The sequence below is a fragment of the Methylobacterium sp. J-001 genome (genome assembly GCF_022829565.1).
GTDB lineage: Bacteria > Pseudomonadota > Alphaproteobacteria > Rhizobiales > Beijerinckiaceae > Methylobacterium.
On the sequence record NZ_JAKSYN010000148.1, the window covers coordinates 57672 to 113476 of the forward strand.

The following is a 55805-nucleotide window of genomic DNA, read 5'->3' on the forward strand; positions in this document are numbered from 1 at the left end:
CTCGGTGTGGCAGTCCTCGCCATCCTGTCGATCGGCGCGGAGGTATTGCTCACCGCGTTCCGCGGTCGCCTGATCATCGAACTCGCAATCTTCCTCGACCGACGGATGTCGCGCCGGGTCTTCGCGCACTTGCTGCGGGTGCGAATCGACGGCGCCGGCTTCAAGTCCGGTGACGTCCTGAACCACTTCCAACAGATCACGAAAATCCGGGACTTCGTCCTGCATCAGGTGCCGAACACGGTGATCGACGCCGGCGGCGCCCTCGTCGCGTTCGGCCTCGTCGTCCACTACAACGTGGTCGTCGGGACCGTCCTCGTCGTCGCGGCGCCCATCATCATCGTGGTTGCCAGCAACCAGATCAGCGGCATCTGGAAATCCGCGAAAGCTTTTTACACGGCGTTGGGCGTCCGCGACGGCACCCTCGCGGAGAGCGTGACCGGCCTGCCCACGGTGAAGGCGCTCGCGCTGGAGGCCGGTCGCATGCGGCGCTGGAATGCAGTGACGGACACCATGCTCAGCGAATTGAGCAGTGTGATGGACCTGCAACGCCGATACGGGCTCCGGTCGCAGGCGGTCTCCCGGGCCATGACGCTGCTGGTGATCGGCGTCGGCTGCTGGCGCATCTATGGAGGGCACCTGACAGTCGGCGAGTTCCTGGCGATCCAGGTGGTGTCGGCCCGGATAACCGGCCCGCTCCTGAGCAGCGCCGACATCCTGCGCATGACCCAGGAGGTGAACGTCGCGCTCCGGGAGATCGGCCGCTTCCTCGACCTGCCTCGCGAGCGGGCGAACCGCCATCCACCCGTGCGCCGGATCGGCCCAGGCGGGATCCGGCTCGATCGCGTCTCGCTGACCTATCCGGGCACCACGCGGCCGGCCCTGCAGAATTTCAGCGTCACCCTGCCGGAGCGCGGGATCGTCGCCATCGTCGGTCGCAACGGCTCGGGCAAGTCGACGCTACTGCGGATCCTGCTCGGCCTGCAGCGGGACTATACCGGCCGGGTCGAGATCGGCTGCGCGGATCTGCGCGACTACGATCCCCGCTGGCTGCGGGGCCAGATCGGCACCGTGGACCAGGATACGGTGCTGTTCTCCGGGAGCGTGCGCGAGAATCTCGCCGGCCAGCACACGGACTCCGCAGCGCTCGATGCAGCGCTGGACTTCGCCGGCCTGCGGGCGCTGGTCGAAAGCCTGCCCAGCGGCCTCTATACGCCCCTCGGCGAGGGTGGCCGGACCCTGTCCGGCGGTCAGCGCCAGCGCCTGTCCATCGCCCGGGCGGTGATCCGCAACCCGCCGGTAGCGCTCCTCGACGAACCGACCGCCTTCCTCGATCCGGAAGCCGCCCTGGCGATGGAGCGGAACCTCACCGTCTGGGGCCGCGAGCGGCTGCTGATCCTCGTCACGCACCACTTGGCCGCCGCACGCCAAGCCGACCGGATTCTCGTCCTCGATGCCGGCCGCCTACTCGCCGAGGGCCGGCACGAGGATCTGCTCGAAACGGTTCCGCTCTACGCTGCACTCTGGGAGGATTACACACGCTCCATGGGACACGCCGCCGCAAACGAATTCGACCCGGCAATCTAGCCCTGTTTCGCGGCCGGCCCGTAGGGTGGGCGCGGGATCGCCCGATGCGCAGCCCGGAGCGCCGCCGACCAGCGCTCGCGCAGATCGTGGAAATAGCCTTCGCCGGCCTCGATCCGGTGGTTCACTTCCAAGTCGAGGGCACCCCGGCGAGCCACCGCGATGTCGATCGGCAGGCCGACGCCGAGATTCGACCGCATGGTCGAATCCATCGAGACGAGGCTGACCTTCAGGGCGTCGTAGAGGTCGCTCTCGAACTTCACCGCGCGGTCGAGGATCGGCTTGCCGTATTTGTGCTCGCCGATCTGGAGGAACGGCGCATCGGTACTGCACTCGATGAAGTTGCCGGCCGAGTAGATGAGGAACAGCCGCATATCCTCGCCGGCGATCTGGCCGCCGAACAGCAGGGAGATCGAGAACCGGATGCTGGCCGCTTCGAACCCGTCCTTCTCGATCGCCCGGACCCGCCGAATGGCGCGGCCGATGAGCTGCGCCGCCTGAAACATCGTCGGCGCTTCGATAAGCTTCTCGGCCGGCTCGCCTTCGTCGCCGGGCACGCCTTCCTGCAACAGGCTCAGGACCGACTGGGTGATCGACAGGTTGCCGGCCGAGGCCAGCATCATCACCCGCTCACCCGGCACATTGAAATGGTGGAGCTTTCGGTAGGTGGAGATGTCGTCGAGCCCCGCATTGGTACGGGTGTCGGCGACCATCACGAGCCCCTCCTCGACGAGGACACCGACGCAGTAGGTCATGGCTTTCGGGCTCTCGCGAATGGCCTCCGGCTGTCGTCCAGCCGGCGGCCCGTCTTTCGGGAATCAGGATTGAGCGGCGCCTCTGCCTTGCTCGACGCGGAGCTTGACGTCCAGTGTCTCGGTGCCGCCGCCGGTACGACTGCCGCGTATCGGCGCCGCGCCCAGATAGTCCAGGCCCGTGGCGACACGGATGTATCCGTCCGACGGTGCGTTCTCGTAGCACGGATCGAACGCCACCCAGCCGAGATCCGGCACCAGGGCTTCGGCCCAACCATGCGGGGCCTCGACATCGGCCTCGCCGTCGTCGCGGGCACGATAACCGGCGACGTAGCGGGCCGGGATTCCGAGATGGCGGGCGGCGGCGATGAAGACGTGCGTCAGATCCTGGCAGACGCCTTTGCCGGCAGCGAACGCCTTGTTGGCGGGCACGGCGTTGGCGGCTGGCCCGGCCTCGTAGGCCACCGCCTCTGGCACAGCGCCGCGCAGGCGATGCAGCACCGCGAGCGGCGTGCCGTCCCCATCGGTCGCGACCCGCTCGGCGAAGATCTGCAGGTCGGCGCTGGTCGCGCACAGATCCGTGTCCCGCAGATAGAACGCGTCCGGCAGGCGCTCGACCGTCCCGCGAACCACCCCGTGGGTGTCCTCGGTATCGACCGACCCGGTGACCCGGATGGTCAGCGCATCCGCCGGCGCGTCCGGGGTGAACCAGTGGACGATGTTGCCGAAGCCGTCCTCGCGGGCGGTGAGCCGCCCATCGATGGAAGTGTCGATCCGCCAGGTGCGGACATATTGCCCGTCATGGTCCCGCGGCGTCAGGCGCATGACCTGCACGAGCCCGCGGGCCGGCTGCTCGTAGGTGTAGATGGTCTCGTGGACCACGCGGATGCGCATGCGCCGGGCCTGTCCGTCCTGTTCAGCCGACCAGATACTGCTTGGCGATGGCTTCGCCCACCCTGTTGTTCTCCGCGATGAACGCCTCGACGAACTCGTGGAGCCCCGAGTTGAACACGCGGTCGATATCCTCGCTGTCGAGCTTGGCCAGCATGTTGCCCGCCAGGCGCTGGCTCGGGCCGCGCCTTCCATAGGCATCGGCGATGAGGTCGAGATACTCGACGATCACGCCGTAGCAATTGGCAAACGAGCGCGGCATCTGCTTGTTGAGCATCAGGAGGTCGGCCACCAGCAGCGGCTTGACGCTCTCGCGATAGACCCAGTGATAGGCGTTGAAGGCCGAGACCTCGCGCAGGATCGTGGTCCATTGGAAATAATCGAGGCTGCCCCCAACCGTCTCGTTCTGCGGCAGCAGGATCTGGTACTTCACGTCGAGGATGCGGGCGGTGTTGTCGGCGCGCTCGATCGCCGTCCCGAGGCGGGTGAACCAGAAGGCGTCGTTGCGCAGCATCGTCCGGAAGGCCGAGCCGTCGAAGGTCAGCGAGACGGTTTTCACCCAGTCGAGGAACCGGCCGAACTCGTCACGGCTGAGTTCCTTGCCGGCGTAGTTGCGCAGCTCCAGCCAGGCCCCGTTGATCGCGTCCCACATCTCGGTGGTGAGCGCGGTACGGACCGAGCGGGCATTCTCGCGGGCCGACTCGATGCAGGAGCGGATCGACGACGGGTTGTGCGGGCTGAACGCCAGGAAATCGCAGACCGTGTCGGCGTTGACCACACTGTAGTGCGGCTTGAACAGGTCCGGGTCGCCGGCCGAGGCGAGGGCGGATTCCCACTCGTTGGTCTCGCCGCCGCCATAGCTCGTGGGCAGCGAGGCCAGCCGGTGCGCCGCGTCGAGGATACGCGCGACGAAGTCGGCGCGCTCCACGTAGCGCGAGAGCCAGAAGAGGTTGTCGGCAGTCCTGGACAGCATGGTTTGCGACTCGGATGGGCTCGGCGGCAGGCGGCGCGTCTGATGGCGGGGAGCGGCAGCTCCCTCAGGCGTCGAGCACCCAGGTATCCTTCGTACCACCGCCCTGGCTGGAATTGACGACCAAAGACCCTTCCTTCAACGCGACCCGGGTCAGCCCGCCGGGCACGATGCGGATCTGGTCGGCGCCGCACAGCACGAAGGGCCGCAGGTCGACGTGGCGTGGGGCGACCCCGGAGGCCACGAAGGTCGGGCAGGTCGAGAGCGACAGGGTCGGCTGGGCGATGAAGCCGTCCGGTGCGTGCTTCAGCTTCTTGGCGAAATCCTCGATCTCGCGCTTGCTCGCATGCGGCCCGACCAGCATGCCGTAGCCGCCCGACCCGTTGACCTCCTTCACCACCAGCTCGGACAGGTTGTCCATCACGTAGGCGAAGGACTCCTTCTCGCGGCAGCGATAGGTCGGCACGTTGTGCAGGATCGGCTCCTCGCCGGTGAAGAATTTCACGATTTCCGGCATGTAGCTGTAGACCGCCTTGTCGTCCGAGATGCCGGTCCCGACCGCGTTGGCTAGTGTCACGGAACCGCGCTCATAGGCGTTCATCAGGCCCGGCACGCCGAGCACCGAATCCGGCCGGAATACGAGGGGATCCAGGAAATCGTCGTCGAGGCGGCGGTAGATCACGTCGACCCGGCGCGGCCCCTCGGTGGTGCGCATGTACACGACGTCGTCCTTGGTGAAGAGGTCGGAGGCCTCCACCAGCTCGACGCCGAGCTTATCAGCCAAAAACGAGTGCTCGTAGAAGGCGGAATTGTAGCGGCCGGGGGTCAGCAGCACTACGGTCGGGTCGCGAGTGGCCGAGCCCGGAGCGAGGCTGCGCAGGGTGGCGAGCAGGGCGTCCGGGTAGTTCTCGACCGGGGCGACCCGGTGCTTGGAGAACAGGTCCGGGAACAGGCGCAGCATCACCTCCCGGTTCTCCAGCATGTAGGAGACCCCGGACGGGATCCGGGCATTGTCCTCGAGGACGAAGAAGTCCTTCTCGCCGGTGCGGACGATATCGATCCCGGCCACGTGGACATAGAGGTCGTGGGGCACCCGGAACGAGCGCATCTCCATCCGGTAATGGGCGTTCCTGTAGACGAGATCGGCCGGGATGATGCCGGCCTTGATGCATTCCTGGGCGCCGTAGACGTCCTTCAGGAACAGGTTGATCGCGGTCACCCGCTGCTTGAGCCCGCGCTCGAGGAAATCCCATTCCGGCTTGGTGATCACCCGGGGGATGATGTCGAACGGGATCAGCCGCTCGGTCGATTCGTTGTCGCCGTAGACCGCGAAGGTGATGCCGATCCGGCGGAACAGCAGCTCGGCCTGGCTGCGGCGGGTGTTGAAATGCTCGGGCGGGGTGGTCTCGAGCCAGTTCTTCAGCTTGCCGTAGGCGTCTCGGACGGCGGCCGGATCGGCGGCGCCGTTGCCGATCCCGTTCATCTCGTCGAAGGCCGTCAACGCCATTCCGATTCTCCCTCACGCTCCTGCTCTTCAGGCAAGAGGCGCGCCAGCCACCAGGGCTATACCCGTGGTCGACAACGCTCAAGATCACAGGAAGATCAGAACAGCTTGAGGCCTTTCAGGCTGGCATGTCCGTTTCGACCCAGGATGACATGGTCGTGCACCACAATTTTGAGTGGTGCCAGCACCGAAACGATCTCGCGGGTCATCGCAACGTCGGCTGCCGATGGATTGGGATCGCCCGACGGGTGGTTGTGAGCCAGGATGATCGCGGTGGCCGAAAGCTCCAGGGCCCGGCGGGCGACCTCCCGGGGATAGACCGGTGTATGATCCGCGGTGCCGCGTCCCTGCACCTCATCGGCGATGAGCTGGTTGCGCTTGTCCAGGAACAGGACGCGGAATTCCTCGCGCGGCGCGAAGGCCATCGTGGCGCGCAGATAGTCGTGGAGCGCGCTCCAGGAATTGAGCAGATCGCGCTCGCGGATCGCGCCCCGGGCGGGCCGCCGCCCGGCGGCCTCGATCACCTTGAGGTCGGCGGCGACCCCGGCGCTCACGCCCTCGACTTCCATCAGCCGGGCCGGCGCGGCGCTCAGCACCTCGGCAAAGCTGCCAAAGCGGGCGACCAGCGCCTTGGCCAGGGGCTTCACGTCCCGCCGGGGAATCGCCCGGAACAGGACCAGCTCCAGCAGCTCGTAATCCGTCAGGGCATCGCCAACCGCCGCGAATTTCTCCCGCAGGCGATCACGATGACCGTGATAATGCGGCGCCTCCTTCGCGGAGGGCATGGCGCTCTCGGAGAAAAACCCCGCCGCGCCGTCCTCCCGAGCCACAGCCGGTCAGGCCGCCGGATTGATGGGCTGGTGCAGGCCCTTGGGCGAGATCGTGAAGATCTCGACGCCGGTCTCGGTCACCGCCACCGTATGCTCGAACTGGGCGGAGAGCGACCGGTCGCGGGTCACGGCCGTCCAACCGTCGCCCAGCACCTTCACGGCCGGGCGGCCGAGATTGATCATCGGCTCGATGGTGAAGAATTGGCCTGGCTTCAACGGCACGTCGTAGCTCGCCTCGACGTAATGCAGGATCGTCGGTGCGTCATGGTAGATCCGCCCGAGGCCGTGGCCACAGAAGTCGCGCACCACCGAGCAGCGCTCGCTCTCGGCGAAGGTCTGGATCGCCCGGCCGATATCGTTGGTCGAGCCGCCGGGCTTCACCGCCGCGACGCCGCGCATCAACGCCTCGTAGGTGATCTCGCACAGGCGCTGCGCCTTGCGGGGAACCTCGCCGACATAGGCCATCCGGCTCGAATCGCCGTGCCAGCCGTCGAGGATCAGGCAGCAATCCAGATTGATGATGTCGCCCTCACGCAGGGGCTTGTCGTTCGGAATGCCGTGGCAGACCACGTGGTTGATCGAGGTACAGATTGATTTCGGATAGCCGCGATACAGCAGCGAGGCCGGATAGGCGCCGTGATCCATGGCGAATTCGTAGGCGAGCTTGTCGAGCTCCTCAGTGGTGACGCCGGGCTGGGTCGCCTCCATCAGGACGTCCAAAGCCTCGGCGGTCAGGCGCCCGGCCCGGCGCATGCCCTCGAATCCCTCGGGGCCGTGGATCGGCGGCTCCGGCGCGCGGCGCGTGCCCTGCGCAGTGGCCTGTTCCTGTTGCATCGTCGAGACTTTTTGCGGCGTCGTAAATCGGGTGCTCGACCTATGTACGGTGCGGGGCGCGGCAGGCCAAGCCGCGTGCGTCGGACGGAGCGCGGGTGCGCGGCGGGGGAGGCTTGCGCGGGCCGCGGGGCTGGCGGCATAAGCGGCCGCGAGGTGCCCCGGAGCGCCCGGGCAGATTCGCCCGCGCGGATGGGTGCGGGTCAGGCGAGGGCCGTATGGCAGGCAAGGCGGTACCGCACTTCCACAACGAGCCGGGCGTGCCGGTGATCGCGGTCGGGGTGAAGGAATTCATGTGCATCGGCGCGCTGCCGCCGTTCGATCACCCGCACGTCTTCCTCGACATGGGCGCCGACACCGAGATCATCTGCCAGTACTGCTCGACGCTTTATCGCTACCGCGCCGGCCTGAAGGCCGACGAGGCCGATCCGCAGGCCTGCGTCTGGCACGACGCCGCCGCCGTCGCCGCGGAGTAGCGCCCCCTCCCTTGCCCTCAGACAGTCGAACGCCCTTGGAGATCGGGATCGTCGGGGCCGGGATCGGCGGTCTGACCGCGGCCCTGGCCCTGTCGGATGCCGGGCACGCCGTCACGGTGGTCGAGCGCCGCACCGGCTTCAGCGAGGTCGGGGCTGGAATCCAGATCTCCCCGAACGCGAGCCGGGTGCTGGCCGATCTCGGCCTCTCGGCGGCCCTGCGCCGGGCGGCGAGCGAGCCGCCGGGGGTGGAGGTGCGCGCCCTGGAGAGCGGCCGCCGCATTGGCGGCGTGGCCCTCGGCATGGCGGCTCAGCAGCGCTTCGGCGCGCCCTATTACGTGATTCACCGGGCCGACCTGCAAACCTTGCTGCTCGATGCCCTGCGGAGCCGACCGGCAATCCGCCTGATGATGGGGCGCGACATAACCGGTTTGGCCGAGACCGACGCGGGCGCCGTCCTGACCGCCGAGAGCAGCGGCGGCGCCCAGACCCTGCCGTTCGACCTCGTGATCGGCGCCGACGGGTTGCGTTCGCGCCTGCGCGGCCATCTCGACGCGGCGCCCATGAGACCGGGCCGGGCGGCGGCGTGGCGTGCCCTGATCCCGAGCGAGGCGGTGCCGGAAGCGTTCCAGGGCCCGACCACGGGCCTGTGGCTCGGCCGGGGCCGGCACGTCGTCCATTACCCGGTGCGGGGGGGCCGCTTTCTCAATGTCGTGGCGGTGGTGCCCGAGGCGGTGGGCGACGAGGATTGGGGCCGCCTCGGCGAGCCCGCCGTGCTGCGCGCGCATCTGCGCGGCTGCGCGGGGCCGCTGCGCGACCTGTTGAGCCTGCCCGATTCCTGGCTCGTCTGGTCGCTGGCCGACCGGGCCGTGGCCCGCCCGCTGGCCGCAGGCCGCGTGGCGCTGATCGGCGACGCGGCGCATCCGGTCCTGCCCTACCTGGCGCAGGGGGCCGCCCTAGCCATCGAGGATGCGGCCGTGCTCCGGCGGGCCTTGGCGGACCACGCCCACGTCCCCGCAGCGCTCGCAGCCTATTCGGCCGACCGGACAGCCCGGGTGCGGCGGGTGCAATGGGCGGCCCGCTCCAACGGCCGGACCTACCATGCCGGCCGCCTCGTCGGCTTCGCCCGCAACACGGTGATGCGTCGCCTCGGCCCGGACGGCATGCGCGACCGCTACGCCTGGCTCTACGGCTGGACGCCCCCCGCTTGATCGCAAGCGTCGGCGCAGCTACCGAGGGAGCCATGCGGACGTGGCGGAACCGGTAGACGCACGAGACTTAAAATCTTGCGGCCGCAAGGCCGTGCGGGTTCGAGTCCCGCCGTCCGCACCACAACCGTTTACCGGATCGATGCAATCCCGCGCATTTTAGCGATTCGCCTAACCGTCGCGTCGCATCTCCGTGTCAGACTGAGCGACAGGAGACCCAACGATGATCGACGCGCTTCAGACGGCCACCGCCGGCATGACCCGGGCGACCGATCGGCTCGGGACGGCAGCCCAAAAAGTTGCCGAGATCGGCGCACCGGCCGAGGATGCGAGCCTACCGCCCGCCGCGCAGGTCGACCTGTCCAGCACCGTCGCCGACCTGATCGGGTCGCGGACATCCTTCGCGTTGAACGCCGCCGTGGCGCGCACTGCCGACCGCATGAGCGGGCAGCTCCTCGACATCACGGCTTAATCGCGGCGCCCGTCATTCCGCCGGGGCCGAGCGGCGGGCGCCGAGCACTGGAACCGCCAGCAGCGCCAGGATCCCCGCAGCGGCGAACAGCAGCCCCACGCCAATCGTGCGATAGGCCAAAACGCCCACCAAGCCGCCGCCGAGGAATGCGCCGACCGTCATCAGGTGGAGTCGCAGCTTGTCCGGGTCGTAGCGTTTGGCCAGGGTGTCGCCAGCCTTGCGGTCCAGCCACCGCGCGAGTTCGATCCCGATATCGGTGACCATGCCGGTGACATGGGTGGTCCGGACGCGGGCATCGGTGATCTTGGTCACCACGGCGTTCTGCAGGCCGAGGACGAAACTGAGGCCGAACACCAGGGCCTCGCCGCGTGCGGGTTCGGTGAGCGGCAGGGCGACGACGCCGATGGCCACGAGCAAGATGGCCTCCGCGCAGATGCTGTAGGCGTAGGCATCGTGGCGCGCATGGCGCCGCCGACGGCGGATCAGGAGCGTCGAGGTCGCTGCGCCCAGCCCGAACAGGATAACGAGGAGCAGCGCCTTGGCGGCCAAGACAAGGTCGCCGGTTCCAGCTCGATCCGAGATCGCCGAGACATTGCCGGTCATGTTGGAGGCGTAGAAGCCAACGGCGTAAAATCCCGCCGTGTTCAGGGCACCGGCCAGAGCGGCGAGGGACCAGGAGAGATTGAGATCCGCCTGGACGGTGCGCGTCCTGCCTTCATGGACAAGCATGGATTCGCCGAAGCCGTTGAACCGATACCGAATAAGTCGGCAAGCGTAACCGACCACACTGCGATCGGGTACGCGCTCTCGGTGCAAGCGTGCCCTGCAGTGTGTCGGCACATCGCTCGAACACAGTGGCTAAGCGCAGCGCAGACCGCGAACGGAGCACATCCGCCTTCTTGTCCGAACAGGGCGCACGGCACGCATGGCTCCGGGCAGCGCGACGCGGACCGCCCGGAACGTCACGATTGCGCCGACCCAGTACGGTCCGCCTTCACCAGCCGCGGTAGCGGCGGCCGTAACCGTCACTGTCGTCGCAATCCCAGTCCTCGCGCCAACGGCGGTGACCGTAGCCGACCGGCACGCGCTCGTAGGTGACGACCCGTCGGGTCGCGTAGACCGGCTCCACCTCCTCGTAGGCGCGATAGACCGGACGCGGCCGCACAACGACGGGCGTCGGTCCATAACCGTCGTAGGGCGAGCCGTAGGAGTAGGCGGGGCCGGGTGCGGCCTGGGCTGCGGCGCCGATCAGGGCACCGGCAGCCAGGCCACCGATGATGCCCGCCGCGATGGCACCGCCGCCGCGGGCTTCAGCGGCGGTGGAAGCGAGGGTCCCCGCGCCGATCAGCGCGGCGGCCGAAAGCACAGCGATCCGTCTCATGACCTGACTCCGAATGAAGCGCGGGACCGCTCGGGGCGATCCCGATCACGGAAGACAGAATGCCTAGGTTTGCCTGGACCGAAGCTGAAGTGCGCTTGCAGCCACTGTTCAGCTTTCCGCCTTGCTGGCGGCCTCCGGCGCCGCGCGGATGTAGCCGCGCAAGATTAAACGGCTACGCTCTCGGGTCCGCCGCTCGGCGTCCATCAGGTCGGACAGGGCATCAGCGATCGCGCAGCGGAGCGCGATGCCGGCATCGCCACCGGCAATGCCGAGATAGGCGCGGCTGATCGCGTCTACCGGGCAGCCATGATCCGTCTGTGCGGCAATCGCCTGGGTCGGCATCAGGGTCTCCTTCGTTGCGCGCGGAACGAAGGAAGAACAAGCCATAAGGGTGAACGTTTCGTCAACGCCCCGTCGCCTCCGTTGGGACGGCCCGTCGACCCTGTGGATAACGGGCATCCGTCTCTACGTGGGCTGTGGATAGGGCGGTTCACTCCGGCAGGCGGGGCAGGCGCTGGCCGGTCTCGGGAATCGGATAGCGCGCCACGTTCAGCGCCATGGCGAGTAAGGTGTAGTAACCCGAGCGCATCGTTTCACTCCCAGATTGTTGGGAGCAGGTTCGTGCCGACTTGTGGTGCCCACCAGAGCGCAACGCCCCGATCGGTATCGATCCCGCGGCGGCGTCAGGCGCATCGGCCAAGTGATCGGCCAAGTGGTTGCACCTCGCGCCCAGCCGGGCCATCAGCGAGGCGATGGCCGGTCCCGTTACCGCACTGCCGATCGAGGCGGTGCTCCCCGAACTGCGCGACGCGCTCGCCGCCCGGAACGCCGCCGTGCTGGTGGCACCGCCCGGCGCCGGTAAGACCACACGCGTTCCCCTCGATTTGCTCGACGCGCCCTGGCTCGCCGGGCGCAAGATCATCCTGCTGGAACCGCGCCGCCTCGCGGCCAGGGCCGCGGCCGCCCGGATGGCGCAGTCGCTCGGCGAGCCGGTGGGCGGGACGGTCGGCCTGCGGGTCCGGCTCGGCTCGAAGATCTCGGCGAAGACCCGGATCGAGGTGGTGACCGAGGGCGTGTTCACGCGCATGATCCTCGAAGATCCGGAGCTTGCGAGCGTCGGAGCGGTCCTATTCGACGAATTCCACGAACGCTCCCTCGACGCCGATCTCGGTCTGGCCTTCGCGTGCGATGCGCAGAGCGGGCTGCGAGAGGACCTGCGGATCCTGGTCATGTCGGCAACCCTGGATGGCGCCCGGGTCGCACGGCTGCTCGGCGACGCCCCGGTTGTAACCTCCGAGGGCCGGGCTTTCCCGGTGGAGACCCGCTACGCGGAGCGCGATCCGAATCGGCGGATCGAAGATTCGGTCGCCGAGGTGACGTTGCGCGCGCTCCGAGCGGATCCTGGCTCGGTGCTGGTGTTCCTGCCGGGCCAGGCCGAGATCCGCAGGACTCATGATCTTCTCGCCGAAAAAGTCGGGCCGGAGGTGCAGCTGGCCCCGCTCTACGGTGCGCTCACCCCGGCCGAGCAGGACCGCGCTGTCGCGCCGGCGCCTCCAGGCACCCGCAAGGTCGTGCTAGCCACCAGCATCGCCGAGACCTCACTGACCATCGAGGGCGTCCGGATCGTGGTCGATTCCGGCCTCGCCCGGGTGCCGGTCTACGAGCCGGGCCTCGGCCTGACCCGGCTGGTCACCGCCCGGGCGTCGCGCGCCTCCGTGGATCAGCGCCGGGGTCGCGCCGGACGGACCGAGCCGGGCCTGTGCTGGCGGCTCTGGTCGGAGGCCGGCACCAGCGCGCTCGAACCCTTCACCAGGCCCGAGATCCTGTCGGCCGACCTCGCCGGGCTGCTGCTCGATTGCGCTGCCTGGGGCGTCACCGATCCGCGCACGCTCAACTTCCTCGACCCGCCCCCCGCCGCCGCGCTCACGGAGGCCCGCACCATGCTCGGCGCCCTTGGGGCGCTCGATGGCGACGGGCGGCTCACCGAGATCGGCACGCGGCTGCGCGCCCTGCCGCTGCCGCCCCGGCTCGCCCGGATGGTGTCGGTGGCGGCGGGGATCGACCAGGCGCGGGCCGCCGCCGACCTCGCGGCGGTGCTGGTGGAGCGCGGTCTCGGCGGCGACGGCATCGATCTCGACGAGCGGGTCGAGCGCTTCCGCCGGGACCGGGGCGGCCGGACCGCGGACATGCGTCGCCTTTCCGAGAACTGGGCGCGGATCGCCGGCGGCGCCCAGCAGAACGACCGCGAGGCGGCCGGCCCGCTGCTGGCACTGGCCTATCCCGACCGGGTCGCCCGCGCCCGGGGCCGGGAGGGCGAGTTCGTCATGGCCAGCGGCCGCGCCGGCCGGCTCGATCCGGCGAGCCCGCTCGCCCGGGACACCTACCTGGTGATCGCGGACCTCATAGGCGCCGCTGGCAATGCCCGCATCCTGGCCGCCGCCGCGATCGGTGCCGAGGCGATCGAGCGGCTCTTCGCCGACCGGATCGAGGCCCGCACCGAGGTGACCTTCGATCCGCAGGCCGCCGCCCTGCGCGCCCGGGCGGTCCGGCGCCTGGGCGCGGTCAATCTCGGGGAACGGCCGCTGCCGATCCCGGCTGAGCCGGACTCCGCCGCGATCCTCGCCCGCGGCATCGTCGGGCTCGGCCTCGATCGCCTGCCCTGGACCGCTGGCCTGTCGCAATGGCGCGCCCGCGTGCAATTCCTGCGCGCCGCCGATGGCGGGGATTGGCCGGACCTGTCCGACGCCGCGCTGGCCGAGAGCGCCGAGACCTGGCTGGCCCCCGCCCTCATCGGCCGCAATGCGCTGGCCGCCATCACTACAGACGACCTCGCGGGTGCCCTGCAGAACTTGCTGCCCTGGCAACTGCGCAGCCGGCTCGATTCCGAGGCACCGACCCATGTCGAGGTGCCAACCGGTTCGCGCATCCCGGTCGACTACACCGAAGCCGAACCGGTCCTGGCCGTCCGGGTGCAGGAGCTGTTCGGCCTCGATCGGCACCCGACCGCCGGTGGCCGGCCCCTCGTCCTGCACCTGTTGTCGCCGGCCCATCGTCCGATCCAGATTACCCGGGATCTGCCGGGCTTCTGGCGCGGTTCCTGGGCGGCGGTGCGGGCGGAGATGCGCGGGCGCTATCTGCGCCACCCATGGCCGGAGGATCCGCTGGCCGAGGCGCCGACCCGACGCGCCAAGCCACGCGGGACGTAAGATCCGGCACCGGCCAACCCCCACGACAGGACGCACGTGCGCCGATGACGACCGACCCGAAAGATTTCAATCCCACATTCGAGGGCTGGACGACGGTGGAGGACAAGGGCTTCATCGCCCATGTCGGCCCGCTGCATGTTCGCGACGCCGACGGCGCCTACGCGTTCCGGGCGGAGCAGAAGCACGCCAACCTGATCGGCGTTGTGCATGGCGGCATGCTGATGAGCTTCGCCGACCGAGCGCTGGGCGAGACCGCGATGCGGGCTGCCGACGGCGCCAATTGCGTCACGATTCAGCTCGAGATGAAGTTCATCGATGTCGGCCGCCTCGGCGACTGGATCGAGGTGCACCCGCAGGTGGTCAAGCGCACCGGCTCCCTGGTGTTCATGCGCGGCGATGTCCGGGAAGGCACGCGCTTGGTGGCGTCGGCCGATGGCGTCTGGAAGATCCTACGGCGCAAACCTGGTTGATCCCAAGATCGCCCTCGCCATAATGCCGCGACGCCAAACGTTAGATCGACGATCGGTCGGCACACGGGGAGGAAAATCATGCGGCAATTGCACATGAATGTGGTCGAGACCAAATTCATGGCGCCAAGTCGGCGCGCGATACTTGTCGGAGCCGGCGCTGTTCTGGCTTCCGCCACAAGAGCCGTCGCCCAGCCCGAACCAGCGAGCACCGTGACCAATCCGCCCCGGGATTTCCGGCCCGATGCGTCGCCGACAACCTACTTCACTGACCCTGACGTGATCACGATCGATCCGTCCTTCGAGCGCTACATCGTTCCCAACAGCGCCATCCGCCGCCTGTGGACCGGCGGGCTCTGGGCCGAAGGGCCGGCTTGGAACGGCCTCGGTCGCTTTCTGATCTGGAGCGATATTCCGAACGACCGACAGATGCGGTGGCTGGAGGAAGACGGCCATGTCAGCGTCTTCCGCAGCCACAGCAGCAATTCCAACGGCAACACCTTCGATCGCCAGGGCCGGCAGATCTCCTGCGAGCACATCACCCGGCGGGTGGTGCGCTACGAGCTCGACGGTTCCGCCACGATCCTGGCGGACAGCTTCGACGGAAAACCGTTCAATTCGCCGAACGACGTCGAGCAGCACGCCGACGGGTCGTACTGGTTCACCGATCCGCCCTATGGCGGGCTCCTCTACGAAGGGCTTCCGGACGAGGCTGGCGGCCCATCGAACCCGCAGGGCCGCCTCAACCCGCGTCTCGGCCAGCCGGCGGGCCTCCGGACCAGCCAGCGCGCGCTCCCCAGCGCCCTCTACCGCATCGATCCGACCGGTCGAATCGACCAGGTGCTCACCGACGCGCAGGTGCCGAACCCGAACGGCCTATGCTTCTCGCCCGATCACAAGACGCTCTACCTCTCGTCCACCGGCAAGGGCCCGGGCGATACCGGTCCTGGCGGCAAGGGCGAAATCTACGCGTTCGATGTCGGCACCGGTGCCATCCTCTCGAACCAGCGGAGATTCTCGGACTGCGTCGTCGACGGCGTGAAATGCAGTCCTGACGGAATGCGGGTCGATGTCGACGGCAATGTCTGGTCGGCGAGCAATGCCGGCCGGGCGGTCGGCTACAACGGCGTTACGGTCTGGAACCCGCAGAGCAAGCTGATCGGCCGCATTCGCCTGCCGGAGGTCTGCGGCAACCTCACCTTCGGCGGCCCGAAACGGAATCGCCTGTTCATGACCGCCAGCCAATCGCTCTACGCGGTCTACGTGAACACGCAGGGTGCAGGACCGGCCTGAGGATTGGCGGGTCGGCCTCGGCCTGGGGCAACAGGAGAGGCCACCCGGCCATGGTTGCGGCGCCTCCGGGGCGCTATCTATCGCCGGCATGAGCGACGATCCCGCCCCCGACCCGACCCTGAGCCGCCTGAGCGCGGCACTGGGCGATCTGCCCAAGCGCGGGCTGCCGCCGGTGGAGACCTGGAATCCACCCTATTGCGGCCCCATCGACATCCGCATCGCCGCCGACGGCACCTGGCACCACAACGGTTCCCCGATCCGCCGGGAGAAGCTGGTCAAGCTGTTCGCCACCATCCTGCGGCGCGAGCCGGATGGGCAAGTCGTGCTGGTCACCCCGGTGGAAAGCGTCGGCATCACCGTGGAGGATGCCGCCTTCATCGCCGTGGAGATGGCGGTCGACGGGACGGGGGAGGGCAGGCGGATCTCGTTCCGGACCAATGTCGACGACCTCGTGAGCGTCGATTCCGAGCACGCCCTGCGCTTCGAGCAGGGTCCGGACGGGGCGTTGAAGCCCTATCTCCACGTCCGCCGCGGGCTCTTGGCCCTGGTGACCCGTGCGCTCACCTACGATCTGGTCGATCTCGCCGAGGAACGGGTGATCGACGGGCGGCCATGGCTCGGCCTCTGGGCGGGTGGAACCTTCCATACGCTCGCACAGGCCGAGGCCGCGTGAGCGACACGCTGGCCGATTTTCTCGTCCGGGCCGCGTCCCACCTGGCCCCGGACCCGCCCGGCCCGGACGACCCGACCTCGAATCCCCGAGGCGACCACAGCCTCGACCCGGATGGCAGCGCGGTGATCCCGCCGCCCCCGCATCGACGGGCCGCGGTTCTGGTACCGGTGGTGTTCCGGCCGAACGGTCCGTGGCTGGTGCTGACCCAGCGCGCGGCCAATCTGCGCGATCATTCCGGGCAGGTCGCGTTGCCCGGCGGCAAGATCGATCCGGCCGATCCCGGGCCGGCAGACGCGGCCCTGCGGGAGGCGCACGAGGAGATCGGGCTTGCGCCCGAATCCGTGCGCCTGCTCGGCTATCTCGACCCGTACCTGTCCGGGACCGGCTTCCTGGTGACCCCGGTGATCGGTGTGGTGCCGCCGGAGGCCAGCTTCACCCCGAATCCCGCCGAGGTCGCGGACGTCTTCGAGGTGCCGCTGTCCGTTCTGATGGATCGGGACCGCTACGTGCTGCACGCCCGGGTCTGGCAGGGGCGGCCACGCCGGTACTATGCCCTGACGTTCGAGGATCGGCTGATCTGGGGTGTCACCGCCGGGATCCTGAACAACCTCCGGGAGCGCCTCTACCCGGAGACAAAAGCATGATGCGGCAACGCGGAATCGGGTTTTTCGGGGCTCTCATGCGATGACAGAGGGGTCGATCCGGCTGTTCTTCGCGAACGATAGCCCGTCGCTCCAACGCTGACCCCGAGGGATAAGGCTACCCACACTCATGCTGCGCCGCCTCATCGAAGAGTTCGGCCTCTTCCTCATCCCCTTCGTGCTATTCGTGGTCTACCTTCTGCTGGTCGGCCGCAACCCGCTGCGGCGGGTGCATTGGGATCCGCACATCGTCCGCCTGGTGCTGGCCGGCCTCGCCGTGGTGATCGGCACGCTGGTTTACGAGGGCCTGTTCTCGGAGCGCCGGGCCGGCGGCTACGTTCCGACCCACATGGAGAACGGCCGCCTCATGCCGGGTGAATTCAAGTGACGCAGCCGCTCAACCACGGCGCTTTGACGGCCTTGCTTGCGCAACCCGGCGTACATCACGCGCTCGCGGCCCTGGATGCATCGAACGCGGAAACCCGCCTTGTCGGCGGCTGCGTGCGGGATGCGCTTCTGGGCAAGCCATCCGCCGATATCGACCTCGCGACCACGCTCCTACCAGAGTCAGTGATGGCCGCCGCCCGCGCGATGCCGGGCCTGAAGGCGGTGCCAACGGGGATCGAGCACGGCACGATCACCCTCATCACCGAGCAAGGGCCGATCGAGGTCACCACCCTCCGCGAAGATGTCGAGACCGACGGGCGCCACGCCGTCGTGCGCTTCGGTACTGATTTCGCCAGGGATGCAGAGCGGCGCGACTTTACCGTCAACGCGCTCTCGCTTGGGGCCGACGGGCGCCTGCATGACACGGTCGGGGGCCTCGCCGATCTCGAAGTGGGGCGGATCCGGTTCATCGGGGATCCGGCCACCCGTATCCGCGAGGATGCCTTGCGGATTCTGCGCTTCTTCCGCTTCCACGCACGTTTCGGCGCCGGGCAGCCGGATGAGGCGGCGCTCATCGCCTGCGTCGCCGCCCGGGACGCGCTGGACCAACTGTCCCGCGAGCGAGTCCGGTCGGAATTTTTCAAGCTGCTGGACGCCCAGGGTGGTCTGGCGATGGTCCGTACCCTGAGTGCCACCGGTCTGCTTCAGCAGATCACAGGCGGCGTCGCCGAGTTCGGGCGGCTGGATCGAGCGATGGCCGCTTCGCTCGCGCCCGTGATGCGACTCGCGGCGCTTTCGGTGGGTGGTCGGCACGATGCCGACCGCCTGCGCGACCGGCTGCGCCTGTCGAACCCGGAACATGCGACGCTGACTGGATACGCCGACGCGCTCGCGGACCTTCACGGCCGCGCGGCGATCAGTTCGGCGGCGGCGCGAGCCCTCGCGGCCGAGCATGGCCTGACGCTTCTCAACGAAACACTGGCGATCCTGGCCGGGGAGCCGCGGCCCGTTCTGGATGATGAGGCTCGGCAGGCGCTCGAGACATTAGGCGGGGAAGGGGGGGCACCGCGCTTTCCGCTGGCGGGAGCGGATCTGGTGGCGGCGGGCCTGCCAGCCGGGCCGGCGATCGGCCGGGGCCTAGCCGCAGCTCGGGCTTTCTGGCTCGAGCGCGGATGCCCGACCGGCGCGGAGGCGCGGGCCGAGCTGCTCATGCGCGCGCTGGACGGCGCTCGACAGACGAAAACTTAAAGCTTGAGGAGCGCCTTGGTCTCTTGGAGCTGGACGATCTGACCGTTCAGATCTTCCCGCTTCTGCAGATCCTCGGTGGCGTCGCGCTGCAATTCGGCCGCTTCGATATCCCGGTCGAGCGATTCGTGGGTCAGCTCCTCGATCGGCGCGGCGCGCTCGGCGAGGACGGTGACGGCGGTCGGGCCGATATCAGCAAAGCCGCCGCGGACGTAGATCCGCTTGCCGCTGCCCTGGCTCTCGGTGATCACGATGACACCGACCCGCAGGGAGGTCAGGATCGGGGCATGGCCCGGCATCACGGTCATCTCGCCCTCGGTTCCAGGCAGCTGAACGGCGGTCACCTCGCCGGAATACAGCGTCCGCTCAGGGCCGACGAAATCGAAGTGGAAGGTGGCCATCGGTCTCTAGCTTCCCGAACCCGCAACGTGCGCTCCTCCCCTTGCGGGGAGAAGGTGGAGGTGGGGGTGGTCCAGACGGCACCGAAATGCTCAATCCTGAACCGCCCCCGCCCCCGACCCCTCCCCGCAAGGGGGAGGGAAGGGAGCAGCTTACGCCGCCTTCAGCTTCTTGGCCTTCTCCTGGGCCTGCTCGATGGTGCCGACCATGTAGAAGGCGGCCTCCGGCAGGTCGTCGTAGTCGCCGTTCACCAGACCCTTGAAGCCCTTGATAGTGTCTTCCAGCGGCACCTGCACGCCCGGCGAACCGGTGAACACCTCGGCCACCGTGAAGGGCTGCGAGAAGAAGCGCTCGATCTTGCGGGCACGGGCGACGGTGAGCTTATCCTCCTCGGACAGCTCGTCCATGCCCAGGATCGCGATGATGTCCTGGAGGGCCTTGTAGCGCTGCAGGGTCTGCTGGACGCGGCGGGCGACATCGTAATGCTCCTCGCCGAGGATGGCCGGCGACAGCATGCGCGAGGTCGAGTCCAGCGGATCCACCGCCGGGTAGATGCCCTTCTCGGCGATCGAGCGCGACAGGACGGTCGTGGCGTCGAGGTGGGCGAAGGACGCGGCGGGCGCCGGGTCGGTCAGATCGTCAGCCGGCACGTAGATGGCCTGGACCGAGGTGATCGAACCTTTGGTGGTGGTGGTGATGCGCTCCTGGAGGGCGCCCATGTCGGTGGCGAGCGTCGGCTGGTAGCCCACCGCCGACGGGATGCGGCCGAGCAGCGCCGACACCTCGGAGCCCGCCTGGGTGAAGCGGAAGATGTTGTCTACGAAGAACAGCACGTCCTGGCCCTCGTCGCGGAACTGCTCCGCGATGGTCAGGCCGGTGAGCGCCACACGCGACCGGGCGCCGGGCGACTCGTTCATCTGGCCGTAGACCAGGGCGCACTTGGAGCCCTCGGCCGAGCCGCCATGCTCCTTCGGGTCGACGTTCACCTTGGACTCGATCATCTCGTGATAGAGATCGTTGCCCTCGCGGGTGCGCTCACCGACGCCGGCAAACACGGAATAGCCGGAGTGCACCTTGGCGATGTTGTTGATCAGTTCCATGATCAACACGGTCTTGCCGACGCCCGCGCCGCCGAACAGGCCGACCTTACCGCCCTTGGAGTAGGGGGCCAGCAGGTCCACGACTTTGATGCCGGTGACGAGGATCTGCGCCTCGGTCGACTGATCGGCGTAGGACGGGGCCGGCTGGTGAATGGCGCGGTAGGTATCGCATACCACCGGGCCGAGCTCGTCGATCGGCTCGCCGATGACGTTCATGATCCGGCCCAGGGTGTTCATGCCCACCGGCACCTTGATCGGCTCGCCGGTATCCGTGCACTCCTGACCGCGAGTCAGGCCCTCGGACGTGTCCATGGCGATGCAGCGCACGGTGCTTTCGCCGAGCTGCTGGGCGACCTCGAGGACGAGGCGGGCGCCGTTGTTCCTGGTCTCCAGGGCGTTCAGGATTTCGGGCAGATGCCCGTCGAACTGAACGTCGACCACGGGGCCGATGACCTGGGTGATCTTACCGACCTTGTTGGAGCCGGCGCCGGGGAGTGCGGTGTTCGCCATCGTAAACCTACCCTTCAAGCTGTGCGTTCAGGTCGCGGAGGCTCAGAGAGCTTCCGCGCCCGAGATGATCTCGATGAGTTCTTTGGTGATCATGGCCTGACGCGTCCGGTTGTAGATCAGCGTCTGCTTCTTGATCATCTCGCCCGCATTGCGGGTGGCCGAGTCCATGGCGCTCATGCGCGCACCCTGCTCGGACGCGGCGTTTTCCAAGAGCGCGCGATAGACCTGCACGGTGAGGTTCTTCGGAAGCAGCGTCTCGAGGATCGCCTCTTCGGAAGGCTCGAATTCCAGGGCCGCGTTGCCGAGGGTGGCCTTCGCGGAGGTATCGACCGCCGGAAGCTCCGCCGGGATCAGGCGCTGCGCAGTTGGGACCTGCGAGATCACTGATCGGAACTCCGAATAGAACAGGGTCGCGACGTCGAACTCGCCGGCCTCGAAACGTACCAGGATCTTGTTGGCGATCTCTGCAGCGAACTCGTAATCAACCGGGCGGTTGCCACGAATATCCATGCTCTCGACGATTTGGTCGCGGTAGAGGCGGCGCAGCTGGTCGTTGCCCTTCTTGCCGACCGTCATGATCTTGACGGTCTTGCCCTCGGCGGTAAGCTTCAAGATGTATTCCCGGACCGCCAAGCGGACGATCGAGGAGTTGAAGGCGCCGCACAGGCCGCGGTCGCCGGTGCAGACGACCAAGAGGTGGGTCTGCTCAGCACCCGTGCCTGACAGCAGCTTCGGGGCACCGACGCCGCCGACCAGGTTGCCGGCAAGGTTGCCGAGCACCTGAGCCATCTTCTCGGCGAAGGGACGGCCGGCCTCGGCGGCCATCTGCGCCCGGCGCAGCTTGGCCGCAGCGACCATCTGCATGGCCTTGGTGATCTTCTGCGTCGCCTTCACCGAGGTGATGCGGTTGCGCAGGTCCTTCAAACTCGCCATCGGGCCGCGTCCAGATCCGTTCCAGGGCCTCTCCTCCCCCATGCGGGGAGGAGCCGAAGGTGGGGGTCGTGCCGGGTCTGGCCGCCGACGGTGCAATCAACGCCAGACCCACCCCAAACCCTCCCCACCGGCGGCAGGGAGGTCACTAGGGTACGCGTCCGATCAGTTGCCGATCGACTTGGCCACGCCCTCGACCACGCTCTTCAGCTTGCCAGCGCTCTCGTCCGACAGGTCCTTCGAGGTGGCGATGGCGTTGAGCAGGTCCTGATGCTTCGTGCGCAGCGTGCTGAGCAGGCTGTCCTCGAAGGCGCGGATCTTGCTGACCGGGAGCTTGTCCAGGTAGCCGTTCACGCCGGCGTAGATCACCGCAACCTGCTCTTCCATCTTCAGCGGCGAGAATTGCGGCTGCTTCAGGAGTTCGGTCAGCCGCGAGCCGCGGTTCAGGAGCTGTTGGGTCGAGGCGTCGAGGTCGGAGCCGAACTGCGCGAAGGCCGCCATCTCGCGGTACTGCGCCAGCTCGCCCTTGATCTTGCCGGCGACCTTTTTCATCGCCTTGGTCTGGGCCGAGGAGCCCACCCGCGACACCGAGAGGCCGACGTTCACCGCCGGGCGGATGCCCTGGTAGAACAGGTCGGTCTCAAGGAAGATCTGGCCGTCGGTGATCGAGATCACGTTGGTCGGGATATAGGCCGACACGTCGTTGGCCTGGGTCTCGATGACCGGCAGGGCGGTCAGCGAGCCGTTGCCGGCGGCGTCGCCCATCTTGGCGGCGCGCTCCAGCAGGCGGCTGTGGAGGTAGAACACGTCACCCGGATAGGCCTCGCGGCCCGGCGGGCGGCGCAGCAGCAGCGACATCTGACGGTAAGCAACGGCCTGCTTGGACAGGTCGTCATACACGATCACGGCGTGCATGCCGTTATCGCGGAAATATTCGCCCATGGCACAGCCGGCGAACGGCGCGATGAACTGCATCGGCGCGGCGTCCGAAGCGGTGGCCGCGATGACGATGGAGTATTCCAGGGCGCCCTGGTCCTCGAGCACCTTCACGAACTGGGCGACCGTGGAGCGCTTCTGACCGATGGCGACGTAGATGCAGTAGAGCTTCGACTTCTCGTCGCCGCCCGCAGCGTGGCCGGGCTTCTGGTTCAGGATGGTATCGAGAGCGATGGCGGTCTTGCCGGTCTGGCGATCGCCGATGATCAGCTCGCGCTGGCCGCGGCCGACCGGGATCAGGGCATCGATCGCCTTCAGGCCCGTGGCCATCGGCTCGTGCACCGACTTGCGCGGGATGATGCCCGGCGCCTTCACGTCGACGCGGCGACGCTCGGTCGAGGCGATCGGGCCCTTGCCGTCGATCGGGTTGCCGAGGCCGTCAACCACACGGCCGAGCAGACCCTTGCCGACCGGCACGTCCACGATGGCGCCGGTGCGCTTGACGGTCTGGCCTTCCTTGATCTCGCGGTCGGAGCCGAAGATCACGATGCCGACGTTGTCCTGCTCGAGGTTGAGCGCCATGCCGCGCACCCCCGACTCGAACTCGACCATCTCGCCGGCCTGAACGTTGTCGAGACCATAGGCGCGGGCGATGCCGTCACCGACGGACAAGACCTGACCAACCTCGGAAACCTCGGCCTCTTCACCGAAGTTCTTGATCTGGTCCTTCAGGATCGCGGAGATCTCGGCGGCGCGGATGTCCATACTCGGGCCTCTGTCGCTAAATCGTCAGTGCATGTTCGGATCGGATGCGGCGCGCTTACTGCGCGGTCCGCATCGCGAGGCGGATACCATTAAGCTTGGTCTTGAGGGACGCGTCGATCATGCGCGAGCCCATCCGAACGACGAGGCCGCCGATCAGGCTCGGATCGACGACGAGGTCGAGATCGACATCCGCCTTTGCGATGTCGCGGAGCGATGCCTTGATCTCCTCGATCAACGCGTCGGACGGCCGTTCGGCCACCCGCACCTCGGCGCGCACGACGCCCTTCGAGTCTTGAACCAACGACCGGAAGGCCCTGATCATGCCCGGCAGGGCGAACAGACGCCGATTCGAGGCCGCAAGGCGGATGAAGTTGCCGGCCAGACCGCCGATCCCAGCGCGCTCAAGGACAGCGCCAATGGCGGCGGTCTGCTCGACGGGGGTGAAAGCCGGGCTGCGGACGAGGCGGCGCAGGTCCGCACTCTCCTTCAGCAGGGCATCGAATTGATTGAGAGCCTCGGCGACCGCGTCGACCTGGCGCTCGTCACGCGCGAGCTCGAAAAGGGCGGAAGCGTACCGGCCCGCCACGCCTGCGACCAGGGGACCAGCCTCGGAACCGTTCTGCGCCACCCGTCGCTCTCTTCTCTGTTGCCCGCCCGATCCGCGCGCTCCGGCCGGGAACGCGGTGCGGATCTCGTTCGGGACGTGGGATCGCGCCAGCAGCGGGAACGGTCGAGAACCAGCCCTTGTGGCGCGGCGACCGCCTAGCATGCCAGCATGGCCGCACGCAACACGGGCCGGCACGGCTCTGCGCGATACGGCGGCGGAAGTGTGACGCAATCGGCCTCAGCAGGCGAGCCGATCGCATCGCCGGGTGCTGGCGATCATCTTCGCCATGGCGTTGGCACCCGGATGCCCGAGGATGCCGCTGTTACCGAGAACGTAGGACGGCGTCGCGTAGAGGCCGAGATCGGCCGCCATCCGCATCTGGCTCTTGAGCGCCAGCCGGACCTCCTCGCTGTCGGCGATCTCCTCGACCTCCGCCTGCGGGATGCCGAGCGCGGCCGCGGCCGTCAGAGCGCCGGGCCCGTCGATGCGGCCAGGCTTGCTCAACAGGGTCCGGTAGAAATTCCAGGCGGCGGCCGAGCCGAGCTTGCGCTGGACGGCCAGCATCACCTTGGCCGCCTGTGCGGATTGCGGCGACAGGATCGGGTTGTTGACGAGGCCGATGCGCAGGTCCGGATCGGAGTCGTGGAGGGCGACGACGTCAGCGGCGGCCTTGCGGCAGTAGGGGCAGTTGAAGTCGAAGAACTCGTAGAGCGTGGTCTGGCCCTCGCGCGGGCCGGCATAGGTGACGCCGCGCAGGCCCGGGATCTGCCCGGTGATCTCCCCCGGCAGGATCGAGTTCGCGACCGGCCTCCCATCGTCGCCGGTGACCGCGACGCGCTGGCCGTAGGATTGCGCGGCGGCACGCCCCGGTCCGGCAGCCAGGGAAGCGCCGGCGGTGAACGCGAGGAGGTGACGACGGGACAGCGTCATGGAAAGCGTCCGGGATAAGAAATCGGTTCGGCCGAGACTGAGCTGGCCTGCGGGGTCGCCTCGCCGTGATGGCGCAGCTCCGTGAACGGCGCCCTACCGGATCCCGGCCGGCCGGTCGCCTACCGCCCAGGCCAAGGCCTGTTCCAGTCGGTCGTTGCCCCAGAACAGCTCGCCGTCGTCGGCCAGGAAGGTCGGGGCGCCGTAGATGCCGCGGGAGCGCGCCTCCTCGACGCTGACCCGCAGCCGGGTCTTGTTCGCCTCACCGGCGGCGGCGCGCACGGTCTGGGTCCCGTCCAGACCCAGCGAATCGAGGATTTCGACCACGGCGGTCGGCTCGGCGATGGAGCGGCCCTCGGCGAAGCTCGCAGAAAAGACCGCCTTCGAGAACGGCACCAGCCAATCCTGGTCGTGGCCGTAGACCGCCGCCCGCACCGCGCTGAGGCTGTTCTGGGGAAACTGCGCCGGCCGGGTCAGCGGCGGCAGCCCGAGCCGGGCGGCCTCGCGCTCCACGTCGCGCCACATGTTCTTGCCCTTGGCCGGGTAGAGGTTGAAGGGCGAGGTGGTCCAGCCCTGCGACGCGAACAGCGGCCCGACCAGGAACGGCCGCCAGCGTACCGCGACCCCGGCCTCGGCCGCGGCGGCCTCGATCCGCATCGCCGCGAGGTACGAATACGAGGAGGCGAATTCGTACCAGAACTCCAGGGTTGGCTGGCGCGCCATGGACTTGGCTTCTCCGATGCTCTTCGTGCGGCCGGGATCAGGCAATGCCCGCGCCGCGCCGTGCCTGACACGGCCGCAAGGCCGTCATGAGGCGAAACGCTGTCGATCGTCCGGCAACAGGCTACGCGCGAAGCGGCACGCCGGTTGCAGGCCGATGACACCCGCGATAAGCCGCCGACACCCTGCACCAGTTCCGGAACCAGCATGTCCGATCCCGCGAAGAGCCCCGTGAAGAAGGTGGTGCTGGCCTATTCCGGCGGCCTGGACACCTCGATCATCCTGAAGTGGCTGCAGACCACCTACGGCTGCGAGGTCATCACCTTCACGGCCGATCTCGGCCAGGGTGAAGAGCTGGAGCCGGCCCGCCGCAAGGCCGAGCTGCTGGGGATCAAGCCGGAGAACATCTTCATCGAGGATCTGCGCGAGGAGTTCGTGCGGGACTACGTGTTCCCGATGTTCCGCGCCAACGCCGTCTACGAGGGCGTGTACCTGCTCGGCACCTCGATCGCGCGACCGCTGATCGCCAAGAAGCAGATCGAGATCGCCGAGCGGCTCGGGGCCGACGCGGTCTGCCACGGCGCCACAGGCAAGGGCAACGACCAGGTCCGGTTCGAGCTCGGCTATTATGCCCTGAAGCCCGACGTGACGGTGATCGCCCCCTGGCGCGAATGGGACCTGCGCTCCCGCGAACAACTGATCGCCTTCGCCGAGCAGCACCAGATCCCGATCGCCAAGGACAAGCGCGGCGAGAGCCCGTTCTCGGTGGACGCCAACCTCCTGCATGCCTCCTCGGAGGGCAAGGTGCTGGAGGATCCGGCGGTGGAAGTGCCCGACTATGTCTTCTCCCGGACGATCTCGCCCGAGCAGGCGCCGGACACGCCGACCATCGTCACGATCGGCTTCGAGAAGGGCGATGCGGTCTCGATCGACGGCGAAAAGCTCTCGCCCGCGAGCCTTCTGGCCAAGCTCAACCAGCTCGGCCACGACAACGGCATCGGCCGGCTCGACCTCGTCGAGAACCGCTTCGTCGGCATGAAGAGCCGCGGCATGTACGAGACGCCGGGCGGCACGATCCTGCTGCCGGCCCACCGGGCGATCGAATCGATCACGCTGGACCGGGGCGCGGCCCACCTCAAGGACCAGCTGATGCCGCAATACGCGGAGCTGATCTACAACGGCTTCTGGTTCTCGCCCGAGCGCGAGATGATCCAGGCGCTGATCGACAAGAGCCAGGAGAAGGTCACCGGTACGGTGCGGCTGAAGCTCTACAAGGGCGGCGTCCACGTGATCGGCCGCGAGAGCCCGAACTCGCTCTACGACCAGGACCTCGTGACCTTCGAGGAGGGCGCCGTCGCCTACGACCACCGCGACGCGGCGGGATTCATCAAGCTCAACGCGCTCCGGCTGCGCACCCTGGCGCAGCGCAAGAAGCGGGACGCCTGAGCGTCCCCCGGGGGCCCGCGCTCAGGCAAGCTCCCAGACCGAGGCGGCGTTCCGGCGGTAGGTGCCGGGCCCGAGATCCGCGTAGCGCAGAAAGATCTGGAAGGCCGGCTGCATTTCGCGGTGAAGCCGGACCAGGCTGTCCGGATCGGCCGTCCCATCCAGATGGCGGCCCATGTCGAGGGTGTACGCTTCCGTCCCGCCATAGGGCCGCTCGGGGTCGATGCGCGGAACGCTGTGATCGTCGTCCCACACGTGGTTGAGCCGCGGGATCAGCGCGAGGTGATCCTGCGTCACCGCGAAGGTGATGTGCTCGGGCGTCTCACCGGTCGCCGAATCCCGAAACACGTCGGTGATCGCTGCACAATCCAGTTTCGCCAACGGATTGTGGTACTGGTAGCGACCGGGCTTCAGCGTGGCGTTTTGCGAAAAAACGGCGATCCCATCCTCCAGCGCCCGATGCTCCTCCTCGGCGCCGTCGTCGTCGCCCGTGACGTTGGCGATGTCGCCGTCGCGATCGTGGCTGCCGTAGGGCGCCTCCGGGTGGATCATCGGCGCGCCGGGCTCAGCGCCGTTCCAGGCGACCACCATGCGGCGGATCAGGGCGATGCGTTCGAGGGTGAGGTCATAGACGGCATCGTTCATAATCGGTGGGTCCCAGGTGTCGCGGATCTGGCGCCCCTCTTACAGAGCCGATTCGGCGGCTGCTACCGCCTGCAATCCGCTTGCATCCGTGTGCGGTCCGATCAACCTGTATCGGGTCCGGATGTCGCGAGTCGGGGACGCCCATGGCTGGTTCGGTCATATGACGGTGCGGGGCGATCGGCCCGAGCGGCGCAATCCCGCACTGCCGCAAACCGGCATGCGCCTCCTCGACCGATACCTGCCGACCTACCAGTTCAGCGAGACGCATGCCTGCCGGGTGGCCGCCGAACCGGCCTCGATCCTCGACAGCGTCGTCGCCTATCGCCCGGACTCGGACCGGTTCTTCCGGTTCATGATCGGCCTGCGGGAACTTCCGATGCGCCTCCTCCATGAGCCGGAGGCAACGCGGGCGCCGTTCGGCTTCCACGAGTTCACAGTGCTCGACCGAAGCGAGACCGAGATCGTCTACGGCTTGATCGGCCGGTTCTGGCGCCCGGATTTCGGCCTGCAGCCGATCGCCGACGCCGACGCTTTCCTGGCGTTCGACGCGCCCTACGCGGCCAAGCTCGCCCTGGCCTTCACGGCGCAGCGCGATCCCGACGGCCGGACCCGGCTCATCACCGAGACGCGCGTGTCCTGCGCGAGCCGCGCCGCGTGCCTGAAATTCACGCCCTACTGGCTCCTGATCCGCCCGGTCAGCGGCCTCGTTCGCCGCCGTTCCCTCGCGTCGATCAAGAACGCCAGCGAGCGGGCAGCGCGCGGCCAAACGTAAAAGAATTACCGTCGCAGACAGCCCGTGAGCCCTTCGATCTGGCCCATCATCGCCTGGATTTGCGCGGCGCGGCGGCGGACGCCGGTGGAAGGACGGCCGGCGCTGCGGGTGATTGGGTTCGGCAGGACGGCGGCCAGCAGCGCCGCCTCGCTTCGGCTTAAGCGGCTGGCATCCTTTCCGAACCAGTGGCGGCTCGCCGCCTGCGCGCCGTAGATCCCATCGCCCCATTCGGCGACGTTGAGATAAATCTCCATCATCCGCCGCTTGCCCCAGAGAGCGTCGAGCGCAAGCGCGAGCGGAATCTCGAAGGCTTTTCGGATGTAGGACCGGCCCGGCCATAGGAAGACGTTCTTCACGGTCTGCATGGCGATGGTCGAGGCGCCCCGGCTCGGCGAATCCTCATCCTCCACGACTTCGCGGATCGCGCCAAAATCGACGCCGTAATCCAGGCAGAAGCGTTGGTCCTCCGAGGCGATCACCGCCTGCGGCAGCACCGGCGCGATCGACGCCAGCCGCACCGGATCCCGGCTCACAGGCTGAAGCGTCAACCACCGCCCAAGCATCAGGGTCGACGGCGGCGTCACCGCGCTATAGACGAGCGCCAGCGTGAGCGTGAAAACGAATCCGACGGCGGGGAGCAACAGCAGCGCTCCCACGATCCGGCGCACACGGCGGGAGCGCCTCGGGCGAGCGCGCGGCAGGTCGCGTGGGTGCACGCTGGACGCCGCGGTCCGCCTGGGTCCGGTTCGGTCGAACTTGATTTCGTCTCCGCGCAAAGCGACGCCCGATTGATTTCGCCAGGCCAAGACCGGACGCAGCGCCCGATGACCTCGACTTCCTCAACGCAGGCTCAGACCGGTTCGGTCAAGGCTGGCACACCCGCCTCCGAGTTTTCCCACAGGCTGGCGCAGGTCGCCGAGACGGTCGAGACCTTCCTGGTCGACCGTCTCGGACCGGAGGTCGGCCTTGGCGAGATCGCCCGACCGCCACGTCTGATGGAAGCGATGCGCCACGCCGTGCTGGGCGGCGGCAAGCGCCTGCGCCCGTTCCTCGCCATCGAGACCGCCCGGATGCTCGGCGGCTCCGAGGCCGCGGCACTGGCGGCCGGCGCCGGAGTCGAGCTCGTGCATTGCTACAGCCTCGTGCATGACGACCTGCCAGCCATGGACGACGACGACATGCGTCGCGGCAAGCCGACGGTGCACAAGGCCTATGACGAGGCGACCGCGATCCTGGTCGGCGACGCCCTTCAAACGCTGGCCTTCGAGATCGTGGCCGATCCGACCTGGCAGCCGGACGCGCCGATCCGGGCCGACCTGGTGCTCGGGCTGGCCCGCGCCTCCGGTCTCGGCGGCATGGTCGGTGGTCAGCTCCTCGACCTCACCGCCGAGGGGCGATTCGGTGCGGCCAACATGGATGTGGATGACACCCTGCGGATGCAGGCGATGAAGACCGGGGCCATCCTGGCCTTCTCGGTGGAAGCCGGCGCGATCGTCGGCGGCGCCGACGAGGGGCAGCGGGCGGCGCTGCTGCGCTACGGGCTGGCGCTCGGCCAGGCGTTCCAGATCGCCGACGACATCCTCGACCGGGAAGCCTCCCCAGAGGCGATGGGCAAGGCCACCGGCAAGGACAAGGATGCCGGTAAGGCCACGCTGGTCGACCGCCTCGGCCTCGACGGCGCCCGGGCCGAGTGCGACCGCTTGGTCGGCGTCTGTGAGGACGCGGTGGCGCTCTGGGGCGAGAAGGCGCGCACCCTCCGGGATGCGGCCCGATTCACGGTCGCGCGCAAGACCTGAGCGAGCTGGAGCAGGGCATGCGCCCACGACAGGGCAGGCTCGGATGGCGACAATTGAGCGGGTCGGTTTGACCGACCCGCAAGGGCACAGCCTCGATTGTCGGGCATGCCCTCATGTCCGTCCCTCTCCCGCATCCTGGCCGCCGGCTCGGGGCTCGGCGGGCTCGGTTACATGATGACCCATCCGGATCCGTCCGTGGAGAGCGTCATGACCGGCCTGTCGTGCTTGGTGCTGTGTGTTGGCTTCTCGGCGATGCCGGCACCGAAGCCGGCCAAGCATCGGGCACCCGTCCCGACCCCGCCACCGCCGGCACCCGAGCTGCAGACGATGCCGCTCCTGCCGGGACCGCAGCCGCATCAGCTGCTCATGACGACGATCGCGCCACCGGACCGCGAGCTCCCCGAGTTGGGTAGCCAACGGCAGCGCAGCGGCGACCGGCAGCTTCAACCGACCGCGTAGATCGGCGGCGGCGGACCGGCCGTCTTCTGGCGTCAGGCGCGGTTCTTCTTGTTGTAGACGTCGAGGCAAACCGCAGCGAGCAGCACGATCCCCTTGATCACCTGCTGGTAGTCGATGCCGATGCCGAGGATCGACATGCCGTTGTTCATCACGCCGATGATGAACGCCCCGATAACGACCCCTGAGACCTTTCCGATGCCGCCGGCCGCGGAGGCGCCCCCGATGAAGCAGGCGGCGATCACGTCGAGCTCGAAGCCGACGCCGGCCTTCGGGGTCGCGGTGTTGAGCCGCGCGGCGAAGATCATGCCGGCGAGCCCGGCCAGCGCGCCCATATTGGCGAAGGTCAGGAAGGTCAGCCGCTCGGTCTTGATGCCGGACAGGCGCGCAGCCTTGATGTTGCCGCCGAGCGCGTAGATCCGCCGCCCGATCGTCGTGCGCGTGGTGATGAACCGGTACAGCATCACCAGCACGAACATCACGATCAGCACGTTCGGCAGGCCGCGATACGCGTTCATCTGATACGCGAAGGCGAGGATCACGAGAGTCGTGATGCCGTTGCGGGCCACGAACGCGGCCAGGCTGTCGGGCTGGCTGCCATGGCGAACCTGCGCGGAGCGGCGCTGCCAGTTCATGCCGAACAGGCTGAGCGCGAGCACCGCCCCGATCAGCACCGAGGTCCAGGGCCCAGCGAAATTGGTCAGGAAACCCTTGGCGAGGAGCTGGAACACCTCCGGGAACGGCCCGATCGAGGCGCCCTGGAGTAGGGCGAGGGTCAGGCCGCGGAACACCAGCATGCCAGCCAGGGTGACGATGAAGCTGGGAATACCGAGATAGGCGACGAAAGCCCCCTGCAGCCCGCCGATGGCGGCGCCGACCGCGAGGCAGATGATCGTCGCGGAGAGCGGATCGAGGCCGACGCGGACCATCAGAAGGGCCGCCAAGGCGCCGACGAAGCCGACGATCGAGCCGATCGACAGGTCGATATGCCCGGCGACGATGACGAGCAGCATGCCCAGCGCCATCACGACGACGTAGCTGTTCTGCAGGATCAGGTTGGTGAGGTTGAGCGGCTGGAACAGCACGCCGTTGGTCGTGTACTCGAAGAACAGCGTGATCAGCAGCAGGGCGATCAGCAGCCCGTAATCCCGGACCTGCGAGGTCCCGAGGAAGCCGCGTTTCGCCCGCGCATCGGCGGCTGGCTCGGCTTCGGGAATGGAGGCGGCGCCAGGGGTCATCGACTTGCCCGCAGAGAGGTCGGTCATCCGTTCAGGTCCTTCGAGCGCATGATCGCGCGCATGATCGCCTCCTGGCTCGCCTCCGAGCGCTGGAACTCGCCCACGAAACGCCCCTCGTTCATCACGTAGATGCGGTCGCACATGCCGAGCAGCTCCGGCATCTCCGACGAGATCATCAGCACGCCCCGGCCGCCGTCAGCCAACTCGTTGATGATCGAATAGATTTCGTACTTGGCGCCGACATCGATGCCCCGGGTCGGTTCGTCCAGGATCAGCACCTTCGGGTGCGTGAACAGCCATTTGCTCAGCACGACCTTCTGCTGGTTGCCGCCCGAGAGATTCACGGTCTGCTGCGCCACGCCGAAGGAGCGGATCCGCATCTTGGTCCGGTAATCAATGGCGACCTGGCGCTCCTTGTCCTCGTCGATCACCGTCGCCGTGGACACGCCCGGCAGGTTCGCCAAGGTGGTGTTCTTGGTGATGGTCTCGTCGAGCACGAGGCCGAGTTGCTTCCGGTCCTCGGTGACGTAGGCGATGCCCGCCGCGATCGCCTTGCCGATGGACGAGACATCGACATTTCGGCCCTCAATTCGCACTTGGCCCGAGATGCCCTGGCCGTACGAGCGGCCAAACAAGCTCATGGCGAGTTCGGTCCGGCCGGAGCCCATCAAGCCGGCAATGCCGACGATCTCGCCCTTGTTGACGGTGAGGTTGACGGTGCGCACCACCGGGCGATCTGCGTGGACGGCGTGGTGCACCGTCCAGTCGCGCACTTCCAGCATCACGTCACCGATCCGCGGAGCGCGGGGCGGATAGCGATTCGCCATCTCACGGCCAACCATGCCGCGGATGATGCGATCCTCGTCGATCGATCCGTCTCGGCAGTCGAGGGTCTCGACCGTGGTGCCGTCGCGCAGGACGGTGATCCGGTCAGCGACCTTCGCGATCTCGTTGAGCTTGTGCGAGATCAGGATCGAGGCGATGCCCTGCTCCCGGAAGCTGACGAGCAGGCGCAGGAGCGCATCGCTGTCCTTCTCGCTCAAGCTCGCGGTCGGCTCGTCGAGGATGAGCAGCTTGACCTTCTTCGAGAGCGCCTTGGCAATCTCGACGAGTTGCTGCTTGCCGACCCCGAGATGGGTGACCAGCGTATCGGGATACTCATCGAGCCCCACGGTCTTGAGGAGCTCGACGGCCCGGGTGAACATCCGATCCTGATCGATGATGCCGAACCGGGCCGGCTCGTTGCCGAGGAAGATGTTCTCTGCAATCGATAGGAATGGCACCAAGGCCAGTTCCTGGTGAATGATCACGATACCCACGCGCTCACTGTCCGAGATATCCCGGAACTGGCTGAGCCGTCCCTCGTAGTGGATTTCGCCCTCATAGGTGCCGTGCGGATAGACCCCGCTCAGAACCTTCATCAGCGTCGATTTTCCGGCGCCGTTCTCGCCGACCAGGGCGTGGATCTCGGCGGGCTGGACCGTCAGGTTGACGTCCGAAAGCGCCTTGACCCCGGGGAATGTCTTCGTAATCCCTCGCATTTCGAGGACGGGCTGCATGCGACCACTTTCGGCTCAGCGTTTGTATCGGTCGTGCAAGGATCGAACGCCGTTGCCGGGCCTGCCGGCATCAGCCAGATCGGTCGGGGCCGGCATATCCGGCCCCGCTTAGCTCACTTGAGCTGATCGAGCGTGTAGTAGCCCGTATCCACCAGGGCCGGCTTCCAGTTGGCCTTGGTGACGACCACGGGCTTCAGCAGGTAAGCCGGAATGACCTTCTTGCCGTTGTTGTAGGTCTTGGTGTCGTTGACTTCCGGCTGCTTTCCGGTCTCGATGGCGTCGATCATCGCGACCGTCACCTTGGCCAATTCGCGCGTATCCTTGAACACGGTGGAATACTGCTCGCCGGCGATGATCGACTTGATCGATTGCAGCTCGGCGTCCTGGCCGCTGACGACCGGCATTTTCAGGCTGCCGGAGCCGTAGCCGACACCCTTGAGCGACGAGATGATGCCGATCGAGATGCCGTCGTAGGGCGACAGAACCGCATCGAGCTTCGCGCTGCCGTAATAGGCCGAGAGCAGGTTATCCATGCGCGCCTGCGCGGTGGCCGGGTCCCAGCGCAGGGTCGAGACCTTGTCCATGCCGGTCTGGCCGGACCGCACCACCAGTTTCTTCGCGTCGATGTAGGGCTGCAGCACCGAGAGGGCACCGTCGTAGAAGAAGTAGGCGTTGTTGTCGTCGGGCGAGCCGCCGAACAGCTCGATGTTGAACGGGCCCTTGCCCTCCTTCAGTCCCAGCGCCTCGACGATCGAACTGGCCTGCTGCACGCCGACCTGAAAGTTGTCGAACGTCGCGTAAAAGTCGACGTTGGGTGTACCCTTGATCAGGCGATCGTAGGCGATGACCTTGACGCCGGCATCCTTGGCTTTCGACAGCACGTCGCTCAGCGTCGTGCCATCGATCGAGGCGACCACCAGAACCTTCGCCGCCTTGGTGAGCATGTTCTCGATCTGGGCAAGCTGATTCGGGATGTCGTCGTCGGCGTATTGCAGGTCCGGCTTGTACCCCTTGGCCGCCAGCAGCTTCACGATGTTGTTGCCATCGTCGATCCAGCGCTGGGACGACTTGGTCGGCATGGCGACGCCGATCAGGTCGCCGCTGGCGGCGAGCGCTTCGGGCACGGCGAGGCCCGCCAGCAGCGAGGCGCCAAGCGCGAGCTTGAGGAATGTTTGCCTGGTGATCATGAAGTCCCCCCGGTCTCAATCATCCTGCGCGACGGATCTGCGCGCTTCGCGTTGGGCGAATGTTTTTAATTGGCAACACGCATCGATCGACCGGCGCAGTCCGGCTGGTTCGACGATGAATATACTTGCTTACACCGATTGCGGCGGCTCAAATCGATCAAAAGTCTCCAGCACCGGCGCGGCCTAGTCTTCGAACGACTCGCGGTCGCTCGGCGACGGAAGCAGCGATGGCGGCGCACAGGTCACGCGGGCCCTCGCCCCGTGCGCGACTGGGATTAGACCCCAGCCATTCTTGTTGAACGATTTGTATGAGTTATAAATGCGGGCGTCAATCGGCGCCGCGCGGAGCGTACGGGAAAAGCGTGGCTGTTAATGGCGCGAAGGCGCCCCGCTTGTCCGGAGCGCCGAGTGGCTCTCCGTCAGATCGGCTGATTGGCGCCCGGAGCGCGCCGTGTCACGCCATCAACCGCGACCGATGAACGGCATCTTGGTCGCCATGACGGTCATGAACTGAACGTTGGCCTCCAGCGGCAGGTTCGCCATCATCAGCACCGCGTCGCCAACATGGGCCGGGTCCATCACCGCCTCGGCCCGCGTCGTCCCGTCGGCCTGCGCGACGCCGTCCTTCATCTTGCCGCCCATCGGCGTATCGGCGTTGCCGATATCGATCTGGCCGCAGGCGATGTCGTAGGCGCGCCCGTCGAGGGAGGTCGCCTTGGTGATGCCGGTCACGGCGTGCTTGGTCGCTGTGTAGGCGATCGAGTTCGGCCGCGGGGCATGGGCGGAAATCGAGCCGTTGTTGATGATCCGCCCGCCGCGGGGGGTCTGGTTGCGCATGATCCGGAAGGCGTGCTGGGTGCACAGGAACAGGGCCGTCAGGTTGGTGTCGACCACCTGGTGCCAGGTCTCGACTGGCAGATCCTCCAAGGGTACCGGCGGCGCGCCGATGCCGGCATTGTTGAATAGCAGGTCGAGGCGGCCGAAGCGGGACGTCGTCTGCGCGAACAGGTTGGCGATCGAATCCGGGTCGGTCACATCGGTCGGGACCACGAGGGCGCGCCCCGCCTCGATCTGCGCCGCGACCTCGTCCAGCGGCGCCGGACGCCGCCCGGACAACACCACGCTCCACCCGGCTCCGGCGAGTGCCAGGGCCGAAGCCTTGCCGACTCCCGTCCCCGCTCCGGTCACGATCGCGATCCGATCAGCCCTCGACATCGCTGCCTCCCAACTTATGACGTTGTCCTGCCTGAACCGGACGGCCGTGGCGGCGCGAAGAGCGAACCGTTTCAGATGCGTACGAACCCTCGCAGACCGTCTCGGCCGCTGAACCGCTATCGTGACACACGGCGAATGCGCACCGAGAGGGTGCGATGCGGGCGTATTGGATGGCGGGCGTGACCGGGGCCAGGCGGGCGTGAGCCATCCCGAGATCCCGTTCCTCGCCGATCTCGACGCCGCGGCGATCGAAGCAGTGCGCGCCCGCATGATCGCCATGACGGTGCCGGGGGGCCGGACCCTGTTCGAGCAGGGCGACGCCGGAGACGCGCTTTATACCCTGGTCTCCGGCGCAGTTGGCGTCTCGACCCGCGACCACCACGGGGTCCAGAGTCGGATCGCCCGGCTGCGCCCGCCCGCGATCTTCGGCGAGATGGCGTTGCTCTCCGATGCGCCGCGGGCGGCGACCGTAACGGCCCTGCGCGATTCACAGATCCTGTGCCTCACCCGCGCGGCCTTCGAGGCCGTGATCGCCGAGCATCCGCACACGCTCCTGTATTTCGCTCGGATGCTCGCCGAGCGCCTGCGTACGCTCTACGAGGGGCATTCGGTATTTCATGCACCGCGCACCTTCGTGATGATGGCCGTCACCGACGGCCCGGATCCCGAACCGTTCGCGCAAGCCTTCGCCTCCGCCCTCGACGCCATCCTGCCTGGGGTAACCGGTTGCCTGAGTCGGCTGCCGGAGGGTGCAGACGAGGACTGGGTCCATGCCTTCGAGGCCCGTCATGCGCGGACGGTGTTCGTAGCCCGGGACATCGAGGGCCCCTGGTCCCGGCTGAGCCAACGCCTGGGCGATCACGTCCTGCTGCTGGCCGAGCCCGGGGCACCGCCGCGTCCGGGAGCGACCGCCTATCTGGAACGGGTGCGGTCGGACTGGATCCGTATGGACTTGGTCGTGCGTCAGGATCTTCAGGCGCTGCGGCCCAGGGCCCTGCATCCAGCCGTGGCGGACCTGCCCACGGCGATGCGGATCCAGCTTCGCCCCGGTCGGCCGGACGATATCGGCCGGCTGGCCCGGCTCACCAGCGGCCTGGGGCGCGGGCTCGTGCTGGGCGGAGGCGGTGCGCGAGCGCTCGCCCATCTCGGCGTGCTCCGGGCGCTGGATGACGTGGGCTGCGCGCCGGACTTCGTGGGCGGCACCAGCATGGGCGCGGTCATCGCCGCCAGCCTCGCCATGGGTTGGAGCGTTGCAGAGATTTGCGCACAGACCGAGGCGACCTTCACGGGCCGCAACCCGATCAACGACTACACGCTTCCGATTCACGCCCTGACCCGGGGCGCAAAGGTCGATGCCAGCCTCGCTGAGCGCTACGGCGGCACGCGCATCGAGGATCTGTGGCTGCCGTTCTTCTGCGTGTCGTCAAATCTGACGACCGGGCGGGCCATGATTCATCGGGCGGGCGACCTGCCGAAGGCGCTGCGGGCCAGCATCGCCATCCCGGGGCTGCTGCCACCCGTCCTGTGCGACGAGGGCGTGCTGGTCGACGGCGGCATGATGAACAACGTCCCGGCGGATGTCGCAGCCGCGCTGGAGCGCGGCCCGGTTCTGGCCGTCGATGTCGGCAGCGACCGCGCGTTCCAGGATATGCCCACCCGCGGCTGGCGCGGCCGGCTTCTGCGTCGGCTCATCGGCTCTCCGGTGGCGATGCCGGGCCTGGCCCCGCTCCTGTTGCGCGCTGCCACCGTCTCAAGCGACGCGCAGACCATGGTGGCGGCCGCCCATGCCACGGCCCTCCTCAAGCCGCCGTTAGCCGGCATTGATCTGCGGGCTTGGTCAAGTTTCCGGGAATCCGCGGAACTCGGCTATCAGGACACCCGCGCGAAGATCGCAGCCGGCCATCTGTCACAGTGGCTGGAGCCGATGCGTTAGATCGCTGACGTGGCGCGCAGTCGGATAGACGTGTGCCAGCGCACTGCGGGGACCGGCGTTGGGTAACCGTATGCCCCAGGCAACGATCTTCCCGGGAGAGACGACACGTCGAGCCTGAAGATCATGATGACTCACTCTCCAATACTGAATGCCGTGGCCGATACGAGCTCCACGCAAAGCCAACGGGACGGTGTAGGGTCGCCCCATGTCCCGGTGACCGGTACCCTGCTGCACGGCGCGGCCTTCGTCCTGCTCTGCCTCTGGACGCGGTCCTCCCCAGACCGGCTCAGGGACCAGCTCAACGCCGAGGGTGGCGCCTGTGCGCTCCTCGGCTTCTGACGGCGAAGCGTAGCGACATTGCGTGACCCTCTCGGAATGACGGAGCACCGGACCTGATGACGGATGTGGCGGGCGTTGCCTTTCGCCGGGTCGGCCTACCGGAGGTGAGCCTGCATGTGGCCGAGGCCGGTCCGGAGGCGGGGCCGCTGACCATTCTGCTCCATGGCTTTCCGGAGTTCTGGTACGGCTGGCGCCATCAAATCGGACCGCTATCCGAGGCGGGCCTGCGTCTCGTCATACCGGACCAGCGTGGCTATGGCCTGAGCGACAAACCGCACGGCGTGGGCGCCTATCATTTGGACAAGCTGGCCGCCGTCGTAATTGCTCTGGCCGACGCCCGCGGCTTCGCAACGATACGCCTTGTCGGCCACGATTGGGGCGGGCTCGTCGCGTGGTGGGTGGCAAGCCACTATCCCGACCGGATCGCGCGGCTCGCGATCCTCAACGCGCCACATCCGGGTGTCGTCGGTTCCTATATCCGCCGCCACCCCGGTCAGTGGCTGCGGAGTTCCTATGTCGAATTGTTCCAGCTGCCCGTCTTGCCGGAGCAACTCCTCAAGATGGATCGGTGCCGGGCCCTGCGGCACGCACTGACAAGCACCAGCCGACCGGGCGCCTTCGCGCCGTCGGACCTCGACCGCTACGTTGCGGCGTGGCTGCAGCCAGGCGCGATGACGGCCATGCTGAACTGGTATCGCGCCCTGGCCCAGTTGCGACGGACCGAGCCGCCGCGAGTCCGCGCGCCGACCCTGATCCTGTGGGGCGAGCAGGATACCGCCTTGCAACCCGGCCTCGCCGAAGCCAGCCTTGACCTGTGCGATGACGGGCGGATCGCTTGGTTCCCGCAAGCCACCCATTGGCTCGCCCACGAGGAGCCGGCGACCGTGAACACGGCACTGCAGGACTTCTTGGCCTAGCCGTCTTCTTCGGGGGATGCGCAACCCATTTCAAGGATCGGCCGATTTTAGCGGAACCGGTATCGGCATCGCAAGCGATCCCGAAGTCTCGACTGTGTAATCAGGCAGCCCTCGACGCCCCAGAAGTTGTATCAGCACAGTTAAAATTTGGCTTATGGTCGACTAACGACTTCGATACGGCCCAGAGGGCACCTTAATCCATACCCTTTGTCAGATTGCACCGAAGCATTTTTCAGCATGTCGCCGGAACATCCTGCCCCAGAAACCATTGAGCTGACACTTCTCGGACCAGACCGGAGCATTTTAAAAATGTCATTTCGTTCCCTCCTGACCGCCGGCCTGTTCTTCGGCGGTCTCCTCGCCGGAACAGCCGCGGTTCAGGCGACGCCTGCCATGCCACAGCCGGGCCTAGCCCCGGCAGACATGGTGGATACGGTCGCGATGCATCACCATCGGCATCATCGGATGCACCGTCACCATTCCACACGACACGAGCGTCGGATGCGCCGCATGAATACGATGCGCCACGGTAACCCGAACGCGAAGAACCCCGCCCTGCGCGGCTACCAGCAGAACCTGGGCAACACCACCGGTGGCCCGCGCTACTGAGCCGTCTCGCCTAATTCGAAGGAAAGCCCGGCGCCCATAGCGCCGGGCTTTCTGTTTCGCGGACGCCTCATCCACCGGTGGTGGCGGCTTCTCCCCAGGCGCGTCGCCCCACACGGACTGATTCGCCTGCGGCACTCTGCTAAGAGGCGGCATGGCCCGAACCGCCGTCCGCCCCGCCCCCGAAATGCCACCCGCCGCCGCCCTGGATCCGGCCGGCGCCACGCCCATGATGGCGCAGTATATCGAGATCAAGGCGGCCAATCCCGATTGCCTCCTGTTCTACCGGATGGGCGATTTCTACGAGCTGTTCTTCGGCGACGCGGAGATCGCCTCCCGGGCGCTCGGCATCGTGCTGACCAAGCGTGGCCGCCACGGCGGCGCCGAGATCCCGATGTGCGGCGTCCCGGTGGACCGGGCCGACGATTACCTCAGCCGCCTCATCGCCATGGGCAACCGGGTGGCCGTCTGCGAGCAGACTGAGGATCCCGCCGAAGCCAAGCGGCGCGGGCCGAAATCGGTTGTTCGGCGCGAGGTCGTGCGCCTCGTCACGCCGGGCACCATCACCGAGGACCGCCTGCTCGACCCGGCGCGTGCCAACCTGCTGCTGGCGATCGGGCGGCGCAAGACGGGAGAGGGCGCCACCGCCTATGGCTTGGCCGCGATCGACATCTCCACCGGCCGCTTTTCCCTGAGCGAGGTACCCGCCGGTGATCTCGCAGGCGCAATCGCCCGGCACGATCCGCGCGAGATCGTCCTGTCCGAGGCAATTCATGCCGATCCGGCGCTGGCGCGGATCTGGCAGGAGAGCCGGGCCGCCATCGTCCCACTGGCCCAGGCGGAGCTGGAGCCTGCGGCGGCCGAGCGGCGCGTGCGCGAACAATACGGCGTCTCGACGCTCGACGGCTTCGGCAGCTTTACCCGAGCCGAGATTCAGGCGGCCGGAACCGGGCTCCTGTACATCGCTCGGACGCAGCTCGCTGCCCGGGCGCCCCTGTCGGTACCGACCCGCGAAGAGGCCGGGTCGACGCTGGCCATTGATGCCGCGACCCGCGCCAACCTCGAGCTGACCCGTACGCTCTCAGGCGAGCGGACTGGCAGCCTGCTCGATACGGTCGACCGGACGGTGACCGCCAACGGTGCCCGGCTGCTCGCCGAGCGCTTGGCTGGGCCGCTGACCGATCTGGCGGGGATCGCGCAGAGGCACGAGACCGTTGCGTATCTCGCCGAGGATCACGCCCTGCGTCGGGCGATCCGCGAGACGCTGGCCCGGGCGCCCGACCTGGCCCGGGCGCTGTCCCGGGTGGGCCTGGGACGCGGCGGCCCGCGCGATTTGGCGGCGATCCGCGACGGGCTGATGGCGGCGGCCGGGCTCGGCGCGGTGCTGACGCGGGCGGGGGCAGCGACAGCCGAGCTCACCGCGATCGCCGAGGCTCTGGGCGCGTCCGATCCGGACTTGGCGGACACGTTGCGGCGGGCGCTGGCCGACGAGCTGCCGCTGTCCCGGCGGGACGGCGGCTTCATCCGGACGGGTTACTCGGACGAGATCGATGAGGCTCGACTGCTCGGCCAGGATTCGCGCAAGGTCGTGGCGGCGCTCCAGGCCCGCTACGCCGAGGAGACGGGCTGCCGGACCCTGCGGATCAAGCACAACAACCTGCTCGGGTTTTTCATAGAAGTACCGCAATCGGTGGGCGAGGCCTGCCTCAAGGGATTGCAGCGGGACTTCGTGCATCGGCAGACCATGGTCGACGCGATGCGCTTCACCAGCGTTGAATTGGGCGATCTCGAGCGAAGGATCTCCGGCGCTTCGGACCGCGCGCTCGCCCTGGAATCGAAGATCTTCGACGAATTGGCCAACCGTATCGTCGAACAGTCTTCGCAGACTGCGCAGGTCGCCGAAGCCCTGGCGGCGGTCGACGTCGCGGCCAGCAACGCCGAGCTGGCGGTCGAACTCGATTGGCGCCGGCCGGAAGTGGACGATTCCCTGGCCTTCGCCATCACCGGCGGACGGCATCCTGTGGTTGAGGCGGCCCTGCGCCGGGCCGGCGAGCCGTTCATCGCCAACGATTGCGACCTGTCGGGTGAGACGCGGGGCCGGATCCGGCTGATCACCGGCCCGAACATGGGCGGCAAGTCGACCTTCCTGCGCCAGAACGCGCTGATCGCGGTGCTGGCCCAGATGGGCGCCTTCGTACCGGCCGCGTCGGCGCGGATCGGCCGGGTCGACCGGCTGTTCTCCCGAGTCGGCGCGGCGGACGACCTAGCGCGGGGGCAATCGACCTTCATGGTCGAGATGGTCGAGACCGCCGCGATCCTCAATCAGGCCACCCGCCGCTCCCTGGTGATCCTCGACGAGATCGGCCGCGGCACGGCGACCTTCGACGGGCTGTCGATCGCCTGGGCTTGCCTGGAGCATCTGCACGAGGCCAATGCCTGCCGGGCGCTGTTCGCCACCCATTTCCACGAGCTGACCGCTTTGGGCGATCGGCTGGCGCGGCTCGACAACGCCACCCTCAAGGTGGCCGAGCACCGGGACGGCGTGGTGTTCCTGCACGAGGTGGTGCCGGGCATCGCCGAGCGCAGCTACGGCCTGCAGGTGGCACGGCTCGCCGGTTTGCCGGGCAGCGTCGTGGCGCGCGCCGGGGCGATCCTCAAGAGCCTGGAAAAGGCCGAGCGGGGGCGCCCGGCCCGGGCCAAGATCGACGACCTGCCGCTGTTTGCGGCATTGGCCCCGCCGCCACCGCCGGAGCCCCCGGCGGAGGATCCCCTGGGGGCGCTCCTCGACACCATCGATCCGGATGCGCTGACGCCCCGGGAAGCGCTGGATGCACTTTACCGACTCAAGCGGGAACGGGCGGAGAAGCGGTGATTTTGGGGGGCGTGGGGCTAATCCCACCCGGGCCCTTGTCCCGAGGCGGCCGGATCCACGGGCCTCGAAGGAGATTTTCAGAGATCGCGCGGTTGGCTGGAGGCCTCCTTCGAGGCCTCCGCTGCGCTCCAGCCCCTCTGGATGAGGGGGTTTGATCGGAAAATCCGGTGTCCGAAAAAACTACGGCGCCGGTGCGAAGTGAAACCCATCCGGGGCGACGTGCTGCTGTGCCCGGCCGGCGCGCCGGTCGGCGACCCAGTCCAGGATGCTGGCGACCACGCGCTCGGAATAGGGTTTCGCGATCACCCCGATGGCCCCTGCAAAGTCCGCAGGGATGCGCTTGGAATTGGCGGTCATGAACACCACGGTGATCCGCGGGTCGGCGGCCAGCGCCCGGGCGACCTCCACGCCGGTGGGTCCGTCGACCAAGTGGATGTCCACGAAGGCGACGTCGGGTTCGGCCGAGCGTCCTAACGCGATCGCCTCCGCTGAACTGCCAGCGATACCGACCGTGACATGCCCGAGTTCGTCGAGCAGGCATTCAAGTTCGAGCGCGATCAGCACCTCATCCTCGACCACGAGGATGCGGAGCGCAGCATCCGCGCCGGCGTTCCCACCCCTCATGCGATCTCCCTTTTGGTGTCTCGACCGCTGAGCTTGGCGCGAGCTTGAAGCGTTTGGCCCGAATTCTCAAGCCGGCAGTTGGAGCGGGATATCGATCTCGACATGGGTGCCGGGCCCGGCATCGGCCCAGGCGATGGTCCCGCGCAGCTGGCGGACCACCATTTCCACCAGATTCCGGCCGAAGCCCGCGGGGTTCGGCGCGGCCGCCGCCAAGCCGACGCCGTCGTCCCGGATCGTCAGCTGCATGCCGGCCTCGGTGCGGCGGGCCGTGATCGAGACGCGTCCCTCGCGCGCGTTCGGGAAGGCATGGCGCAGGGCGTTGGCGGTCAGCTCGTGGATCAGCAGGGCCAGCGGCGCCGCCATCGCGGCGGCCACCGCGATCGGCTCGACCTCGGCCTCGACCCGCTGCTTGTCGTGATCGAGCCCGGCATTCACGTCGGACAGGAACTCGGCCGCGAAATCGCCGAGGTTGAAATGGGTGCAGTCGCCCTCCGAGTAGAGCATCCGGTGCGCGGTCGAGAGGGCGCCGATCCGCTCGGCCATGCCCTGGAGCGCGTCCCGCGCATCGCCCTCCGGAGTGCGACGGGCCTTGAGCAGCATCAGCGAGGAGATCACCTGAAGATTGTTCTTCACCCGGTGATCGACCTCGTGGAGCAGGGCCGTCTTCTGCTCCAGGGCGGCGCTCAGGTCGTGGGTGCGGGCCGCCACCAAGCGCTCGAGCTCGTCGTTGGTGACGCGCATCGTCACCTCGCGCTCGCGGGTGTGCGTCATGTCGGCCTGCGCCGCGTAGAAATACGCGAGACCGGCCGCGTCGTGGACCGGCGTGATCGTCATCGCGCTCCAATAGGTGGAGCCATCCTTGCGGTAGTTCAGCAGCTCGGCCGTGACGGGATTGCCGGCCTCGACGGCGGTCCGGATCCGAGCGATCTCGGCCGGATCGGTTCCCAGTCCCTGAAGCATGCGGCAGTTGCGCCCCAGAAGCTCGTCGGCGTCGAACCCGGTCAGTTCCAGGAACGCGTCGTTGGCCCAGGAGATCGGGTTGTCGGGCGCGCGCGCGTCCGTGATGACCATCGGGGATGGACTGCGCGCGAAGGCATCGACCAGCATCGCATGCGGCGGACTGGGCTCGAGAGGGGCACTCAACACATCATTCCACACTTGGTCGACACGATTTGAGCCAGCGGCGGCCCCCTGCGCGCTCCGCGGCTGCGGAACGTGGACACCACGTTAAGCATGCTTCGACCATGATAAAGGCGCTCGGCCTCCCGATTCAGCCGAGACCCGAACGGCCCAAGGCTGCCACGATTTCGCGAGATCAAGGCCAATAGGGCTCAGGAGTTCCATACCATGGGCAACCCGCCACAGGCTTTGCGTCGCTTTCATCTGCGCGACATCGTCGAGGACCGGCGGATCATACTGATGCTGGCGCTCGGATTCTCCTCCGGGCTGCCGCTGCTGCTGGTGCTCGGGACCTTCACGCTCCGGCTCGCCTTCTCGGATATCGACGTGCGGGCGATCGGCCTGTTCAGCTACGTGGCCCTGCCGTACTCGCTGAAATTCCTGTGGGCGCCGGCGATCGACCGGCTGAACGTGCCGGTCCTGAGCAGGCGGCTCGGCCGGCGCAGGGCCTGGATGGTGACGACGCAGGCCGCCGTCGCCGCGTGCCTGATCCTGATGGCCTTCTCGGACCCGAACACCAATCTGGCCCTACTCGGTCTCGGGGCCTTTCTGGTGGCCTTCTGCGCGGCCAGCCAGGACGTGGTGGTGGATGGCTGGCGCATCGACGCGGCCGGCAGCGACTTCCAGGGCATCCTGGCGGCGACCTCGAACCTCGGCTACCGGCTCGGGCTGATCGCGGCCGGGGCCGGGGCCCTGTTCATCGCCTCGGCCGGAGGCTGGACGCTCGCCTACCTGATCATGGCCGCCCTGATGCTGGTGGGCATGATCGCCGCGCTTCTGGCGCCGGCCTTCGACGCGCCGCCGCGGGTCCAGGCGGATGCGACCGGCCATTCCCGGTTCTGGTCGATGCGCCGGGCCGTGCTCGAGCCGCTGACCGAGCTGCACGGCCGCTTCGGTGGCGCGCTCTGGGGTATCCTGCTGCTGGTGGCCCTCTACCGCCTGCCGGACTTTCTGTCGGGGGTGATGGCGAGCCCATTGTACCGGGCACTCGGCTTCGACCTGAAGGAGATTGCCACCGTCACCAAGCTCTATGGCATCTGGGTCGGGATCGCGGGCGGCTTCGCGGGCGGTTGGGCGCTGGCCCGGATGGGTCTATTCCCGACCCTCCTCCTCGGTGCCTTCCTGGCGGCGTCCTCGCATCTCGCCTTCGCGTGGCTCTCGGCCGGCGCCCCCGAGATCTGGCGCTTGACGATCGCGATCTCGATCGAGAACTTCTGCGGCTCCTTCGCGGGCATCGTCCTCATCGCCTACATGTCCAGCCTCACCAGCACGGCCTATGCGGCGACGCAGTACGCGCTGTTCTCCTCACTCTACGCCCTGCCGGGCAAACTGGTCGCAGGCTCCTCGGGGTTCGTGGTCGCGGCGATCGGCTATCCGGCCTTCTTCGTCATGACCTCGCTGGTCGGGATCCCGGTGCTGATCCTGTGCCTCGCGGTCGGGCGACGCGGGCGGCGGCAGGACGAGGCCGCCGCGCGGGCGTCCGAGGAAGCGGGGAACCGCATCCCGGCGCCCGAGCTTCCTTCCACGGCGCGGGCCTCCGGCACCGCGTGATGCGACCAGATTCAGGAATTGACGGATGAGCACGAGCGACCTCACTCGCGCCGACGAAACGCTGCCGGCGACGATCCCCGAGACCGCCTTGAGCGAGGCGGACCTCGCTGCGCTGCGCCGGGCCGTGCAGGTGTTGGAGCGGCCGAGCCTCGCCGCCCGCCTGTCCTCGGCCGCCGGTGCCCCCCTCGACATCATCGGCCGCTCTCTGCCCGCTCCGGTCACCGAGGCGGTCGGCCGGTCCACCGAGGCGGCGATGCGCGGCGCGCTGCGGGTCGCCCTGGCGACGCTGCCGCGCACGAACGTGGTCCCCGCCGATGGCACCACGCTCGAGGAGGGCGTCGCCAGGACGGAGAGCCGGCTGACCCGGCTGTTGGGTTCGGGCGATACCAAACACAAGGCCTTCGCGGCGCTCTCCGGCGCCATCGGGGGGGCGTTCGGGCTCGCGACCCTGGCGGTGGAGCTTCCCGTCTCGACCACGCTGATGCTGCGCTCGATCGCCGAGATCGCCCGGGAGGAGGGCGAGGATCTCGAGACGCCGGAAGGCGCCCTGGCCTGTGTCCAGGTCTTCGCGCTGGGCGGCCGCACGGCGGCCGAGAGCGAGGCCGGCTCGGCGCTCACCGAGAGCGGTTACTTCGCTGTGCGCGCGGCCCTGGCCAAGACCCTGTCCGAGGCGGCCCGCTACGCCGGCAGCAAGACCCTGCTCGACCAGTCGGCCCCGGCGCTGATCCGGTTCACCGCGCAGATCGCGGCCCGGTTCGGTCTCGTCGTATCCCAGAAGGTCGCCGCCCAGGCGGTGCCGATCCTGGGCGCCTTCGGCGGCGCCGCGGTGAACACCGCCTTCATGAGCCACTTCCAATCGACCGCCCGCGCGCATTTCACCGTGCGGCGGCTGGAGCGGGCCTATGGTCCGGCCGCCGTCCGGGCGGCCTACGAGGTGGAGAAGGCGGCTCTCGGGGTGGCCTGAGCAGGGGGCTCTCGACGACGACGCCTCGCCGTCATTGCGAGCGCAGCGAAGCAACCTAGCTAGGGCAGCGCGCGATCCCAAGACGTGGCGCGTTTCTGGGTTGCTTCGCTGCGCTTGCAATGACGGAGCACGGTCGAATTCCGAACCCGCCTTGATCCGCACTTCCGGTACCTCCAGAACCGATCCGCGTAACGCGGACAGACGGAGGCGATCCTGATCAGCAACGCGGAGATGGTGACGCGGCTCGCCCTGGCGGCTCTGGCGGGCAGCGTGATCGGGCTGGAGCGGGAGCGGCTGCTCTGGGCGGCGGGCCTGCGGACGCACATGCTCGTGTGCGTCGGCTCCTGCCTGATCATGATCGTTTCGGCCTTCGGCTTCAGCGACGTGCTCGGGACGAAGAACGTCGTGCTCGATCCCTCGCGCATCGCCGCGCAGGTGGTCTCGGGGATCGGGTTCCTCGGGGCCGGCACGATCCTGCTGCGCGGCGAGGTGGTGAAGGGCCTCACCACGGCGGCGAGCCTCTGGGGCGTTGCCGCCATCGGGCTCGCGGTGGGCAGCGGGCTCTACGTGCCGGCCCTGGCGACCACGGCGCTGGTGGTCGGGATCCTGGCCGGGATCAAGCCGTTCGAGGAGCGCTGGCGGGAGCGGATGCGGTCCCAGACCCTGCGGATGACCGTCCGCAAGGGCACCATGTCGATCGACACGCTGCACGACGTCACGGGCGAGCGCGCCTCGCGGGTCCGCCAGTTCACCACCCGCCCGGCCTCGGACCCGGAGCTCGACGAGGTGACCGTCACCTTCGTGCGGCTGTCGCGGACGAGCTTCGAGGCGATCGCCGCGAAGCTGCGTGAGACGGCCGACGTCATCTCGGTCGATACCGTCGGCAGCTGAGGCCTACGCAGCCGCCTCGCCGTCGAGGAACAGGCGATAGGCCGGGTTCTCGGTCTCGTCGGTGGCCGGGTAGCCCAGCGCCTCGATCGCCGCGTCGAACCGGGCGCGCTCGGCCGGCGGCACCGCGATCCCGGCGAGCACCCGGCCGTAATCGGCGCCGTGGTTGCGGTAGTGGAACAGGGTGATGTCGAAGTTCGGGCCCAGGGCGTCCAGGAACTTCATCAGCGCGCCCGGCCGCTCCGGGAACTGGAAGCGGAACAGCCGCTCATGCGCGACGCCCACCGCCCGGCCGCCGACCATGTAGCGGACATGGACCTTGGCCATCTCGTTGTCGCTCATGTCGAGCACCCGGTAGCCGGCCTCACGCAAATCGCCAATCAGCCCCTGCTTCTCGCGCTTGCCCCCCGCGACGTTGATGCCCACGAAGATCTGCGCCTCGGCGCCCGGCGCGTGGCGGTAGTTGAACTCGGTGATCGCCCGCGGCCCGAGCGCCCGTATGAACGCCCGGTAGGCGCCGGGCTGCTCCGGGATGGTGACGCCGAGCAGGACCTCGCGCTGCTCGCCGATCTCCGCCCGCTCGGCGATGTGGCGCAGCCGGTCGAAGTTGAGATTCGCCCCCGACGAGATGGCGATCAGGGTGCCGTCGCCGCCCTCGCGCTCGGCGTAGAGCTTGGCCCCGGCAAGGCTCAGCGCCCCGGAGGGCTCGGAGACGGCGCGGGTGTCGTCGAAGATGTCCTTGACCGCCGCGCACATGGCGTCGGTGTCCACCGTGATGACTTCGTCGAGGTGCTCGCGGCAGAGCCGGAAGGTCTCCTCGCCGGCCTGGCGCACGGCGACGCCGTCGGCGAACAGCCCGACCGTGGGCAGGCTGACCCGCGTGTCGGCGGCCAGGGCCGCGGCCATGCAGGCGGCGTCCTCCGGCTCGACGCCGATCACCTTGGTGCCGGGCCGCAGGTACTTCACGAAGGTCGCGATCCCGGCCGCCAGCCCGCCGCCGCCCACCGGCACGAAGATCGCCTCGATCGGCCCGGTATGCTGCTCCAGGATCTCCTTGCCGATCGTCCCCTGGCCGGCGATCACCTCGGGATCGTCGAACGGGTGCAGGAAGGTCAGGCCCTGTTCGGCCTCCAGAATCTTCGCCTGGGCCAGGGCCTCGTCGAAGGCGTCGCCGTGCAGCACGACCTCGGCGCCGCGCGCCCGGCAGGCATCGACCTTGATCGACGGGGTGGTGCGCGGCATCACGATCACCGCCCGGGCCCCGAGCTTGGCCGCCGCCAGCGCCACGCCCTGCGCATGGTTGCCCGCCGAGGCGCAGACGACGCCCCGGGCGATCTGGTCCGGGCTCAGCCCCGACATCTTGTTGTAGGCGCCCCGCAGCTTGAACGAGAAGACCGGCTGCAGATCCTCGCGCTTCAGGAGCACGGGCCGGCCGAGCCGCTTGGTCATCCGCGGCATCGGATCGAGCGGGCTCTCGATCGCCACGTCGTAGACGCGGGCGGTCAGGATCTTGCGGATGTAGTCGGTCATTGTTTTGGGACTTCGGCGCGTGGCGCGGATGGGCCGAGATAGACCTTCAAAGCGCCAGATGCGAGCGGGGGGCCTGCGGCCCTTACCCCACCCGCTCCACCAGCGCCGCCACCCACACCAGCAGAGCCGCCATCTGCGACATGAAGGTGCCGGCCGAGGCGAGGTCCTTCACGGTGCCGATCATCGGGTGGTGATCCGGGTGGACGTGGTCGCAGAGCTTCTCCACGGCGGTGTTCAGGAACTCGGCGGCCAGCATCAGCAGCAGGCTGACCAGCAGGGCGATCCGGACCCAGAGGGTCGCGCCCAGCAGCAGGGCCACCGGCACGCCGAGCGCCAACAGCACCAGCTCCTGCCGCACCGCCCGCTCGGTGCGGGCGCCGTGGCGCAGGCCGCGCCAGGAATTGAGGAAGGCGAGGACGAGGGCGTTCATCGCGCGGCACCCTCCGGCACCGACCGGCTGATCCACTTGGCGAGCAACGGCCCGGTCAGCAGAACGACGAACAGGCGCAGGGTCTGCACGGCCAGGACGAAGGAGACGTCCGCCTTCGAGCCGACCGCGATGATCGCCACGGAATCGAGCCCGCCCGGGCTGGTGGCCAGCACCGCGGTGAGCAGATCGATCGGCAGCAGGAAGGTCAGGCCCCAGCCCCAGGCGGCGCACAAGGCGATTACGGAAAACGTGGCCGCCAGGATGCCGGGCAGCGCGGAGAAGGTGAGCCGCAGGGTCTCACGGGTGAAGCGCAGGCCGACATAGGCGCCGATGCAGGCATAGGCGAGCTCGAGGATCGGCGCCGGCAGGGACATCCGCACCAGGCCGGTGGCGTGAAGGAGGCTGCCGAGCACCATCGGGCCGATCTGCGCGCCGGCCGGAACCCGCAGGGCCAGGGCCGCGCCGGCGCCGACCACCGCGACGGCCAGCGTCGCCAGCAGCGACAGCGGGCCCGTCACCTCGGCCGCCCCGGCGGCGGCGCCCGGGACCGGCGTCTCCATCAGAAACCGGGCGGCCAGCGAGGCCGAGAACACCACGGCGGCAACCCGGACATATTGCATGAAGGCGACGAGCCGCGGATCCGCGCCGAAATCCTCCGCCATCGCCACCATGGCCGAGGCGCCCCCGGGGGAGGACCCCCAGGCCGCCGTGGTCCCGGGCAGCACCCGCAGCCGGGTGAGGATCCAGCCGACGAGCCCGCTCGCCGCCACCGTCACCAGCACCACGGCCACGATCAGCGGCCCGTCCTCGAACAGGGTCTGGGCGATCTGCCCGGTGACCGCGTGGGCCACCAAGCAGCCGATCATCGCCTGCGCGGCGTTGAAGGCGACGCGCGGCACGTGCAGCCGGGAGCCGCCGACCCCGAAGGTAATCGCCGCGATCATCGGGCCGAGCAACAGGGCCGCCGGGAACTGCGCGAGAACGAGCCCGTACGAGACGGCAGCGGACACGGCGGCGAGGGCGGCCCAGAGGCCGAGTGTTCGAAAGGGGGGCAAGGCGACCGGCGGGGATGCACCCGCACTGATTGCCGGGCGTGAGGGCCGCTACACCGCAATATGGGCTCTGTCACGGCAAAGATTTTTGGGAATGCCGATCTCCGGGCCGGCGAGCTCTGGTGTTCAAACAGGCTTGCATGGGCCCGTTTCTCTCAAACCTGATCATTTCGGCCGCTCGCCGCCCGGCACATGGCTTATCCCACCCACCCCTCATCCTGAGGTGCTGCGCAGCAGCCTCGAAGGAGCCCTCCGGGGATCGCACGGTTGGCTGGAAGACACCTTCGAGGCCCGCTGACGCGGGCTCCTCAGGATGAGGGGATGGGGTTGGACCAGCGTCTCATCGGGCCGATGTCATGGCACCTGGGTGAGCGCCGCGAAGGCTACATCCAATTGGCCGCTTGCCGCCGCGAGCGCCGTGCGGCGATCAGCCAGCCAGGTCCGGTCGGCCGCGAGGCGCGTCCGGGCGGCTTCGAGCATGCGCCGGACCTCCGCGGGCTGTGGGCCGCCGAGGCCCTTGGCGGCGTGGATCATGCCCCGCGCCGACAGGGCCGCCCGGAACCGCGCCTCGTCCAGGGGCAGGTCGGGCTTCAGCCCCGTGCCTGCGGCTGCCTCGGCATAGATCCGCTTCACCTCGGCGAAGGGCAGGTCGGCCGGGCGCAGATCGTGGCTGCGGCCGTAGCCGACCAGCTCGGACGCGAAGTGATGCTCGAGCCGGAACGGCACGTCGGCCTCGCGCTGGAGGGTGTCGGCCAGTTCCGTGGTGGTGGAATAGTCGGCCGCGACCTCATCGGCGGCCCGGTCCCGGTCGATCACCAACCCGTCGAGGACGCGGGTCCAGCGCCGGCAGGTCTCGGCCGCCTCGGAGATGGTCCGGCCCGGAGGCTCGGCCTGATTGCGCTTGTAGTCCGGCATGCCGGACTCGACGTTGTGGGCCATGATGACGAAGGCCTGCGCGGCGCCGACCACGTCGCTCGCCTTCATGCGCAGACCGTAGAGGGCGACGGGATTGCGCTTCTGCGGCATGATGCTGCTCGGGCCCGTCAGCGCGCCCTCGCGCAGCAGGATCCACGGCCGGGTCTGGTGATACTGGGCGTAGAGGTCCTGCGCGAAGCTGCCGGCCGTCGTCGCCAGGTTTGCGGACAAGCCGGTCAGCTCCAGGCCCAGATCCATCGGGGCGAGCTGTCCGGCATCGTAACTGTTCTCCACGGGCGCATCGAAGCCCAGGAGCCCGGCGAGGCGAACGCGGTCGACGGGAAAGCTCGACGTGCCGAGTGCCGCGGCGCCGAGCGGCGACAGGTTCACCCGCGCCCAGCTCTCGCGCAGGCGGTCCGCATCGCGCGCCAGCACGGCAGCATAGCCCAGCAGGGAGTGGCCCAGCGTCGTCGGCTGGGCCTGCACCCCGTTGGTATAGGCCGGGATGATCGTATCGGCCTCCCGCTCGGCGACGGTCAGGAGGGCGGCCCGGGTCTTGTCCAGAGCCTCGGCAAGGTCGAGCAGCCGGTCGCGCTGGTCGAGCTTCAAAACCGTGGGGATGATGTCCTGTCGGCTGCGGCCGGAATGCATCCGCGTGGCGTCGGGGCCCGCAACGGCGGTGATCAGCGGCTCGATCCGCAGGTAGTCATCCGGCCGCTCGGACCCAGGCTTGGCGGCGCCCGCGGCGACCTGATCCAGGGCACGGGCGATCCGCGCGCCGAGGTCTCGCGGGACGATGCCGGCTTCGACAGTCATGACCAGGGAGGCGCGATCGATGGCGTCGATGCGGGCGAAGGTGTCGCGCGGCTCGGCAAGGGCCGCCGCGGGGGTGAGGAGGGCGACCAGGATCGCGATCAGTCTGCGCGGCATGTGCTTGCTCCTCGGCGCCGCCAATGCGCGCCGGCCGGGGCATTCTCCGCGATCCGGCGCGTCTTCACACATCACATTCCGGATCGTGGGTAGGGGGGCTTACCAAGCGGTCTCCAGCATGCCGGCAGTACGGTGCAACGCACGAGCCGGCTGCCGCGTGAATCACACCGTCATTCCGGGGCGGCGCCGCGGAGCCCGGAATCCAGTCACTCCATCGCGTCACAAACAGGCGCTGCCAGCGGCTCTGGATCCCGGGCTCGCCTGCGGCGCCCTGGGATGACGGGGCGTGCCGACGAACGTCCGCGCCCCGGCACTCCATTTTGAAACCCTACGCCGCCCCGTCCCGGCAGGCGGCCGTGCCGGCCGGGGCATGCGCGCGGAAGAACGCCGCAAGGTTGGCCAGCCCGGGCGCGCGCGGGTCGCTCGCCCGCCAGGCCAACGCGATGGTGCGGCCCGGGCCGTCGACGTCGAAGGCTCGGGTGACGGTCAGGCCGGTCGGATCGGGACCTGGGGGCACGGCGAGCGCCGGCAGCAGGGTGTATCCGGACCCGGCCGCCACCATGGAGCGCAGGGTTTCGAGGCTGGTGGCATGGCGCCCCACGGAGGAACCTGCGCCGCAGGCCGCGATCGCCTGGTCGCGCAGGCAATTGCCTTCGTCGAGCAGCAGCAGATCCGGCCCGGCGATCTCGGTGGCCGAGAGAGCGCCGCCGCGGGCCAGGGCGTGCTCGGCCGGGCAGGCGAGCCAAAACGGCTCGACGAAGAGCGGCGCCACCGCCAGCCCGACCGGGGGCAGCGGCAGGGAGACCAAAGCAGCGTCGATGCGCCCGTCGCGCAGGCCCTCGACGATCTCGGCGGTGCGTGATTCGGAGAGCGACAGGACCAGCAGCGGGTATTGCTGACGCAGAGGCCGGAGCACCAGCGGAAAGAAGTAGGGCCCCAACGTCTGGATCGCGGCTAGAACCAGCCGACCGGTGAGCGGCGAGCCCCGCCCCTCGGTGGCCAGCGCCAGCAGGCGCTGGGCCTCGGCCAGGACGATGCGCGATTGCCGGACGATCCCCTGGCCGGCCTCCGTGAGCAGGACCCGGCGGTTCGAACGCTCGAAGAGGGTGAGCCCCAACGCAGCTTCGAGTTTGCGGACTTGAACGCTCAGGGTCGGCTGACTGACGTTGCAGCGCTCGGCCGCCCGACCGAAATGGCCCTCGTCCGCGACGGCCACGACATATTCGAGGTCGCGCAGGGATAGGCCCGAGAGGTTCATAGGCTGCATCTATCACGGCGTTTGCGACGATGCATTGGCCATCCGGCCCGCAAGGGTCCATAACCTCGTAGGAACGGTTCCAGTCTGGCGCGTCGGCCCCATATGCCGGTGACGGACTTCACGGAGATACGAGACGCATGAGCGATCAACGCCCGATTCTCACGACCCGCCAGGGCCACCCGGTCCGCGACAACCAGAGCACCCGCACGGTCGGCGAGCGCGGCCCCGCGACGCTCGAGAACTACCAGTTCATCGAGAAGATCACGCATTTCGACCGTGAGCGGATCCCGGAGCGCGTAGTCCACGCCCGCGGCGCCGGCGCCCACGGCTACTTCGAGGCCTACGGCAAGATCGGCAACGAGCCGGCTTCCAAGTACACCCGCGCCCGGGTGCTGACCGAGACCGGCGTGAAGACGCCGATGTTCGTGCGGTTCTCGACCGTGGCCGGCGCCAAGGAGAGCCCGGAGACCGAGCGCGACCCGCGCGGCTTCGCGGTGAAGTTCAAGACCGTCGACGGCAATTGGGACCTGGTTGGCAACAACCTCAAGGTGTTCTTCATCCGCGACGCGATCAAGTTCCCCGACATGATCCACGCGTTCAAGCCGGACCCGGTGACGAACCGCCAGGAGGCGTGGCGCTTCTTCGACTTCGTGTCGCAGCACCCCGAGTCGATCCACATGGTGACGCATCTCAAGTCGCCCTGGGGCATCCCGGCCAATTACCGTGAGATGGAAGGCTCGGGCGTCAACACCTACAAGCTGGTCAACGACCAGGGCGAGGCCGTGCTCTGCAAGTTCCACTGGGAGCCGAAGCAGGGCGTGCGCAACCTGACCTCGGCGCAGGCCGCGGAGATCCAGGGCAAGGACGTGGGCCACGCGACCCGCGACCTCTACGACAACATCAAGGCCGGCAACTTCCCCGAGTGGGAATTCTGCGTGCAGATCATGCCGGACGGCCCGAACGATCATCTGTCGTTCGATCCGCTGGACGACACGAAGCTGTGGCCGGTCGATCAGTTCCCGCTGCTGCCCTGCGGCCGCATGGTGCTGGACCGGGTGCCGGACAACTTCTTCGCTGAGGTCGAGCAGTCGGCCTTCGGCACCGGCGTGCTGGTCGACGGCATCGACTTCTCGGACGACAAGATGCTGCAGGGCCGGACGCTGTCCTACTCGGACACGCAGCGCTACCGCGTCGGCGCGAACTACCTCCAGCTGCCGATCAACGCGCCGCAGCCCGGCGTGAAGGTCTACTCGAACCAGCGGGACGGCCAGATGACCTATTCGGTCGACGGGACCGGACCGAACAAGCACATCAACTACGAGCCCTCGACCCTTGCCGAGGGCCTGCGCGAGGCCCCGAAGCCGGCGAAGGACTACCACCAGCCGGTGCAGGGCCAGCTCGGCCGCTACCAGACCTCGCGCACCGAGGACGACTACACCCAGGCCGGCGTCCGGTACCGCTCGTTCCAGGATTGGGAGCGGGACGACCTGATCGCCAACCTGGTCGGCGACATGAAGCAGTGCCCGGAGCCGATCCAGCTGCGGATGGTCTGGCACTTTTGGCACGCCGACGAGGATTACGGCCGCCGCGTCGCCGAAGGTGCGGGCATCGACCTGGAGAAGGCCAAGGCCCTGCCGCCGCTGCCGGGGCGTGCCGCTCCGCACAAGCGTCTGCAGGCCGAGACCTACACGGACGGCTCCCAGGCCCACCGGGTCGCCGCCGAGTAAGTTTCTTACGCGGCGCCGGTCCGGCCCTGAATGAGAAGGCCCCGCGGATGCGAATCCGCGGGGCCTTTCTTTTGTCCGGC

The 55805-nt window shown here is 68.3% G+C and carries 53 protein-coding genes and 1 tRNA gene (1 of these 54 only partly in view); 25 read left to right on the forward strand and 29 right to left on the reverse strand.

The annotated features are described in order from the left end of the window. Positions 1-1584, forward strand: partial view of a peptidase domain-containing ABC transporter gene (locus MKK65_RS19070; protein WP_243959733.1) — the 3' portion only. It extends 189 nt beyond the left edge of the window; only the last 1584 of its 1773 coding nucleotides appear in the window; its start codon lies off the left edge, out of view; it ends in the stop codon at positions 1582-1584. Here MKK65_RS19070 and MKK65_RS19075 read toward each other — a convergent pair. The 6 genes from MKK65_RS19075 to map all read right to left on the reverse strand — a co-directional run bounded on the left by MKK65_RS19075 (position 1581) and on the right by map (position 7362). Beyond that, positions 1581-2336: a hypothetical protein gene (locus MKK65_RS19075; protein WP_058190441.1), complete on the reverse strand. Its 756-nt coding sequence runs from the start codon at positions 2334-2336 to the stop codon at positions 1581-1583. The two genes, MKK65_RS19070 and MKK65_RS19075, sit on opposite strands and share 4 nt — an antisense overlap. 63 nt (positions 2337-2399) lie before the next feature. Beyond that, entirely contained in the window at positions 2400-3227 is an 828-nt protein-coding gene (locus tag MKK65_RS19080; protein WP_058190442.1) for a transglutaminase domain-containing protein, read from the reverse strand. Positions 3228-3249: 22 nt separating this feature from the next. Beyond that, positions 3250-4197, reverse strand: a complete 948-nt coding sequence (locus tag MKK65_RS19085; protein WP_058190443.1) for an alpha-E domain-containing protein — start codon at positions 4195-4197, stop codon at positions 3250-3252. Positions 4198-4261: 64 nt separating this feature from the next. Beyond that, a complete protein-coding gene (locus MKK65_RS19090; RefSeq protein WP_058190444.1) occupies positions 4262-5701 on the reverse strand; it encodes a circularly permuted type 2 ATP-grasp protein in 1440 nt (479 codons plus the stop codon). Between the two features lie 95 nt (positions 5702-5796). Continuing rightward, the gene (radC, locus tag MKK65_RS19095) at positions 5797-6483 is read right to left on the reverse strand and encodes a RadC family protein (RefSeq protein ID WP_243959735.1); all 687 of its coding nucleotides are present in this window, start codon (positions 6481-6483) and stop codon (positions 5797-5799) included. Positions 6484-6534: 51 nt separating this feature from the next. After that, positions 6535-7362, reverse strand: a complete 828-nt coding sequence (gene map / locus MKK65_RS19100) for a type I methionyl aminopeptidase (protein WP_058190446.1) — start codon at positions 7360-7362, stop codon at positions 6535-6537. Positions 7363-7577: 215 nt separating this feature from the next. Between map and MKK65_RS19105 the strand changes: the two genes are divergently transcribed. The 4 genes from MKK65_RS19105 to MKK65_RS19120 all read left to right on the forward strand — a co-directional run bounded on the left by MKK65_RS19105 (position 7578) and on the right by MKK65_RS19120 (position 9512). Next, on the forward strand, positions 7578-7835 hold the full coding sequence (locus MKK65_RS19105) for a zinc-finger domain-containing protein (RefSeq protein ID WP_050732645.1): 258 nt from the start codon (positions 7578-7580) through the stop codon (positions 7833-7835). 11 nt (positions 7836-7846) lie between these two features. Beyond that, the gene (locus tag MKK65_RS19110; protein ID WP_243959737.1) at positions 7847-9043 is read left to right on the forward strand and encodes an FAD-dependent monooxygenase; all 1197 of its coding nucleotides are present in this window, start codon (positions 7847-7849) and stop codon (positions 9041-9043) included. A 34-nt stretch (positions 9044-9077) separates the two neighbouring features. Further along, positions 9078-9164: transfer RNA gene (locus tag MKK65_RS19115), tRNA-Leu, on the forward strand. 99 nt (positions 9165-9263) lie between these two features. After that, positions 9264-9512, forward strand: a complete 249-nt coding sequence (locus MKK65_RS19120) for a flagellar protein (protein WP_243959740.1) — start codon at positions 9264-9266, stop codon at positions 9510-9512. A 12-nt stretch (positions 9513-9524) separates the two neighbouring features. Here the strand turns inward: MKK65_RS19120 and MKK65_RS19125 are convergent, their stop codons facing one another. The 3 genes from MKK65_RS19125 to MKK65_RS19135 form a co-directional block, all read right to left on the reverse strand. Continuing rightward, the gene (locus tag MKK65_RS19125; RefSeq protein ID WP_243959742.1) at positions 9525-10241 is read right to left on the reverse strand and encodes a YoaK family protein; all 717 of its coding nucleotides are present in this window, start codon (positions 10239-10241) and stop codon (positions 9525-9527) included. A 265-nt stretch (positions 10242-10506) separates the two neighbouring features. After that, the gene (locus tag MKK65_RS19130) at positions 10507-10893 is read right to left on the reverse strand and encodes a hypothetical protein (protein WP_243959744.1); all 387 of its coding nucleotides are present in this window, start codon (positions 10891-10893) and stop codon (positions 10507-10509) included. A gap of 108 nt (positions 10894-11001) precedes the next feature. Then, complete coding sequence (locus MKK65_RS19135; RefSeq protein ID WP_243959746.1) at positions 11002-11235, reverse strand: hypothetical protein; 234 nt, start codon at positions 11233-11235, stop codon at positions 11002-11004. A 410-nt stretch (positions 11236-11645) separates the two neighbouring features. Here MKK65_RS19135 and hrpB point away from each other — a divergent pair, with 410 nt between their 5' ends. The 7 genes from hrpB (at position 11646) to MKK65_RS19170 (ending at position 18808) form a co-directional block, all read left to right on the forward strand. After that, on the forward strand, positions 11646-14099 hold the full coding sequence (gene hrpB, locus MKK65_RS19140) for an ATP-dependent helicase HrpB (protein ID WP_243959748.1): 2454 nt from the start codon (positions 11646-11648) through the stop codon (positions 14097-14099). A 44-nt stretch (positions 14100-14143) separates the two neighbouring features. Further along, positions 14144-14569, forward strand: coding sequence for a PaaI family thioesterase (locus tag MKK65_RS19145; RefSeq protein WP_243959749.1), 426 nt, complete (start codon positions 14144-14146; stop codon positions 14567-14569). 78 nt (positions 14570-14647) lie between these two features. Beyond that, positions 14648-15859: an SMP-30/gluconolactonase/LRE family protein gene (locus MKK65_RS19150; RefSeq protein ID WP_243959751.1), complete on the forward strand. Its 1212-nt coding sequence runs from the start codon at positions 14648-14650 to the stop codon at positions 15857-15859. 88 nt (positions 15860-15947) lie between these two features. Further along, a complete protein-coding gene (locus tag MKK65_RS19155) occupies positions 15948-16532 on the forward strand; it encodes a DUF1285 domain-containing protein (RefSeq protein ID WP_243959753.1) in 585 nt (194 codons plus the stop codon). Beyond that, positions 16529-17176 (forward strand): CoA pyrophosphatase, encoded by a 648-nt coding sequence (locus MKK65_RS19160; RefSeq protein WP_243959755.1) that lies wholly within the window; start codon positions 16529-16531, stop codon positions 17174-17176. Before MKK65_RS19155 ends, MKK65_RS19160 begins: the two co-directional genes overlap by 4 nt. A gap of 127 nt (positions 17177-17303) precedes the next feature. Continuing rightward, a complete protein-coding gene (locus tag MKK65_RS19165; RefSeq protein WP_243959757.1) occupies positions 17304-17561 on the forward strand; it encodes a DUF6111 family protein in 258 nt (85 codons plus the stop codon). Beyond that, complete coding sequence (locus tag MKK65_RS19170) at positions 17558-18808, forward strand: CCA tRNA nucleotidyltransferase (RefSeq protein WP_243959759.1); 1251 nt, start codon at positions 17558-17560, stop codon at positions 18806-18808. Before MKK65_RS19165 ends, MKK65_RS19170 begins: the two co-directional genes overlap by 4 nt. Here MKK65_RS19170 and MKK65_RS19175 read toward each other — a convergent pair. The 7 genes from MKK65_RS19175 to MKK65_RS19205 form a co-directional block, all read right to left on the reverse strand. Beyond that, positions 18805-19206 (reverse strand): F0F1 ATP synthase subunit epsilon, encoded by a 402-nt coding sequence (locus MKK65_RS19175; RefSeq protein ID WP_243959762.1) that lies wholly within the window; start codon positions 19204-19206, stop codon positions 18805-18807. The two genes, MKK65_RS19170 and MKK65_RS19175, sit on opposite strands and share 4 nt — an antisense overlap. Before the next feature lie 150 nt (positions 19207-19356). Further along, positions 19357-20814, reverse strand: coding sequence for a F0F1 ATP synthase subunit beta (gene atpD, locus MKK65_RS19180; protein WP_243959763.1), 1458 nt, complete (start codon positions 20812-20814; stop codon positions 19357-19359). Between the two features lie 42 nt (positions 20815-20856). Next, positions 20857-21747 carry a F0F1 ATP synthase subunit gamma gene (locus tag MKK65_RS19185; RefSeq protein ID WP_243959765.1) on the reverse strand — a complete coding sequence of 297 codons (891 nt, stop codon included), beginning with the start codon at positions 21745-21747 and terminating at the stop codon, positions 20857-20859. A 162-nt stretch (positions 21748-21909) separates the two neighbouring features. After that, on the reverse strand, positions 21910-23445 hold the full coding sequence (gene atpA, locus MKK65_RS19190) for a F0F1 ATP synthase subunit alpha (protein ID WP_058190461.1): 1536 nt from the start codon (positions 23443-23445) through the stop codon (positions 21910-21912). A gap of 55 nt (positions 23446-23500) precedes the next feature. After that, positions 23501-24073, reverse strand: a complete 573-nt coding sequence (locus MKK65_RS19195; RefSeq protein ID WP_243959767.1) for a F0F1 ATP synthase subunit delta — start codon at positions 24071-24073, stop codon at positions 23501-23503. A gap of 216 nt (positions 24074-24289) precedes the next feature. Continuing rightward, positions 24290-24982 (reverse strand): DsbA family protein, encoded by a 693-nt coding sequence (locus MKK65_RS19200; RefSeq protein ID WP_243959769.1) that lies wholly within the window; start codon positions 24980-24982, stop codon positions 24290-24292. Positions 24983-25075: 93 nt separating this feature from the next. Further along, complete coding sequence (locus tag MKK65_RS19205; protein WP_058190464.1) at positions 25076-25702, reverse strand: 2-hydroxychromene-2-carboxylate isomerase; 627 nt, start codon at positions 25700-25702, stop codon at positions 25076-25078. 204 nt (positions 25703-25906) lie between these two features. Between MKK65_RS19205 and MKK65_RS19210 the strand changes: the two genes are divergently transcribed. After that, a complete protein-coding gene (locus tag MKK65_RS19210) occupies positions 25907-27145 on the forward strand; it encodes an argininosuccinate synthase (protein WP_243959771.1) in 1239 nt (412 codons plus the stop codon). 21 nt (positions 27146-27166) lie between these two features. On the opposite strand, the gene MKK65_RS19215 is transcribed toward MKK65_RS19210, so the two are convergent. Further along, positions 27167-27787, reverse strand: a complete 621-nt coding sequence (locus tag MKK65_RS19215) for a hypothetical protein (RefSeq protein WP_243959773.1) — start codon at positions 27785-27787, stop codon at positions 27167-27169. A gap of 160 nt (positions 27788-27947) precedes the next feature. Between MKK65_RS19215 and MKK65_RS19220 the strand changes: the two genes are divergently transcribed. Further along, positions 27948-28559, forward strand: coding sequence for a hypothetical protein (locus MKK65_RS19220; RefSeq protein ID WP_313902052.1), 612 nt, complete (start codon positions 27948-27950; stop codon positions 28557-28559). 5 nt (positions 28560-28564) lie between these two features. On the opposite strand, the gene mtgA is transcribed toward MKK65_RS19220, so the two are convergent. Next, a complete protein-coding gene (mtgA, locus tag MKK65_RS19225) occupies positions 28565-29275 on the reverse strand; it encodes a monofunctional biosynthetic peptidoglycan transglycosylase (RefSeq protein WP_409565456.1) in 711 nt (236 codons plus the stop codon). Positions 29276-29383: 108 nt separating this feature from the next. On the opposite strand from mtgA, the gene MKK65_RS19230 reads away from it, so the two are divergent. Both MKK65_RS19230 and MKK65_RS19235 read left to right on the forward strand, forming a co-directional pair. Beyond that, positions 29384-30355, forward strand: a complete 972-nt coding sequence (locus MKK65_RS19230) for a polyprenyl synthetase family protein (protein ID WP_243959775.1) — start codon at positions 29384-29386, stop codon at positions 30353-30355. Between the two features lie 105 nt (positions 30356-30460). Then, complete coding sequence (locus MKK65_RS19235; protein WP_243959777.1) at positions 30461-30814, forward strand: hypothetical protein; 354 nt, start codon at positions 30461-30463, stop codon at positions 30812-30814. Positions 30815-30846: 32 nt separating this feature from the next. Here MKK65_RS19235 and mmsB read toward each other — a convergent pair whose 3' ends face one another. From mmsB to MKK65_RS19255, 4 genes are all read right to left on the reverse strand, one after another. Continuing rightward, a complete protein-coding gene (mmsB, locus tag MKK65_RS19240) occupies positions 30847-32049 on the reverse strand; it encodes a multiple monosaccharide ABC transporter permease (RefSeq protein ID WP_409565458.1) in 1203 nt (400 codons plus the stop codon). A gap of 23 nt (positions 32050-32072) precedes the next feature. After that, a complete protein-coding gene (gene mmsA / locus MKK65_RS19245) occupies positions 32073-33608 on the reverse strand; it encodes a multiple monosaccharide ABC transporter ATP-binding protein (protein ID WP_243959781.1) in 1536 nt (511 codons plus the stop codon). A 113-nt stretch (positions 33609-33721) separates the two neighbouring features. Beyond that, positions 33722-34795, reverse strand: coding sequence for a multiple monosaccharide ABC transporter substrate-binding protein (gene chvE / locus MKK65_RS19250; protein ID WP_243959783.1), 1074 nt, complete (start codon positions 34793-34795; stop codon positions 33722-33724). Between the two features lie 462 nt (positions 34796-35257). Continuing rightward, the gene (locus MKK65_RS19255; protein WP_058190471.1) at positions 35258-36010 is read right to left on the reverse strand and encodes an SDR family oxidoreductase; all 753 of its coding nucleotides are present in this window, start codon (positions 36008-36010) and stop codon (positions 35258-35260) included. 199 nt (positions 36011-36209) lie between these two features. On the opposite strand from MKK65_RS19255, the gene MKK65_RS19260 reads away from it, so the two are divergent. From MKK65_RS19260 to mutS, 5 genes are all read left to right on the forward strand, one after another. Continuing rightward, positions 36210-37943, forward strand: a complete 1734-nt coding sequence (locus MKK65_RS19260) for a patatin-like phospholipase family protein (protein ID WP_243959785.1) — start codon at positions 36210-36212, stop codon at positions 37941-37943. A gap of 213 nt (positions 37944-38156) precedes the next feature. After that, entirely contained in the window at positions 38157-38282 is a 126-nt protein-coding gene (locus MKK65_RS31255; RefSeq protein WP_279596843.1) for a hypothetical protein, read from the forward strand. 56 nt (positions 38283-38338) lie between these two features. Continuing rightward, a complete protein-coding gene (locus MKK65_RS19265; RefSeq protein WP_243959787.1) occupies positions 38339-39199 on the forward strand; it encodes an alpha/beta fold hydrolase in 861 nt (286 codons plus the stop codon). A 309-nt stretch (positions 39200-39508) separates the two neighbouring features. Beyond that, positions 39509-39808 carry a hypothetical protein gene (locus MKK65_RS19270; RefSeq protein WP_058190474.1) on the forward strand — a complete coding sequence of 100 codons (300 nt, stop codon included), beginning with the start codon at positions 39509-39511 and terminating at the stop codon, positions 39806-39808. Positions 39809-39959: 151 nt separating this feature from the next. Beyond that, positions 39960-42677, forward strand: a complete 2718-nt coding sequence (gene mutS / locus MKK65_RS19275; RefSeq protein WP_243959789.1) for a DNA mismatch repair protein MutS — start codon at positions 39960-39962, stop codon at positions 42675-42677. Between the two features lie 180 nt (positions 42678-42857). Here the strand turns inward: mutS and MKK65_RS19280 are convergent, their stop codons facing one another. Together MKK65_RS19280 and MKK65_RS19285 are read right to left on the reverse strand one after the other, a co-directional pair. Then, a complete protein-coding gene (locus tag MKK65_RS19280; protein WP_243959791.1) occupies positions 42858-43301 on the reverse strand; it encodes a response regulator in 444 nt (147 codons plus the stop codon). Positions 43302-43367: 66 nt separating this feature from the next. Beyond that, positions 43368-44408 carry a PAS domain-containing protein gene (locus MKK65_RS19285; RefSeq protein ID WP_243959835.1) on the reverse strand — a complete coding sequence of 347 codons (1041 nt, stop codon included), beginning with the start codon at positions 44406-44408 and terminating at the stop codon, positions 43368-43370. Positions 44409-44648: 240 nt separating this feature from the next. Between MKK65_RS19285 and MKK65_RS19290 the strand changes: the two genes are divergently transcribed. From MKK65_RS19290 to MKK65_RS19300, 3 genes are all read left to right on the forward strand, one after another. Further along, entirely contained in the window at positions 44649-46031 is a 1383-nt protein-coding gene (locus MKK65_RS19290; protein ID WP_243959793.1) for an AmpG family muropeptide MFS transporter, read from the forward strand. A 25-nt stretch (positions 46032-46056) separates the two neighbouring features. Then, complete coding sequence (locus MKK65_RS19295; protein WP_058190479.1) at positions 46057-46995, forward strand: EcsC family protein; 939 nt, start codon at positions 46057-46059, stop codon at positions 46993-46995. A gap of 231 nt (positions 46996-47226) precedes the next feature. Further along, positions 47227-47886, forward strand: coding sequence for an MgtC/SapB family protein (locus tag MKK65_RS19300; protein WP_082643100.1), 660 nt, complete (start codon positions 47227-47229; stop codon positions 47884-47886). Positions 47887-47889: 3 nt separating this feature from the next. On the opposite strand, the gene ilvA is transcribed toward MKK65_RS19300, so the two are convergent. From ilvA to MKK65_RS19325, 5 genes are all read right to left on the reverse strand, one after another. After that, positions 47890-49413 carry a threonine ammonia-lyase, biosynthetic gene (gene ilvA / locus MKK65_RS19305; RefSeq protein ID WP_243959795.1) on the reverse strand — a complete coding sequence of 508 codons (1524 nt, stop codon included), beginning with the start codon at positions 49411-49413 and terminating at the stop codon, positions 47890-47892. An 82-nt stretch (positions 49414-49495) separates the two neighbouring features. After that, positions 49496-49843 carry a diacylglycerol kinase gene (locus tag MKK65_RS19310; RefSeq protein WP_243959797.1) on the reverse strand — a complete coding sequence of 116 codons (348 nt, stop codon included), beginning with the start codon at positions 49841-49843 and terminating at the stop codon, positions 49496-49498. Then, positions 49840-50898, reverse strand: a complete 1059-nt coding sequence (locus MKK65_RS19315) for an AbrB family transcriptional regulator (protein WP_243959799.1) — start codon at positions 50896-50898, stop codon at positions 49840-49842. Before MKK65_RS19315 ends, MKK65_RS19310 begins: the two co-directional genes overlap by 4 nt. Before the next feature lie 351 nt (positions 50899-51249). Continuing rightward, the gene (locus MKK65_RS19320; RefSeq protein ID WP_243959801.1) at positions 51250-52740 is read right to left on the reverse strand and encodes an argininosuccinate lyase; all 1491 of its coding nucleotides are present in this window, start codon (positions 52738-52740) and stop codon (positions 51250-51252) included. A gap of 328 nt (positions 52741-53068) precedes the next feature. After that, positions 53069-53998 carry a LysR substrate-binding domain-containing protein gene (locus tag MKK65_RS19325; RefSeq protein ID WP_243959803.1) on the reverse strand — a complete coding sequence of 310 codons (930 nt, stop codon included), beginning with the start codon at positions 53996-53998 and terminating at the stop codon, positions 53069-53071. 137 nt (positions 53999-54135) lie between these two features. Between MKK65_RS19325 and MKK65_RS19330 the strand changes: the two genes are divergently transcribed. Then, positions 54136-55725: a catalase gene (locus MKK65_RS19330; protein ID WP_243959805.1), complete on the forward strand. Its 1590-nt coding sequence runs from the start codon at positions 54136-54138 to the stop codon at positions 55723-55725. Positions 55726-55805: the final 80 nt, after the last annotated feature.

Excerpts from the sequence above, each read along its gene's own strand:
- MKK65_RS19220 (WP_313902052.1), top strand. The coding sequence starts at position 27,948 with ATGACGGTGCGGGGCGATCGGCCCGAGCGGCGCAATCCCGCACTGCCG.
- mmsA (WP_243959781.1), bottom strand. The coding sequence starts at position 33,608 with ATGCAGCCCGTCCTCGAAATGCGAGGGATTACGAAGACATTCCCCGGG.
- hrpB (WP_243959748.1), top strand. The coding sequence starts at position 11,646 with ATGGCCGGTCCCGTTACCGCACTGCCGATCGAGGCGGTGCTCCCCGAA.
- MKK65_RS19120 (WP_243959740.1), top strand. The coding sequence starts at position 9,264 with ATGATCGACGCGCTTCAGACGGCCACCGCCGGCATGACCCGGGCGACC.
- MKK65_RS19155 (WP_243959753.1), top strand. The coding sequence starts at position 15,948 with ATGAGCGACGATCCCGCCCCCGACCCGACCCTGAGCCGCCTGAGCGCG.
- mmsB (WP_409565458.1), bottom strand. The coding sequence starts at position 32,049 with ATGACCCCTGGCGCCGCCTCCATTCCCGAAGCCGAGCCAGCCGCCGAT.
- MKK65_RS19215 (WP_243959773.1), bottom strand. The coding sequence starts at position 27,787 with ATGAACGATGCCGTCTATGACCTCACCCTCGAACGCATCGCCCTGATC.
- ilvA (WP_243959795.1), bottom strand. The coding sequence starts at position 49,413 with ATGACCGACTACATCCGCAAGATCCTGACCGCCCGCGTCTACGACGTG.
- MKK65_RS19205 (WP_058190464.1), bottom strand. The coding sequence starts at position 25,702 with ATGGCGCGCCAGCCAACCCTGGAGTTCTGGTACGAATTCGCCTCCTCG.
- radC (WP_243959735.1), bottom strand. The coding sequence starts at position 6,483 with ATGCCCTCCGCGAAGGAGGCGCCGCATTATCACGGTCATCGTGATCGC.
- MKK65_RS19075 (WP_058190441.1), bottom strand. The coding sequence starts at position 2,336 with ATGACCTACTGCGTCGGTGTCCTCGTCGAGGAGGGGCTCGTGATGGTC.
- MKK65_RS19330 (WP_243959805.1), top strand. The coding sequence starts at position 54,136 with ATGAGCGATCAACGCCCGATTCTCACGACCCGCCAGGGCCACCCGGTC.
- MKK65_RS19085 (WP_058190443.1), bottom strand. The coding sequence starts at position 4,197 with ATGCTGTCCAGGACTGCCGACAACCTCTTCTGGCTCTCGCGCTACGTG.
- MKK65_RS19265 (WP_243959787.1), top strand. The coding sequence starts at position 38,339 with ATGACGGATGTGGCGGGCGTTGCCTTTCGCCGGGTCGGCCTACCGGAG.
- MKK65_RS19165 (WP_243959757.1), top strand. The coding sequence starts at position 17,304 with ATGCTGCGCCGCCTCATCGAAGAGTTCGGCCTCTTCCTCATCCCCTTC.
- MKK65_RS19125 (WP_243959742.1), bottom strand. The coding sequence starts at position 10,241 with ATGCTTGTCCATGAAGGCAGGACGCGCACCGTCCAGGCGGATCTCAAT.
- atpD (WP_243959763.1), bottom strand. The coding sequence starts at position 20,814 with ATGGCGAACACCGCACTCCCCGGCGCCGGCTCCAACAAGGTCGGTAAG.
- MKK65_RS19270 (WP_058190474.1), top strand. The coding sequence starts at position 39,509 with ATGTCATTTCGTTCCCTCCTGACCGCCGGCCTGTTCTTCGGCGGTCTC.
- chvE (WP_243959783.1), bottom strand. The coding sequence starts at position 34,795 with ATGATCACCAGGCAAACATTCCTCAAGCTCGCGCTTGGCGCCTCGCTG.
- MKK65_RS19200 (WP_243959769.1), bottom strand. The coding sequence starts at position 24,982 with ATGACGCTGTCCCGTCGTCACCTCCTCGCGTTCACCGCCGGCGCTTCC.
- MKK65_RS19130 (WP_243959744.1), bottom strand. The coding sequence starts at position 10,893 with ATGAGACGGATCGCTGTGCTTTCGGCCGCCGCGCTGATCGGCGCGGGG.
- MKK65_RS19325 (WP_243959803.1), bottom strand. The coding sequence starts at position 53,998 with ATGAACCTCTCGGGCCTATCCCTGCGCGACCTCGAATATGTCGTGGCC.
- mutS (WP_243959789.1), top strand. The coding sequence starts at position 39,960 with ATGGCCCGAACCGCCGTCCGCCCCGCCCCCGAAATGCCACCCGCCGCC.
- atpA (WP_058190461.1), bottom strand. The coding sequence starts at position 23,445 with ATGGACATCCGCGCCGCCGAGATCTCCGCGATCCTGAAGGACCAGATC.
- MKK65_RS19285 (WP_243959835.1), bottom strand. The coding sequence starts at position 44,408 with ATGCTGGTCGATGCCTTCGCGCGCAGTCCATCCCCGATGGTCATCACG.
- MKK65_RS19290 (WP_243959793.1), top strand. The coding sequence starts at position 44,649 with ATGGGCAACCCGCCACAGGCTTTGCGTCGCTTTCATCTGCGCGACATC.
- MKK65_RS19280 (WP_243959791.1), bottom strand. The coding sequence starts at position 43,301 with ATGAGGGGTGGGAACGCCGGCGCGGATGCTGCGCTCCGCATCCTCGTG.
- MKK65_RS19210 (WP_243959771.1), top strand. The coding sequence starts at position 25,907 with ATGTCCGATCCCGCGAAGAGCCCCGTGAAGAAGGTGGTGCTGGCCTAT.
- MKK65_RS19230 (WP_243959775.1), top strand. The coding sequence starts at position 29,384 with ATGACCTCGACTTCCTCAACGCAGGCTCAGACCGGTTCGGTCAAGGCT.
- MKK65_RS19310 (WP_243959797.1), bottom strand. The coding sequence starts at position 49,843 with ATGAACGCCCTCGTCCTCGCCTTCCTCAATTCCTGGCGCGGCCTGCGC.
- MKK65_RS19175 (WP_243959762.1), bottom strand. The coding sequence starts at position 19,206 with ATGGCCACCTTCCACTTCGATTTCGTCGGCCCTGAGCGGACGCTGTAT.
- map (WP_058190446.1), bottom strand. The coding sequence starts at position 7,362 with ATGCAACAGGAACAGGCCACTGCGCAGGGCACGCGCCGCGCGCCGGAG.
- MKK65_RS19300 (WP_082643100.1), top strand. The coding sequence starts at position 47,227 with ATGGTGACGCGGCTCGCCCTGGCGGCTCTGGCGGGCAGCGTGATCGGG.
- MKK65_RS19255 (WP_058190471.1), bottom strand. The coding sequence starts at position 36,010 with ATGTCGAGGGCTGATCGGATCGCGATCGTGACCGGAGCGGGGACGGGA.
- MKK65_RS19295 (WP_058190479.1), top strand. The coding sequence starts at position 46,057 with ATGAGCACGAGCGACCTCACTCGCGCCGACGAAACGCTGCCGGCGACG.
- MKK65_RS19080 (WP_058190442.1), bottom strand. The coding sequence starts at position 3,227 with ATGCGCATCCGCGTGGTCCACGAGACCATCTACACCTACGAGCAGCCG.
- MKK65_RS19150 (WP_243959751.1), top strand. The coding sequence starts at position 14,648 with ATGCGGCAATTGCACATGAATGTGGTCGAGACCAAATTCATGGCGCCA.
- MKK65_RS19185 (WP_243959765.1), bottom strand. The coding sequence starts at position 21,747 with ATGGCGAGTTTGAAGGACCTGCGCAACCGCATCACCTCGGTGAAGGCG.
- MKK65_RS19320 (WP_243959801.1), bottom strand. The coding sequence starts at position 52,740 with ATGCCGCGCAGACTGATCGCGATCCTGGTCGCCCTCCTCACCCCCGCG.
- MKK65_RS19090 (WP_058190444.1), bottom strand. The coding sequence starts at position 5,701 with ATGGCGTTGACGGCCTTCGACGAGATGAACGGGATCGGCAACGGCGCC.
- MKK65_RS19145 (WP_243959749.1), top strand. The coding sequence starts at position 14,144 with ATGACGACCGACCCGAAAGATTTCAATCCCACATTCGAGGGCTGGACG.
- MKK65_RS19135 (WP_243959746.1), bottom strand. The coding sequence starts at position 11,235 with ATGCCGACCCAGGCGATTGCCGCACAGACGGATCATGGCTGCCCGGTA.
- MKK65_RS19105 (WP_050732645.1), top strand. The coding sequence starts at position 7,578 with ATGGCAGGCAAGGCGGTACCGCACTTCCACAACGAGCCGGGCGTGCCG.
- MKK65_RS19235 (WP_243959777.1), top strand. The coding sequence starts at position 30,461 with ATGCCCTCATGTCCGTCCCTCTCCCGCATCCTGGCCGCCGGCTCGGGG.